The 57,671-nt window shown below is 42.2% G+C and carries 49 protein-coding genes, 1 tRNA gene and 1 other RNA gene (1 of these 51 running past the window's edge); 30 read left to right on the top strand and 21 right to left on the bottom strand.

The features are described 5' to 3' along the window. The 5 genes from Q4486_RS12645 to lpdA all read left to right on the top strand — a co-directional run. Positions 1-655 carry the 3' portion of a glycosyltransferase gene (locus tag Q4486_RS12645; RefSeq protein ID WP_303519665.1) on the top strand. It extends 209 nt beyond the left edge of the window, so the window shows 655 of its 864 coding nt (coding positions 210-864); the start codon falls outside the window, past its left edge; it ends in the stop codon at positions 653-655. A 3-nt stretch (positions 656-658) separates the two neighbouring features. After that, positions 659-1,711 (top strand): glycosyltransferase family 4 protein, encoded by a 1,053-nt coding sequence (locus tag Q4486_RS12640; protein ID WP_303519664.1) that lies wholly within the window; start codon positions 659-661, stop codon positions 1,709-1,711. A gap of 6 nt (positions 1,712-1,717) precedes the next feature. Further along, a complete protein-coding gene (locus Q4486_RS12635; protein ID WP_303519663.1) occupies positions 1,718-2,953 on the top strand; it encodes an O-antigen ligase in 1,236 nt (411 codons plus the stop codon). Positions 2,954-3,039: 86 nt separating this feature from the next. Beyond that, entirely contained in the window at positions 3,040-3,786 is a 747-nt protein-coding gene (locus Q4486_RS12630) for a glycosyltransferase family 2 protein (protein ID WP_303519662.1), read from the top strand. A gap of 111 nt (positions 3,787-3,897) precedes the next feature. Continuing rightward, on the top strand, positions 3,898-6,033 hold the full coding sequence (gene lpdA, locus Q4486_RS12625; RefSeq protein ID WP_303519661.1) for a dihydrolipoyl dehydrogenase: 2,136 nt from the start codon (positions 3,898-3,900) through the stop codon (positions 6,031-6,033). Here lpdA and Q4486_RS12620 read toward each other — a convergent pair. The 4 genes from Q4486_RS12620 to Q4486_RS12605 are packed head-to-tail and all read right to left on the bottom strand — an operon-like array spanning position 6,006 to position 9,265. Beyond that, positions 6,006-6,737: a glycosyltransferase gene (locus tag Q4486_RS12620; protein ID WP_303519660.1), complete on the bottom strand. Its 732-nt coding sequence runs from the start codon at positions 6,735-6,737 to the stop codon at positions 6,006-6,008. The two genes, lpdA and Q4486_RS12620, sit on opposite strands and share 28 nt — an antisense overlap. A gap of 2 nt (positions 6,738-6,739) precedes the next feature. Continuing rightward, positions 6,740-7,588, bottom strand: coding sequence for an S-methyl-5'-thioadenosine phosphorylase (mtnP, locus tag Q4486_RS12615; protein ID WP_303519659.1), 849 nt, complete (start codon positions 7,586-7,588; stop codon positions 6,740-6,742). Between the two features lie 45 nt (positions 7,589-7,633). Next, on the bottom strand, positions 7,634-8,545 hold the full coding sequence (locus tag Q4486_RS12610; protein ID WP_303519658.1) for a radical SAM protein: 912 nt from the start codon (positions 8,543-8,545) through the stop codon (positions 7,634-7,636). A 21-nt stretch (positions 8,546-8,566) separates the two neighbouring features. Beyond that, positions 8,567-9,265 (bottom strand): DUF2064 domain-containing protein, encoded by a 699-nt coding sequence (locus Q4486_RS12605; protein WP_303519657.1) that lies wholly within the window; start codon positions 9,263-9,265, stop codon positions 8,567-8,569. Between the two features lie 187 nt (positions 9,266-9,452). On the opposite strand from Q4486_RS12605, the gene nfsA reads away from it, so the two are divergent. Genes nfsA through Q4486_RS12590 form a run of 3 tightly spaced genes read left to right on the top strand, consistent with a single transcriptional unit; the run spans position 9,453 to position 12,231 of the window. Continuing rightward, positions 9,453-10,190: an oxygen-insensitive NADPH nitroreductase gene (nfsA, locus tag Q4486_RS12600; protein ID WP_303417665.1), complete on the top strand. Its 738-nt coding sequence runs from the start codon at positions 9,453-9,455 to the stop codon at positions 10,188-10,190. A 52-nt stretch (positions 10,191-10,242) separates the two neighbouring features. Continuing rightward, positions 10,243-11,469 (top strand): EAL and HDOD domain-containing protein, encoded by a 1,227-nt coding sequence (locus Q4486_RS12595; RefSeq protein WP_303417667.1) that lies wholly within the window; start codon positions 10,243-10,245, stop codon positions 11,467-11,469. Between the two features lie 18 nt (positions 11,470-11,487). Next, positions 11,488-12,231 carry a sulfite exporter TauE/SafE family protein gene (locus Q4486_RS12590; RefSeq protein ID WP_067866725.1) on the top strand — a complete coding sequence of 248 codons (744 nt, stop codon included), beginning with the start codon at positions 11,488-11,490 and terminating at the stop codon, positions 12,229-12,231. 77 nt (positions 12,232-12,308) lie between these two features. On the opposite strand, the gene ilvD is transcribed toward Q4486_RS12590, so the two are convergent. Then, positions 12,309-14,141 (bottom strand): dihydroxy-acid dehydratase, encoded by a 1,833-nt coding sequence (gene ilvD, locus Q4486_RS12585; protein WP_303417670.1) that lies wholly within the window; start codon positions 14,139-14,141, stop codon positions 12,309-12,311. A gap of 173 nt (positions 14,142-14,314) precedes the next feature. Here ilvD and ald point away from each other — a divergent pair, with 173 nt between their 5' ends. The 6 genes from ald to Q4486_RS12555 all read left to right on the top strand — a co-directional run bounded on the left by ald (position 14,315) and on the right by Q4486_RS12555 (position 18,572). Further along, a complete protein-coding gene (gene ald / locus Q4486_RS12580; protein ID WP_303519656.1) occupies positions 14,315-15,424 on the top strand; it encodes an alanine dehydrogenase in 1,110 nt (369 codons plus the stop codon). 73 nt (positions 15,425-15,497) lie between these two features. After that, positions 15,498-15,746 carry a hypothetical protein gene (locus tag Q4486_RS12575; protein WP_303417674.1) on the top strand — a complete coding sequence of 83 codons (249 nt, stop codon included), beginning with the start codon at positions 15,498-15,500 and terminating at the stop codon, positions 15,744-15,746. Between the two features lie 72 nt (positions 15,747-15,818). Continuing rightward, entirely contained in the window at positions 15,819-16,016 is a 198-nt protein-coding gene (locus Q4486_RS12570) for a DUF2892 domain-containing protein (protein ID WP_303519655.1), read from the top strand. Positions 16,017-16,241: 225 nt separating this feature from the next. Further along, on the top strand, positions 16,242-16,517 hold the full coding sequence (locus tag Q4486_RS12565; RefSeq protein WP_303519654.1) for a PepSY domain-containing protein: 276 nt from the start codon (positions 16,242-16,244) through the stop codon (positions 16,515-16,517). Between the two features lie 7 nt (positions 16,518-16,524). After that, a complete protein-coding gene (locus Q4486_RS12560) occupies positions 16,525-17,214 on the top strand; it encodes a response regulator transcription factor (RefSeq protein ID WP_303417680.1) in 690 nt (229 codons plus the stop codon). Further along, positions 17,211-18,572, top strand: coding sequence for an ATP-binding protein (locus tag Q4486_RS12555; protein ID WP_303519653.1), 1,362 nt, complete (start codon positions 17,211-17,213; stop codon positions 18,570-18,572). The genes Q4486_RS12560 and Q4486_RS12555 overlap by 4 nt, the downstream gene beginning before the upstream one ends. Positions 18,573-18,587: 15 nt before the next feature. Here the strand turns inward: Q4486_RS12555 and argA are convergent, their stop codons facing one another. Further along, positions 18,588-19,928 carry an amino-acid N-acetyltransferase gene (gene argA, locus Q4486_RS12550; protein WP_303519652.1) on the bottom strand — a complete coding sequence of 447 codons (1,341 nt, stop codon included), beginning with the start codon at positions 19,926-19,928 and terminating at the stop codon, positions 18,588-18,590. 6 nt (positions 19,929-19,934) lie between these two features. After that, positions 19,935-21,086, bottom strand: a complete 1,152-nt coding sequence (gene argE, locus Q4486_RS12545; protein ID WP_303519651.1) for an acetylornithine deacetylase — start codon at positions 21,084-21,086, stop codon at positions 19,935-19,937. A gap of 234 nt (positions 21,087-21,320) precedes the next feature. On the opposite strand from argE, the gene Q4486_RS12540 reads away from it, so the two are divergent. Together Q4486_RS12540 and glnE are read left to right on the top strand one after the other, a co-directional pair. Next, on the top strand, positions 21,321-22,442 hold the full coding sequence (locus tag Q4486_RS12540; RefSeq protein WP_303519650.1) for an inorganic triphosphatase: 1,122 nt from the start codon (positions 21,321-21,323) through the stop codon (positions 22,440-22,442). A 95-nt stretch (positions 22,443-22,537) separates the two neighbouring features. Then, positions 22,538-25,429, top strand: a complete 2,892-nt coding sequence (gene glnE, locus Q4486_RS12535) for a bifunctional [glutamate--ammonia ligase]-adenylyl-L-tyrosine phosphorylase/[glutamate--ammonia-ligase] adenylyltransferase (RefSeq protein WP_303519649.1) — start codon at positions 22,538-22,540, stop codon at positions 25,427-25,429. Between the two features lie 55 nt (positions 25,430-25,484). Here glnE and Q4486_RS12530 read toward each other — a convergent pair whose 3' ends face one another. Then, on the bottom strand, positions 25,485-26,483 hold the full coding sequence (locus tag Q4486_RS12530; protein WP_303417692.1) for a branched-chain amino acid aminotransferase: 999 nt from the start codon (positions 26,481-26,483) through the stop codon (positions 25,485-25,487). A gap of 600 nt (positions 26,484-27,083) precedes the next feature. Here Q4486_RS12530 and Q4486_RS12525 point away from each other — a divergent pair. The 4 genes from Q4486_RS12525 to Q4486_RS12510 all read left to right on the top strand — a co-directional run bounded on the left by Q4486_RS12525 (position 27,084) and on the right by Q4486_RS12510 (position 31,731). Beyond that, positions 27,084-28,607: a phosphoethanolamine transferase gene (locus Q4486_RS12525; protein WP_303519648.1), complete on the top strand. Its 1,524-nt coding sequence runs from the start codon at positions 27,084-27,086 to the stop codon at positions 28,605-28,607. A gap of 50 nt (positions 28,608-28,657) precedes the next feature. Then, the gene (gene waaF / locus Q4486_RS12520) at positions 28,658-29,680 is read left to right on the top strand and encodes a lipopolysaccharide heptosyltransferase II (RefSeq protein WP_303519647.1); all 1,023 of its coding nucleotides are present in this window, start codon (positions 28,658-28,660) and stop codon (positions 29,678-29,680) included. After that, positions 29,680-30,660: a lipopolysaccharide heptosyltransferase RfaC gene (gene rfaC, locus Q4486_RS12515; protein WP_303417698.1), complete on the top strand. Its 981-nt coding sequence runs from the start codon at positions 29,680-29,682 to the stop codon at positions 30,658-30,660. Before waaF ends, rfaC begins: the two co-directional genes overlap by 1 nt. A 108-nt stretch (positions 30,661-30,768) precedes the next feature. Further along, on the top strand, positions 30,769-31,731 hold the full coding sequence (locus Q4486_RS12510) for a diguanylate cyclase (RefSeq protein ID WP_303519645.1): 963 nt from the start codon (positions 30,769-30,771) through the stop codon (positions 31,729-31,731). An 82-nt stretch (positions 31,732-31,813) separates the two neighbouring features. Here the strand turns inward: Q4486_RS12510 and Q4486_RS12505 are convergent. Continuing rightward, positions 31,814-31,889 (bottom strand) — tRNA-Thr (locus Q4486_RS12505). A 316-nt stretch (positions 31,890-32,205) separates the two neighbouring features. Between Q4486_RS12505 and Q4486_RS12500 the strand changes: the two genes are divergently transcribed. After that, complete coding sequence (locus tag Q4486_RS12500; RefSeq protein WP_303519643.1) at positions 32,206-33,222, top strand: NAD(P)-dependent alcohol dehydrogenase; 1,017 nt, start codon at positions 32,206-32,208, stop codon at positions 33,220-33,222. Positions 33,223-33,272: 50 nt separating this feature from the next. Here Q4486_RS12500 and Q4486_RS12495 read toward each other — a convergent pair whose 3' ends face one another. Next, on the bottom strand, positions 33,273-36,389 hold the full coding sequence (locus tag Q4486_RS12495) for an efflux RND transporter permease subunit (protein ID WP_303519641.1): 3,117 nt from the start codon (positions 36,387-36,389) through the stop codon (positions 33,273-33,275). Next, entirely contained in the window at positions 36,382-37,491 is a 1,110-nt protein-coding gene (locus Q4486_RS12490) for an efflux RND transporter periplasmic adaptor subunit (RefSeq protein WP_303417705.1), read from the bottom strand. Before Q4486_RS12490 ends, Q4486_RS12495 begins: the two co-directional genes overlap by 8 nt. A 502-nt stretch (positions 37,492-37,993) precedes the next feature. On the opposite strand from Q4486_RS12490, the gene Q4486_RS12485 reads away from it, so the two are divergent. Then, the gene (locus tag Q4486_RS12485; RefSeq protein ID WP_303417707.1) at positions 37,994-38,188 is read left to right on the top strand and encodes a hypothetical protein; all 195 of its coding nucleotides are present in this window, start codon (positions 37,994-37,996) and stop codon (positions 38,186-38,188) included. A 255-nt stretch (positions 38,189-38,443) separates the two neighbouring features. On the opposite strand, the gene Q4486_RS12480 is transcribed toward Q4486_RS12485, so the two are convergent. The 4 genes from Q4486_RS12480 to Q4486_RS12465 form a co-directional block, all read right to left on the bottom strand. Beyond that, a complete protein-coding gene (locus tag Q4486_RS12480; RefSeq protein WP_303519639.1) occupies positions 38,444-38,986 on the bottom strand; it encodes a hypothetical protein in 543 nt (180 codons plus the stop codon). A gap of 3 nt (positions 38,987-38,989) precedes the next feature. Next, on the bottom strand, positions 38,990-40,009 hold the full coding sequence (locus Q4486_RS12475) for an ABC transporter substrate-binding protein (RefSeq protein WP_303519638.1): 1,020 nt from the start codon (positions 40,007-40,009) through the stop codon (positions 38,990-38,992). Beyond that, on the bottom strand, positions 39,993-41,243 hold the full coding sequence (locus tag Q4486_RS12470; protein ID WP_303519636.1) for a hypothetical protein: 1,251 nt from the start codon (positions 41,241-41,243) through the stop codon (positions 39,993-39,995). Before Q4486_RS12470 ends, Q4486_RS12475 begins: the two co-directional genes overlap by 17 nt. A 140-nt stretch (positions 41,244-41,383) precedes the next feature. After that, positions 41,384-42,799 carry a sensor domain-containing diguanylate cyclase gene (locus Q4486_RS12465; RefSeq protein WP_303519634.1) on the bottom strand — a complete coding sequence of 472 codons (1,416 nt, stop codon included), beginning with the start codon at positions 42,797-42,799 and terminating at the stop codon, positions 41,384-41,386. A gap of 762 nt (positions 42,800-43,561) precedes the next feature. Between Q4486_RS12465 and Q4486_RS12460 the strand changes: the two genes are divergently transcribed. Both Q4486_RS12460 and Q4486_RS12455 read left to right on the top strand, forming a co-directional pair. Further along, on the top strand, positions 43,562-43,771 hold the full coding sequence (locus tag Q4486_RS12460) for a cold-shock protein (protein WP_067985069.1): 210 nt from the start codon (positions 43,562-43,564) through the stop codon (positions 43,769-43,771). Between the two features lie 229 nt (positions 43,772-44,000). Then, on the top strand, positions 44,001-44,228 hold the full coding sequence (locus Q4486_RS12455; protein ID WP_303417723.1) for a hypothetical protein: 228 nt from the start codon (positions 44,001-44,003) through the stop codon (positions 44,226-44,228). A gap of 72 nt (positions 44,229-44,300) precedes the next feature. On the opposite strand, the gene Q4486_RS12450 is transcribed toward Q4486_RS12455, so the two are convergent. Then, positions 44,301-45,023 carry an SDR family oxidoreductase gene (locus Q4486_RS12450; protein ID WP_303519632.1) on the bottom strand — a complete coding sequence of 241 codons (723 nt, stop codon included), beginning with the start codon at positions 45,021-45,023 and terminating at the stop codon, positions 44,301-44,303. A gap of 107 nt (positions 45,024-45,130) precedes the next feature. On the opposite strand from Q4486_RS12450, the gene Q4486_RS12445 reads away from it, so the two are divergent. Beyond that, positions 45,131-46,039: a LysR family transcriptional regulator gene (locus Q4486_RS12445; protein ID WP_303519631.1), complete on the top strand. Its 909-nt coding sequence runs from the start codon at positions 45,131-45,133 to the stop codon at positions 46,037-46,039. 166 nt (positions 46,040-46,205) lie between these two features. Further along, positions 46,206-48,707 (top strand): GGDEF and EAL domain-containing protein, encoded by a 2,502-nt coding sequence (locus Q4486_RS12440; protein WP_303417729.1) that lies wholly within the window; start codon positions 46,206-46,208, stop codon positions 48,705-48,707. A 123-nt stretch (positions 48,708-48,830) separates the two neighbouring features. Here the strand turns inward: Q4486_RS12440 and Q4486_RS12435 are convergent, their stop codons facing one another. Together Q4486_RS12435 and Q4486_RS12430 are read right to left on the bottom strand one after the other, a co-directional pair. Then, complete coding sequence (locus Q4486_RS12435) at positions 48,831-49,160, bottom strand: YegP family protein (RefSeq protein ID WP_303417730.1); 330 nt, start codon at positions 49,158-49,160, stop codon at positions 48,831-48,833. 538 nt (positions 49,161-49,698) lie between these two features. Continuing rightward, complete coding sequence (locus Q4486_RS12430) at positions 49,699-49,884, bottom strand: hypothetical protein (protein ID WP_303417732.1); 186 nt, start codon at positions 49,882-49,884, stop codon at positions 49,699-49,701. Between the two features lie 525 nt (positions 49,885-50,409). On the opposite strand from Q4486_RS12430, the gene Q4486_RS12425 reads away from it, so the two are divergent. After that, complete coding sequence (locus Q4486_RS12425; RefSeq protein WP_303519630.1) at positions 50,410-51,300, top strand: hypothetical protein; 891 nt, start codon at positions 50,410-50,412, stop codon at positions 51,298-51,300. Positions 51,301-51,528: 228 nt separating this feature from the next. On the opposite strand, the gene Q4486_RS12420 is transcribed toward Q4486_RS12425, so the two are convergent. Both Q4486_RS12420 and Q4486_RS12415 read right to left on the bottom strand, forming a co-directional pair. Next, a complete protein-coding gene (locus Q4486_RS12420) occupies positions 51,529-51,825 on the bottom strand; it encodes a DUF1840 domain-containing protein (RefSeq protein WP_067985058.1) in 297 nt (98 codons plus the stop codon). Between the two features lie 224 nt (positions 51,826-52,049). Then, a non-coding RNA gene (locus tag Q4486_RS12415) (RtT sRNA) lies at positions 52,050-52,168 on the bottom strand. Positions 52,169-52,796: 628 nt separating this feature from the next. On the opposite strand from Q4486_RS12415, the gene Q4486_RS12410 reads away from it, so the two are divergent. From Q4486_RS12410 to Q4486_RS12400, 3 genes are all read left to right on the top strand, one after another. Then, positions 52,797-53,270 carry a hypothetical protein gene (locus Q4486_RS12410; RefSeq protein ID WP_067985056.1) on the top strand — a complete coding sequence of 158 codons (474 nt, stop codon included), beginning with the start codon at positions 52,797-52,799 and terminating at the stop codon, positions 53,268-53,270. 217 nt (positions 53,271-53,487) lie between these two features. Beyond that, positions 53,488-54,627: a hypothetical protein gene (locus Q4486_RS12405; protein WP_067985054.1), complete on the top strand. Its 1,140-nt coding sequence runs from the start codon at positions 53,488-53,490 to the stop codon at positions 54,625-54,627. A 23-nt stretch (positions 54,628-54,650) separates the two neighbouring features. Further along, complete coding sequence (locus tag Q4486_RS12400) at positions 54,651-55,196, top strand: hypothetical protein (RefSeq protein WP_067985052.1); 546 nt, start codon at positions 54,651-54,653, stop codon at positions 55,194-55,196. Between the two features lie 207 nt (positions 55,197-55,403). Here Q4486_RS12400 and Q4486_RS12395 read toward each other — a convergent pair whose 3' ends face one another. Beyond that, positions 55,404-57,227 carry a 3'-5' exonuclease gene (locus Q4486_RS12395; protein WP_303519627.1) on the bottom strand — a complete coding sequence of 608 codons (1,824 nt, stop codon included), beginning with the start codon at positions 57,225-57,227 and terminating at the stop codon, positions 55,404-55,406. Between the last annotated feature and the right edge of the window lie 444 nt (positions 57,228-57,671).

The raw sequence follows: 57,671 nt of genomic DNA, 5'->3' as shown, positions 1-57,671 counted from the left end.
TGGCTATGTCTACGGCCAGCAGAAGATGATTGCACACTTCAACTGTACAGGAGATTGGGCCCTGTATATTGAAGGTGATGAAGTCTTACACGAAAACGAGATCGAAGCGATTCGTGGCAATATGGAAAAATACCTCGATGATCCAGCAACTGAAGCGTTCTACTTTGATTTCTACCACTTTTATGGGCGGCCGGATCAAGTAGGTATTTCAGGATACCGTCGAGCACCCCGCATTATTAGAAACTCAATTCGTAGCTATGCGCCAGATGGTTTGTTCTTTGTTGTACTCGATAAAAACAAACGTGGTCGCTATCCAAAAGCGCGCCATGCCGGCGGTAATATCTACCATTATGGTCATGTAAGAAACGTCGCCAAGATGCAAGAAAAGATAAACCAAGTTTCACAATACTGGAATGAGAAACCCGCGCCGTTTCCTGGATATGGTGATATAGACCCTGCGGTTCTGCGCCCCTTTAAAGGCACACACCCTGCGGTCGTAAACGATTGGTTAAAAACTGATGCTGAATGGGAGTTCACTCCTAATCCTAGTTACAAACTGACAAAACGAGACAAAAAAGTCCGTTTAAAGCTAAAAATTGAAGATATGTTTGGTCTTGAGATCAGTAAAAAACACTATACCGATCTGGATAAATAAATCGTGAATATACAAACATCTTCAATTCACATTGTTCGTCGCTATGGTCCTGTAGGCGGCATGGAGCGCTATGTTTGGGAACTGACCCATGCATTAGTAAAACAGGGTCAAAAAGTTAAAGTTATTTGCGAACAAGCTTATGAAGAATGCGATAAAAATATCGAAGTCATCGAACTGGGGAGTGTAAAACCAAAACCACGCTGGCTTTCAATGCTCAGATTTTCTAAACGCGTCTCTCAATACTTTAAAGCCGCCGATATAACAGGCTGGGTTATACACAGCCATGAACGTTGTGCTGAACATCATGTGACTACATTTCATGGCCCATCCATTCTGACACGCAAAAAAAGAGTTTTAGATTATTTATCCCCTCGTATTGCCACTTGGGAATATTTAGAAAAACGCGAACTTTTTGGTGAAAATGTCCAAACTATCCTGCCCAACTCGCTTCTCGTTTCAGATCAGCTGGCAAAACTATACCCTGCAGCGGCCCATAAACTAGGGTTTCCCGCTTATCCTGGGGTATCAGAACAGTTTACTCGACTTCCCCGACAATCAACCGGCTCTGCCATTGGTTTTATTGGTAAAGAGTGGCAACGGAAAGGACTAGAGTTTGCCGTCAAAGTCGTTAAACCATTAGTCGATCAAAACCCTCAAATCACATTTATTGTGACTGGGCCTGAACCAGAAGAGATAGAACATCTATTTACAGAATGGCCAAGTGATAACTACCAATTAAGAGGCTGGCAACGTTCTGAAGATACATTGCCATTAATCGACATTCTGATTCATCCCGCAACAGCTGAACCGTTCGGGATGGTCATTGCTGAAGCAAACGCAACAGGTTTACCTGTCCTTATATCTGACTGTTGCGGTATTGCAGAATTGATTCATGAGCAACATGGCTTAGTACTACCATTAAATCAGACCGAAGCTTGGCAACAAGCTCTATTAAAACTAATGACTGAACAAAAAGTCGATTCATTAAGATTAACTTGGGATAACTTGGGCTTTCAGCACCAACAACTTTATTTAAAAATTGCGCAGGGAAAATAGCCGCTCATGTCATTCGATAATTCAGAAAGCACCCAAGCTCAGCCTATTCTATTAAATATAGGGGCTTGGCTCTTAATAGCAGGAGTTTTTAGTATCCCCCTACTCGGTAACGCCGCCCATAACCTATTACTAGGTCTGCCAATCATATTGTTACTTTGCACGAAAAGCATCAAACAGTACCCCTATTTATTAAAGAGCAATCGAATGGCTCTCTTCTCTACACTGCTCTTTCTTTGGCTGGGGGTAAGTATTTTTTGGTCGAATGCAGAAACAAACTATAGTGTAAAAATACTCTCAAAATATAGAGAGTTTTTACTCATCCCCCTATTTATGATCTATTTCTCTATTGATAAATACCGAAAAAATGCAGTTATCGCTCTCTATATGGCATTACTCTTTTCCTTATTTATCTCCTACCTTATACATTATGACCTTGTAGATTATTGGGACAATTCAAATAGTATTAAAAACCGAATTTTTCATGGTATTTCCATGTCTATTTTCGCCTATATCAATCTGCAAGCAGGAGCAACCTCACGAAAATACCGTGCGGCATTTATCGCTATATTTATTATCACCTTTCACAACTTATTCTTTATTGAAAATGGCCGTATTGGATACATATTAATCTGCACACTCACCGCTTTATTTGGCTGGCAACAGTGGAGAATAAAAGGATTAATAGGCATGATTTTAATCGGTAGCCTCACTGCCACCTCACTCATATTGTTCGCCGACCTCTCTCACTTAAGAATCATGGGCCACTTAGATGCGATAAGCGACGCTAATGAAATAACGCTATCGGTATTACAACAAGCAGATATACGTCTTGAATTCTATATCCTATCACTCTATTCCTTTATGGATAGTTGGTTGTTAGGCCATGGATTAGGCAGCTTCCCAGCAGTGTATGCTATGCAACATGAAGCAATTCAGACTTACTGGGAAGTAACGGTAAATTCCCATAATGAATTCTTACAAATTTCAGTTCAAACTGGGATTATAGGACTTATGCTCTTTATATCGTTTCTAATATCGTTACTTTTAAAACGCAAAGGGTTCTCACCCTTACAACAACAGTGTCAAACCGCGCTATTTATCACTTTTGGTATTACCTGTATGTTTAATTCATCTTTTATGGATCATGGTGATGGCACGCTCTTTATGATTCTAGCGGCACTCATTGCCGGTATTCCCTGGAAAACAGAGCCTAAAGATACTGAAGAACCGCAACAGAGCTAAATAATTAAGATAGAAAAATAAACCATATTTATTGATGGATCTATTTTCACAGTCATTAACCCTTTAGAAATAGCAAAGATACTGGAATGATCTCGATAATAATTATCACTAAAAACGAAGCCCATAATATCCAAGACTGTCTCGGCTCAGTTTCATGGGCAGATGAGATCATTGTTGTAGACTCAGGCAGTGAAGATGGCACCCAAGATATCTGTCATAAAACAGTTAACTGCACCTTAGTAGAAACAGATTGGCCGGGGTTTGGTGAACAGAAAAATAGGGCCTTAGCACTGGCAAGCCATGAATGGGTGTTATCTATAGACGCTGATGAAAGAATTGATAATGCCTTAAAAGATGAGATATTAAACGCCATCGAACAATCCCAATACGATGGTTTTGAGATCCCCCGCCATTCGCAATATTGTGGCCGCTTTATTGATCATTCCGGCTGGACGCCTGATTATGTTCTTCGTTTATTCAAACGAGAAAAAGCAGTATTCTCTGATGACAAAGTCCATGAGCGGGTAATTTTAAACGGAAAAACCCATAAACTTTCTAACCCAATGCAGCACTATTCATACGAAAACTTAGAACAAGTTTTACGTAAAGTTGATCAATACTCAACCTTAGGCGCTGAGCAATTATACGCCCGCGGGAAACGGTGCGGACTAGGTACTGCACTGTACAAGTCCTTCTGGGCTTTTATACGAACTTATCTTCTTCGTCGAGGCTTTCTTGATGGAAAACACGGTGTGATGTTGGCTATTTCTAATGCAGAAGCAACCTATTACAAATATGCCAAGCTTGCATTAATGTCCAGCTCAGACAAGTAGCCCTAAAACTACACACTGAAACTCAACTAAGAAAACGATAAGTTAACATTGAACTTATCACTCAAGATAAAGACTAATCATTCAATAACCTTATTCTTGAGCATATTATTGATGAAAAAGCTTTCTCTTTTATTAATCATCGCGTCGGCCATCGTCGCATTCTTCTTCTTTGATCTAAACCAATATTTTAATTTGGCATTTATTAAAGAAAACCAAGCACGATTCGATCAACAATATGCAACGAGCCCGATTCTAACGGCAGCTGTGTTTTTCGGCCTTTATATCGTGGTAACCGGTTTATCCCTTCCTGGTGCAGCAATAATGACACTTGCAGCAGGCGCCCTATTTGGCTTAACAACGGGGTTACTTCTTGTATCCTTCGCCAGCTCAATTGGGGCAACGCTCGCTTTTCTTTTCTCTCGTTTGATCTTGCGCGATAGCATCCAAAATCGCTTTGCTAGTCAGTTATCCGCTATTAATAAAGGTATCGAGAAAGAAGGCGCATTTTATCTATTCACACTTCGCTTGGTTCCTCTATTTCCTTTTTTCGTTATCAACTTAGCTATGGGAGTTACTCCCATAAAAACATGGACATTTTATTGGGTGAGCCAGCTAGGAATGTTAGCGGGAACAATTGTCTTCGTTAATGCAGGCACTCAGTTAGGCCAACTAGAAAGCCTATCCGGAATATTATCCCCTAGTATGCTGGCATCCTTCACCCTCCTTGGAGTTTTCCCATTGATTGCAAAGAAAGTAATTGAGCTGCTACAAAGCAGAAAAGTTTATGCAGGCATTAAAAAACCAACAAAATTCGATACGAATATCGTTGTTATTGGCGCAGGTTCAGCAGGCTTAGTAACGTCGTATATTGCAGCGGCGGTAAAAGCAAAAGTCAGCTTAGTCGAGAAAAACCTGATGGGAGGCGACTGTTTGAATACTGGTTGTGTACCGTCAAAAGCACTCATTCGCTCAGCGCGGTTTGTATCAGATAATAAACGCTGCAAGGAATACGGTATAGAAAAGAGCGAAGTCAGCTTCAATTTCGCGGACGTGATGGAACGAGTTCAAGAGGTTATTAAAACAGTAGAACCCCACGATTCAATTGAGCGTTACACAGGTCTAGGTGTGGATTGTATTCAAGGTGCTGCAACTATATTGAATCCCTATGAAGTCGTGGTGAATGGCGAAATTATTACAACCCGCAACATTGTTATCGCGACAGGTGCTCGCCCACGCATGCCCGCCGTAAAAAACATAGAAGCGATGAATCCTCTTACATCAGATAACTTATGGAAAATTCGTGAACTGCCTAAACGCTTATTAGTAATCGGTGGTGGTCCGATTGGCTGTGAATTAAGCCAGTGTTTTGCTCGCTTTGGTTCTGAAGTCAGTATCTTACTGCCCGATGGGCGGATCATGTCGAGAGAAGATGAAGATGTTTCAGCCCTAGTAACTGAACGCTTCAGCGCAGAAGGTATTAATATCTTAAATGATAGAAAGATGCGTGAATTTATAGAACGCGATGGCGAAAAGATTTTGATCAGCGAATATAAAGGGCAAATCGAAGAAATCCCGTTCGACCAACTTCTCGTGGCGATAGGAAGACAAGCAAATATTGAAGGTTTCGGCCTAGAAAATCTTAATATAGATATTAGAGGCAACGGCACAATTGATGTAAATGAATATCTACAAACAAGATTCCCTAATGTTTATGCCTGTGGAGATGTCGCTGGTCCCTTCCAATTTACTCATGCCGCAGCACATCAAGCGTGGTACGCAGCGGTCAACGCATTGTTTGGCAAATTTAAGAAATTCAAAGTCGATTATTCCGTTATTCCTGCAGCAACCTTTACGGACCCTGAGGTCGCGCGCGTCGGTTTAAACGAGCAAGAAGCAAAAGCACAAAATATAGCTTATGAAGTCACTCGCTTTGATTTAGCGGAGCTTGATCGCGCTATTGCAGATAATGATGCCCACGGTATGGTAAAAATACTCACAGTGCCCGGCAAAGATAAAATCTTAGGTGCAACTATTGTTGGACCACACTCCGGTGAGTTAATCACTGAGTTCGTCACTGCGATAAAACATGGCTTAGGTCTTAACAAGTTACTAGGGACGATCCATATTTATCCAACCTTAAGTGAAGCGAACAAATATGCAGCGGGAGAGTGGAAGCGAGCTCATGCGCCTCAGAAAGTTTTACAGTGGTTAGAAAAGTTTCATCGCTGGCAGCGTGCAGAGAAATAGCGCTGCTTTAACAGCTTAAGTAATTCAGGAATTGCCTGCCTTATCCATAAGTATTGATAACGGCAGGTAAGATACCACCACCCTTTATCTCTGTATTTTCTAGCACTCGTTTGCAGATATTGAGTACAACATTTTACCTTTATTCCCCGCTGCCTTGCGTACCACACAAACAGATGGTCTTCCCCATAAGATGCATCTTCAGGATAGCCTCCCACTTGTGCGAAAAGCGTTTTACTAATCGCAAAGCCTTGATCTCCAAACGGTATGCCTAATAGCCGAGAGCGCAGATTAGCACCCCAACCATTTAACGCCATACCATTAGAACCATCCGCCAAAAACTGTAATAAACAGTAATGCAGTTTATCCGGTGCCCTCGATAAATTAACCCATAAGCTTTCGACTAACTCAACGCTAAAGCGACTATCGACATGCAGAAACCAAATGAACTCACCTTGCGCCGCTTGGGCACCATAATTCATCTGCACTGCCCGCCCTTGACCTGATTCAAGCCAACTTACCTGAAAAGGCGCCAAGGTTGCCACAATATCTTGCTTATATTGGTCATCGAATCGTTGATGACAGACAACAAAGATAATTTCACTTGCAGAAGGGATTGATCGAAGATCCTCGATCAACCCCACAGGAATAATGGACTCCGCAGGCCCGATGGGAATAACAATAGAAACAGATAGAGAGTGCTCCATACTTAGGAACTGAACACCTCGAGTAAAGAGCGTTGCTCGGCGTTTAACGCGTCTTTAGGGGTCAACACTGCAGCCGCTAAACTGGTTCGGCAAGAGCAAGTATATTCCACTTCATCTTGATCAATAAAAGCGGTCAGTAAAGTTTTAGCTTTTTCTAAACTTGCTCCATAACGCGCAATAACCTGCTCTACTGATACATGCTGATCAGGATCATCCAACCAGCAATCATAATCGGTAGCTATAGCGATAGTGCAATAGCAAAGCTGTGCTTCACGCGCTAAAAAGACCTCAGGCACATTGGTCATTCCAACCAAATCACAACCTGCGGCTCCTCTCAGAAAAAAGCTCTCTGCCCGTGTACCTAAACGCGGTCCATCGACACAACCATAAGTTTTATCAGTATGAAGTTTTATATCAACGCTTTCACCTGCAGCAACTAAACTTTCTGACAAACAATGGCATGTAGGTTCTGCCGTTGAAACATGTGCAGCCAAACCTTTACCAAAAAAAGTTTTCTCGCGATTACCTTTTACAAAATCAAAATACTGACTAGGGAGTGACAGATCTCCCGGCGCAACCTCTTCCTGCAAACTACCCACAGCAGAAAGACCAACAACCTGAGTCACACCTAAAGACTTTAACGCCCAAATATTAGCGCGATAATTTACCTCAGAAGGAAGAAGCTGATGTTGGCGACCGTGTCGAGGTAAAAAGAACAAGGTTCTGCTTCCTCTTTTACCCTCAATAATCGGTGCTGACGGTTTCCCAAAAGGCGTATCAACATCGTGCTCGCCAACAACTTCTAAACCTTCTAATTGATAGATCCCTGTACCACCAATAATTCCTAACACTTATGTCTCCTTATTTAAATGGATCATCATTAACATCTCAAATAGCTACGCCTCGCTACATGAGGAGCCATAAGCAAAACAACTATAGCAACGATGATGTTTCATGCTAATTCTTTCACTTAAACTTTCAGTTAAACTAAACCCCTGATCATACTCTTCATCATCATCCACCAGCGTACAAGCATACACTTTCATCTGCCCGTTTTTTTTCACAACCATTTTGCTAAAAGCACACATAAAGTCCTTCCGGCTTTTTTCGGTCTGATAAGTAGTCATACAACTTGTCGTCACTTGAGGGACATGAGGTAAGCTTCCAGGGGTAGCAAAGTCAGGGAAAGCAACAATATGCAGATCTTCCGGTAAACCGTAAGCAATAAACAGATCACGGTAAGACACCTCAACCTCTTCACGCTGTTCCTCTTTTTCCATATGTCGTGCAACAGAAACGGGGAACCCTAAATCGTATAATGCTTTAAGGCCTTGCATCGCTTTATCAAAATTACCCTCTCCTCGTCCAGCATCATGCCGTTGCGCAGCAGCGTAATCTATACTAATACGAAAACTAACAGGGTGTTCTGCATCTTGCAGCGAACGCACTTCATCCATTCTTTGCTGAAGGGCATCGGTACCATTAGTGAGCACAAGGCAAGGTTTAAACTTAGCCGCATAAGCTAAAATTTGTACAAGTTGCTTTGCGAGAAAAGGCTCTCCGCCGGTAAAGGAGAATTGCTCTACATCTAAGGTTAATGCTTCATCAATCAGCGGTTTAACATCCGCAAACTTGACTAAATCTAATCGGGTGTCACCTGGCCCTGAACCTTCCAAACAAAAAGAACATTGTAAGTTACACGCAGTGCCAGTATGAAACCAAAGTTCTCGTAGTGCATGAGGCTCTATATAACCTCTAGGTTTACCGTCAGGAGTGACAAACCAGTTATCTGTATGAATACGTTGCATTTTTTAATCGCCTAACTGGGGTTAACTTGTCACTTTAATAGTGTCGTTATGAGTAATAGATTGAACAAGCCTTAACAAGGCTTGCCGTGATGATCTTACATCATCAGCTAAATCTACTATCAACTTGTGCAGATCTTTTTCGTAATCAATATCATAACTTGGTGGAGCATAGGCAACTGAACGTTCAGCATCGATACAAGCATGATAAAGAGCCTCACCTAAACGATCGGTACTCCAAGGAAGATCGGCAATTTCAGGCCAATGGCTATTGCTTCCCATTAAAGTGACACCCCCATCTTCGGCGGCACTAAAAGTAACATCTTGGGTTTTTAAGGCGTCTAAAGCACAGGTAAAAACCCTCTCATTTAAGATAGGAGCATCAGTACCTATAATAATTATTTTTTTATGGCCTTGATCACGTAACTGCTGATCAACTGCCATTATTCGTTGCCCTAAACTACCCTGCGGTTGGGCGAGTACCTCAGCGTCTGTTAATAGACCTTGCGCCCACTCAATCTCTTCTGGGCCTGCTGGCGATAGCACAACAGGACCTCTCCATTTAGTGGCGTCTTCCAAAGCACAATCCAACAAAGCAGATGCCAGATTAAACGCTGTCTCTGCTCCCAGTGTGGCAGCTATTCGTTGCTTCCCCTGATTTAGTCTCGGTTGTTTACAAAACACGAGCAGGGTGGCACCTTCCTGTTGATACTTATTTTTCACTAATTATATTTCCACTCAAAACAGTTAAACTGTAGACCTAAGCATAAACGGATAGTTCAAAATGGGGTAAAGAATTACCCAATTCAACACGGCTTAACAATAAGACTTCTGCTAGCCATAACCCTATGTTACAAATAGCACTTAAAAACTCTTATATACCAATATCTATAGCACCTCATGGGCAATTATGAATACAGTTATCGAGTTACTTAACTCTCATCGCTCTATCAGAAAATTTAAAGACCAAAAGATCGAGCAAGCATTAATCAATAGCGTTGTCCAAGCAGGACAAGCCGCAGCAACCTCCAGTTTTATTCAGGCTTGCACCGTTATTCAAGTAAATGACGAAGGGAATAGAGCAAATATTGCGGAGTGGGCAGGCAATCAAACTTACGTTAACGACGCCCCAACCTTTCTCATTTTTTGTGCAGATATGAATCGCCATAAAATAAGCTGTGATATGCATGATGCAGAGATGCTATCGGGCTTCACCGAACAGTTTATTACCGCTACTGTTGATTGCGCGCTCTTCGCCCAAAACGTTGCAATCGCTGCCGAATCAGAGGGATTAGGTATAGTCTATATTGGTGGAATTCGTAACAAGATAGATTTGGTTTCTGAAACCTTAAATCTGCCAGAGCTCGTTTATCCCGTTTTCGGTATGTGTTTAGGCTTTCCTGACCAAAACCCTGAAGTTAAACCCCGACTACCCTTAGATATGGTATTAAAACAAGATACCTATGATAGCACTCAAGACAGAGAGCTAATCAGCGAATATGACCATCAAGTCCGTGAATATTATTTAAATAGAACCGGTGGTCAAAAAGATATGACATGGAGTGAACAGATCTCTGGCATGCTACAAAAAGAAGCGAGACCGCATATGCTGGCATTTCTAAAAAATCGTGGTTTTTTACAGAAATAAACACAAACAAAGATATAATTATTAATATACGTATACAGCTAAGGAACCGAGAATGACAGATAGTATTGATACAGATGAACCAATGGATCTCCTATTAGCCCGTCAGCCTGTATTTAATAAAAGTCAGGACGTTGTTGCGTATTTGCTACTGTACCGTAATGATGACAACTCTTTAACGATTAACGATCATCTCGCCACCTCTTCAGTGATCCTTAATACCTATACGAGCATCTGCCAACATGGTCAAGTTCGCTCACTACCCTGTTATCTGAAATTAACCGACACAACCTTAATGGCGGAAAACTTTCCTGAACTACCCAAAGAAAACTTCATTCTCGAGATCTTAGGCCATTCAGAAATAACTCCCGCCCTTATTGAACGTGTTAAAGAGTTAGGAGAGCAAGGTTATCGGCTCGCGCTATCCGAATATAGGCTAGAACCTAAGTTTGAACCTTTACTCAATCTTGTACATATTCTAAAACTCGATGTGCAATCTATCGGGCTGGATACTCTACCCTCTATAGTTAAACACCTTCGACCCTATAACCTAGAATTACTAGCAGACAAAGTCGAGACAAAAGAAGAGTTTCGTCAGTGCTATGAACTTGGCTTTGCTCTTTTCCAAGGGTATTTCTTAAGTAAGCCAGAGCCTGTCAAAGGTAAAAAATTAGGCAGCAGCAAGGTTCTACTCTTACAGATGATGGTGGAGCTACAAAGCCCTCAAGCAACAGCTCAATCGGTTGAACAGATCGTTATTAATGATCCTTTGCTCACCTATCGAATCTTACGCGTGGTCAATTCTGCGGCATTCAATTTCCCAAGAGAGATAGAGTCTTTATCTCACGCGATTAGCTTATTGGGATTTGATCAAATTCGTAAATGGGTCAGCCTCTTCTTAGTCACCGATACCCAAGAAAAACCGGAAGAATTAACACGCTCGATGCTGGTAAGAGGGCGTATGTGCGAGTTGCTCGCCGAAATGCTTGGCAGAGAGCAACCTATTAATAACTTTATTGCAGGGCTATTTTCAAAACTTGATGCGCTACTCGATATGGAGATGCCTGACCTGCTAACACAAGTCTCACTCCAGAACGATGTTAAAGCTGCACTGCTAAACCACGAAGGTCAATTAGGGCAGATCTTAGAGCAAGTTTGCCAATATGAAAGTGGTGAATTTGATAAAATGACCTTTCTACTAGATAAAGCCTACTATGAGACCGCTTATCGACATAGCTTAAACTGGTCTCAGCAAGTGATGGCATCACTCAGTGATAAATAAACACCTTTTCGAATCCTAATGCATTTATTAGATAATATTGAGCTATCTCTGCTCCTAATCCTATCTTCTGCAGTAACTTCATTTATAACTGCAGCGATGGGAATAGGCGGAGGGGTGCTTCTCTTAGCTATTCTAGCCTCAGTTCTCCCGCCAGCGGCCCTTATACCTGTCCACGGCCTCGTCCAGCTTGGTTCAAATGGAAACAGGGCTTGGATGACCAAACAGCATACCGACTGGACCATGGTTAAATTCTTCTCCATCGGCGCTTTGCTAGGTGCCCTTTGCGCCTCATTTATTGTGATTCAGCTTCCACTTGTTTTAATTCAATTGAGCGTAGCGTTCTTCATTTTATATCTAATTTGGGGACCAAAACCAAAACAGCAGCAGATGGGTAATAAAGGCTATCTATTGGCTGGGTTAGGGACAACACTGATCTCAATGTTTGTTGGCGCAACCGGCCCCCTTGTTGCAGGTTTTGTGCATCGCCAAAGCTACGATAAATTTACCACGACCAGCACCTTTGCAACCTGCATGAGCCTGCAACATCTTCTAAAAATACTTGTATTTACATTTGTTGGCTTTGCATTTTGGGAGTGGCTACCTTTAGCCATATTGATGATTTTAGGTGGCATCTTCGGCACTTGGCTAGGGCTGAAAATGTTACATAAAATACCCACTAAGTACTTTTCCAATATTTTTAGAGTCGTGATTACCTTGCTCGCCATACGCTTACTGTGGCAAGCGGTTGAGAGCTTACTCTGATAAAAAAAACCATAAACTAAAGACAAAAAAAGGGCCGATGGAATATCCATCAGCCCTTATTAGATTGTGCAAAAACCTTAATCGAGCATGCTCAGATCACGCACGGCACCTTTGTCAGCCGATGTAGCCAACAAAGCATAAGCCTTCAGCGCCGCAGACACTTTACGCGGACGCTCTTGAACAGGCTTCCATCCCAATTTATCTTGCTCTACACGACGAGCTGCAAGCTCTTCATCTGACAACAGAACATCGATTGTACGGTTAGGAATGTCGATCCGAATACGATCTCCATTACGTACTAAACCAATTGCACCACCAGCCGCCGCTTCAGGGGACACATGGCCAATAGATAGGCCAGACGTACCACCGGAAAAACGACCATCAGTTAATAGTGCGCAGGCTTTACCTAAGCCTTTAGATTTAATATACGAGGTTGGATAAAGCATCTCCTGCATACCTGGACCACCCTTAGGCCCTTCGTAACGCACGATTACAACATCGCCTGCTTTAACTTTATCATCCAGAATGTTGGCAACAGCCTCATCTTGAGATTCAGTAATATGTGCAGGACCTTCAAATACAAGAATAGACTCATCAACACCAGCAGATTTAACAACGCAACCATCCACAGCAATATTACCGTGCAAGACAGCCAAACCACCTTCTAAGGAGTACGCATTTTCGATCGAACGGATACAACCATTTTCACGATCACCATCCAATGTAGGCCAACGTGTTGCTTGGCTGAATGCAGTCTGAGTTGGGATACCTGCAGGGCCTGCCTTATAAAATTCCATTATTTCTGGTGAAGGATTCCGCATAATATCCCATTTATCTAGCGCATCCTTCATTGTAGCTTCATGCACAGTAGGGACATCTGTATGTAAGCGACCAGCTCGATCTAGCTCACCCAAAATACCCATAATTCCGCCTGCGCGATGCACATCTTCAACATGGTATTTAGGGGTATTTGGCGCCACTTTACATAGTTGAGGAACAACGCGTGAAAGACGATCTATATCTTTCATCGTAAAGTCGATCTCTGCTTCCTGAGCAATTGCTAAAAGGTGAAGAATGGTGTTGGTAGAACCACCCATAGCAATATCTAGTGTGATCGCATTTTCAAACGCTTTAAAGCCAACAGAACGAGGCAATACACCTTCGTCATCCTGTTCATAATACTTCTTCGCCATCTCAACAATGGTACGACCGGCCCCTAAAAATAGCTGTTCGCGATCTGCATGGGTAGCGACTACAGTCCCATTACCTGGAAGTGCCAAACCTAGAGCTTCAGCAAGACAGTTCATAGAGTTGGCCGTAAACATACCCGAGCAAGAGCCACAAGTAGGGCAGGCTGAACGCTCAACTGCATCCACCATCTCATCTGTCGCATCAGGATCTACCGCCAGAACCATTGCATCAACCAGATCCAATTTATGCTCAGACAGTTTCGTTTTGCCCGCCTCCATAGGTCCACCGGAAACAAAGATAACTGGGATATTTAGGCGCATAGCTGCCATCAACATTCCCGGTGTGATCTTGTCACAGTTAGAGATACAGACCAATGCATCCGCACAGTGAGCATTGACCATATACTCAACAGAGTCGGCAATAATATCTCGGGACGGCAAAGAATAAAGCATGCCGTCATGACCCATTGCGATACCATCATCGACCGCAATCGTATTAAATTCTTTTGCTACGCCACCCGCCTTTTCAATTTCGCGTGCAACAAGCTGTCCCATGTCTTTAAGATGTACGTGACCTGGAACAAATTGAGTAAACGAGTTAGCCACAGCAATAATAGGCTTGTGGAAATCCTCATCCTTCATACCGGTCGCACGCCATAGCGCACGCGCACCCGCCATATTACGACCCGCAGTCGATGTCTTAGAGCGATATTGAGGCATTAGATTGACCTTTGAAGTTATAAAGTTTTATTTAGCTGATTGCCGATTATAGCAGAATGAAGAGCTAAGCCACCTGCATATATATTGTTTTCTATGCAACAGAACATGCCAATAATTGATTTACCCATTCTTTGTCTAAACTGTAAGTAACAATATACAAGGGAGGGAACGTTATGCGTATTGGCATTCCTAAGGAAATCAAAGTCCATGAGTACCGTGTAGGGCTAACACCTTCTGGCGTCAAACTGCTGTGCCAACAAGGACATTCCCTTTTTATAGAAACAAACGCGGGTGAACAAATAGGCTTTAGTGATCAGCAATACCAACACGCTGGCGCAACGATCTGTCACCAAGCAGAGGAGATATGGAAGCACGCTGAACTAATCGTTAAGGTAAAAGAGCCACTTAGTTCTGAAATACCCTTTTTACGCCCAGATCATGTTTTATTTACCTATCTACACTTAGCCGCCAACCAGCCTCTTACCGATGCCCTTTTAATCTCCGGATGTACAGCTATCGCCTATGAAACAATCACGGATAAAAACAACCGATTACCTTTACTAGCCCCCATGAGCGAAGTCGCCGGTCGAATGTCCATCCAAGCCGGCGCCCACTGTTTAGAAATATCTCAACAAGGCCGGGGCGTTTTGCTCGGAGGCGTTCCCGGGGTGGCAGCAGGAAAAGTTGCAATTCTAGGTGGTGGTATGGTGGGAACGAACGCTGCGATGATGGCCTTAGGCTTAGGCGCAGATACTACTATTTTCGATAATTCACCAGATAGACTGCGTGAACTCGATACACTCTTCCACGGCAGATTAAAAACCCAATACGCAACGAGTGATAGCATATATAAAGCCGTTACCCATAGCGATCTAATTATCGGCGCGGTCCTTATTCCTGGCGCAGCCGCCCCTAAGCTAGTGTTAAATGATCATCTAAAAGATATGCAAAAGGGAACAGTGTTAGTTGATGTTGCTATAGACCAAGGAGGATGTTTTGAAAGTAGCCATGCCACAACCCATACAGAACCCACATTCACAAAAGAAGGCATAGTTCATTATTGCGTCGCTAACATGCCAGGAGCCGTCGCACGCACATCTACAATGGCACTCACCAACGCAACTTTGCCCTATATTATTCAATTGGCAAATAATAGCTGGGAAAGCGTTCTCAAAGGAGATGAAAACTTTGCAAAAGGACTAAATATTGCTAAGGGCAAACTGTTTTGCAAAGGTGTCGCAACCGCATTTAATCTCCCGCTCCATGCTACGACTGAACTATAAATTATTGATAACCTCTTGATCACTGGATGACTGCACTCTACCCTGTAAAACATCTAAAAGTTTGAGGTTAAGCATGTCAAGTATCGATAAAAAAGAGATCCGTTCAGATAAATGGATGAACTTACTGATAAAAACCGGACTCCCTATTGCCTTTATTAGCATTATTTCATTATGGGTGGGTTGGTATTTTAAAATTCCAGAACTAGGCAACTTGTTTATCATCACCGCAGCCACCGCACTCACATTGGGTATGATCTACAATGTTCGGTTTGTCATTCTCTCTGTACGTCAAATCAAAGCTAAGCAGGCGAAAGAGAAATAAACCTCCGGTAGCTTTCCACTTAAGATATAGATCGACTATAGTATTATCAGTGTTATCTAATATAGGGAGAGTATGATGGATAAAAATATTGGTAATGTTGATAAAGCAATACGCATCATCGTCGGATTAGTGCTGATTGCTTTGGTCTTTGTTGGACCACAAACCCTCTGGGGTTGGATAGGCGTGCCTGTCATTCTCATCGCAGTGTTTGGCTGGTGCCCTCTCTACAAAATACTTGGTATTAGTACCTGTAAACGCTGCAAAGAATAGCGAGTAATCAACATCGTTTTATGGGATGAGTTAACCGACTCATCCCATTTATTTCCCTGTAGGCAATCAATACCCTCTTCACTATTCACTCCCTATACAGTTTATACGCATTAGACTTACCTCTATACTTCCAACACGCACCGTTAAGTTAAATAAACATTTCTATTTACTACTTGATAGCGGATACGGGATACTATTCCCATCAATAAAGTATGAGGTTCTACAATGCTCAACCAGCATTTACGTGTTGCTGTGTTATTTACATCTCTCCTTATAGGTTTTAGTCATAACGCATTTGCAAATGGGCAAGAGAATGTTTTATCGCCAAAACAAGCGATGGAAATTGCCACTAAACATGCAGAAGGGAATGTAATCAAAACAGAAGCATCTGAGCATAATGGCAAAGCCGTATACGTAATCCGTATTGTAAACGAAGGCCGTGTTAAGGATATCTTGGTAGATAGCCTCAACGGTAAAATCGTCAAGCCTGAAAAGGACTAAATCAGACATGAAATTACTCGTTGTTGAAGATGATCCAGATCTACGCCGCCAACTCGTAACGGCATTGGGCAGTAATAATTACACTGTAGAAGAAAGTGCTGACGGTGAAGAAGCACTTTATATGGGTGAAGAGTATCCCTACGATCTGGCCATTGTCGACTTAGGACTACCTAAGTTATCAGGCATTGAAGTAATTAGAGGCTGGCGTGCGGCAGGCAAAGAGTTTCCTATTATCATTCTCACTGCACGTGGGGACTGGCAGGACAAAGTAGAAGGTTTAGAGGCCGGTGCAGATGACTATCTAGTCAAACCTTTCCATATGGAAGAGCTGACCGCCCGCCTTAATGCTTTGTTACGACGTGCAGCGGGGCATTCAAAACCGATTCTTGAATTTGGCCCAATTAAAATTGATACCACTGGACGTGTTGTTTATCGCAACGATGAAGCGGTAAAGCTCACAAGTTACGAATATCGTACCTTTGAATACTTAGTCTTAAATGCGGGCAAAACCATTTCAAAAAGCGAGTTAACCGAGCACCTTTACCATCAAGATTTTGACCGTGATAGTAATGTGTTGGAAGTCTTTGTGCGTCGATTACGTCAAAAATTAGACCCCGATCAAAACCTAGATCCTATTACAACGGTTCGAGGGCTAGGCTATCGCTTTGCATTAAGTACATCTAAGGATAGCGAGTGAATGTAAAATCCCCCCTGCACTCATTGCAGGGGCGCTTACTTATTGCCTCAGCCGTCATATTGCCGATTGTGCTTCTCATTGCAGGCATCGCTTTAAGTAAAGCCTATAACTACAGTTTAGAAAATGCAGTTAAAGACCGTCTTCAACTGCAAGTTTATCTGCTGTTAGGTGCCGTCGAGCTAAAAGAAGACCATATTATCTTCCCCGAACGCCTCCAAGAACCACGCTACGAACAGGTAAACTCGGGGCTCTATGCGGCAATCCACGATCAGGACGGCAAACTTCTTTGGCGCTCTTTATCCTCCATTCTACTAGATGATCCAAAACTATCAGAAGTGATCAGCTTAGCTGGTATCACCACTGGGGAACCCCTTTTCGAGCATAAACCCGATGCTGGCGTATTCAGTTTCCAGTTACGTATCATCTGGGAAACTGAAGGAAAAGAGCACTCATTCCTATTTACTGTGATGGAGTCTGACGAATTAGTTACACGTGACATCACCGCCTATGAACAGCAATTAATTGTCTGGCTAGGGATTATCTTTCTCGTCGCACTGCTCGCACAAACATTGATTTTAAGCTGGGGCTTAACGCCTCTAAGACGATTAGCGCGCGACTTAAAAGCGATAGAATCAGGTAAAGCGGATAAATTAAGTGGCCATTACCCCGACGAAGTTCAACCCGTCACTGAAAACTTAAACGAGCTGATCGAAAGCGAAAGGAAGCAACGGGAGCGATATCGCAATACCTTAGGAGATCTTGCCCATAGTTTAAAAACGCCGCTCGCTGTAATGAGAGGAGCTGAGCTCGAAGAACATGAGCTCCACACTTACCAAACACTAGTCGCTGAACAGGTGGAACGAATGGATCAAATCGTTCAATATCAGCTCACTCGTGCGGTAAAAAGCCATCAAAAACCACTAGGTAAATCCGTACAAGTCACACCGATTATTGAACGAATGCTAGCCGCTCTAGGTAAGGTATATAGACATAAAGCGGTGCGCACCGACGTACAACTTGCTGATGATCTGCTCTTTCATGGTGATGAACGAGATCTAATGGAAGTGCTCGGCAATATTATGGAAAATGCGTTTAAATATGGCCATAGTCGGGTCTGTGTATCCGGCACTCATCTTAATGACGAATTAAAACTCTCAATCTGTGATGATGGACCGGGCGTTACCCCAGATATGCGTCAGGTTATCTTACAACGTGGAGAGCGCTTAGACACTTCGATTCAAGGACAAGGTATAGGTCTTTCAGTAGCTACCGATATTATCAGTAGCTACCAAGGCGAGATTGAAGTGCAAAATTCACCTTTAGGAGGCGCCTGTTTTATTATCCGCTTTCCTGACTAGCCTTTTACAAAAAAGTTAGCCCAAATCCCGTATAAAAACTTTCGAGTTCCGTTGCAAGTTAAAAAGCGCCTTCTTCTCTTTAGGAAGCTGATCAACATTACTTTCAACAAAACCACGTTCAATAAACCAATGGGCTGTTTTTGTTGTCAGAACAAACAACTTTTCTAAACCTTGCCCTTTAGCTTGCTTCTCCACTGCGCGTAACAGCTCATCGCCCCTTGCCCCACCTTTATATTCAGAAGCAACAACAACGCAGGCCAACTCGCCAACTTTCTCATCTGCAAATGGATATAGAGCAGCACAACCAATAACAACGCCGTCACGCTCAATCAAAGTAAAGCGTTCTATCTCGTTCTCCAGTACCTCGCGGGAACGGCGTACCAAAGTCCCATTCTCCTCTAAAGGACGAATCAACTCTAATACAGCACCTACATCCTCTATACTGGCTTTCTTGAGCTGCTCATAAGATTCAGACAGAATCATCGTTCCAGAGCCATCCCGGGTAAACAGCTCAGCTAATAAGGCTCCATCCTCTTTGAAACTAATCAGATGACACCGCTTAACCCCTTTACGACATGCATTAACTGCCGCCTCTAAATGACGCGAAAGCTCAGTATGTGCTTGATCTGTATCCTCCAATGAAGATAAGTAATGACTCACTAACCGTTCAGCTTTACGCGTTAATAGTTCACTGCGAAGCGCCCCTGCACTATCAAGAACCCCATTATCAGCACCAAAAATAATTAATTTATCCGCACTCAATGCTGTTGCGGCACAAGTAGCAACATCTTCAACAGATAAATTGAATAACTCACCTGTCGGCGAATAACCTAAATGGGATAAAAGAACGATATTGCCATCATCCAATTGCTGAATAATTGCTTCATGATCTATACGGCGAACTTCGCCGGTATGAGCCATATCAATACCATCTAAAACACCAACGGGCTTAGCCGTCACAAAATTACCAGAAATAACCTTTATGCGAGACCCAGCCATAGGTGTATTCGGCAGCCCAAGTGACAAACGTGCTTCAATCTCGGCACGCACAATAGCTGATGCCTCAATTACACAGGTCATCGTCTCTTGATCCGTCACCCGCAGATGATGGTGCAACTGTGATGGAATCGACTTCTGTTGTAACCGTTCACTAATTTGTGGGCGTGACCCATGCACTAAAATCAACCTCACTCCAAGGCTGTTCAGCAGCGCAATATCATGCACAATGTTAGCAAAGTTAGGCTCGGCAACAGACTCCCCGCTCAACATCAATACAAAGGTGTTTCCACGATGAGCATTAATGTATGGAGAGGAGTGGCGGAACCAATTAACGTATTGTTTAGTTTCGTCGTTCACGGCAGTCTACAAACAGTATTGAGTGATCATTTTCTCTAGTATGGCTACTGTAGGCTTTATCTGATCAAAAGCCAAATACTCATCCGGTTGATGCGCCTGATCAATCGACCCAGGCCCCATCACAATCGTATCCATGCCTAAATCTTGTAAAAACGGCGCTTCTGTTCCAAATGCGACAGATTCAGCTTGGAAGCCAGTTAATTTTTCAGCGGTTCGCACCAGCTCAGAATCCCGTTGGTTTGCAAAAGAGGGAATACCGGGGAACAGTGATTTTGTCGTTATCGCCACACCGAATTGATCCGCAAAGGGGGCCAAACGCCGACTGACATCTTCTCGTAAATTATCTAAGCTCATTCCAGGTAGAGGACGAAGGTCATATTCCAGCTCACAATGCCCACAGATCCGATTTGGGTTGTCACCCCCATGAATACAACCTAAATTAAGCGTTGGTTCTGCAATTTTAAAAGCACTGTTCTGATGATCACGCTTCATTTCATTACGAAAAGAGATCAGTTCGGACAACACCGAGTGCATCGCATCTAATGCATTAGCACCAAGAGATGGGTCTGAAGAATGGCCGGCCTTACCCTCGATTCTTACCGACTCCATCATCATCCCCTTATGCATGTAAATGGGCTTCATTCCTGTAGGCTCACCTATCACGGCGTAACGCGCTGTAGGCTTACCTGTTGATGCTAAAGCACGGGCACCACTCATCGAACTCTCTTCATCCGCAGTTGCAAGAATAATCAATGGCTGCTTTAAGGGTTGATCAAGAAACTTCTTCGCAGCTTCGATAGCAATCGGGAAAAACCCTTTCATATCGCAGGTGCCTAATCCATAAAAGCGATTATCTTTCTCCGTCAACGTCAAAGGATCACTTTGCCAACGTTCAGCATTAAAAGGGACAGTATCCGTATGGCCAGAAAGCACTAATCCACCAGGGCCTTTTCCTAAAGTCGCTATAAGGTTCGCTTTACCTGGGTGTCCTTCAACAGGAATCACTTCAGTATCAAAACCCAAATGAGATAACCAGCCTTCTAACAGCTCAATAACAGGCAGGTTACTTTGATCCCAATCAGCTTGAGTACAACTGACCGAGGGACTTGCGATCAACTGCGACAACATAGTGACCAGATCAGGGCATTTCTTCGACATCAGTGACTCCAAACAAAGATAGATTTAACGCCTTTAATATAATTATCATGGCGGATAACGTCTAAAAAACATTTTAAGCCGAGCAGTTTAGTTTAGATAGGGTTTTCCCGCTGCAGCTGAGGTAAACTGCACCATATTAGACCACCCGCATTAATCTAAGCGAGGTCTAAATCTTAAACAATAATAAAAAGAATAAAGACAATTCCCTAACTCCAGAGTATAGAGAATCAAACGATGGCACTTGAAGTAGAGCTCAAACTAACCTTAAGCCCACACCATATTGAATCCCTAAAGCGTCAACCGCTGTTTAGGTCTCAACAGATTCGAGAGCTAAAAACAGAGCAATTGGGCAACACCTACTATGACACCCCTGACCAGTTGCTCACACAACATAAAGTAGCATTACGCATTCGTAAGAAAGGGGAGCAACTCATCCAAACACTCAAAAGCAGTGGCAGCTCAGAAGCGGGCTTGCACAGCAGAAATGAGTGGGAGTGGCTGCTCAACTCACCGGAATTAGATTTCCAGCTACTCGCCTCTGCTGAATGGCCAAAAGCGCTCGATAGTAAAACCCTACAGAGTAATATAGCGCCAATATTTACAACCAACTTCCAACGCACGACTTGGATCTTAGATAGCTTAGATAGCCAAGGACAGGTATTAAAAGCAGAGATAGCATTAGATCAAGGCACTGTAACCGCGGCCGGAAAAGAAGACACCATCTGCGAATTGGAGATCGAATTACTAGAAGGTAATGGATCAGAGTTAGTAAAATTCGCTCTTAAATTAGCTAAGCATGTGCCGCTCTATATTAGTGATGTAAGTAAAGCAGAGCGCGGCTACCGTTTATTGCAACCGGACAACTATGAGGTCCATCGCACCTCAGCACAGCTGGATGCCGACACGAGCCTTGAACAAGCCTTCATTAAACTGCTAAAAAATGAACTTAGCTTGTGGCCTCGCTACTTTGAAGCTTGGCACTTTACCAATAACTGGAAATTCATACCTCTTGCCCTCGAGTCATTGAGAAATGTAAGTGCATGCTATGAAAGCTTTAGCAGTATTATTCCAGCAGAACCCGATGGCGTAATAGATAAACTACTCACCAAATTAATACGCCAACTTAGAGATATAGACGCATGGCGTAGAACAGCGTTACTCTCAGGCCATAAGGATAACCGTTGGTTCAAACAGCAAGCAGAACAAGCTGCAGCCAGAATCAATGTCCTATTACAAACAGCAGAGCCCGGCGTACTTGCTCTATTAATTTCAGAACAATTAATCGAGCAAACTTGGCGCAGCCGCTGGAATGAGCATCACAAACAGCTCGCTAAGCAAACGCTATTTGATAAATAAATATTTAATCATCGCCCAGCGCCTGATCACAATCAGGAACTGGGCAAACGAGCACTGATACGATTAAGGGATTCTTCTCAGGAGCCATATTACTCATGCTGAAACCGCAGATGGAACAACTACCCGAAGCGCTACACCCCCTCTTACAACAAAACTGGGATCAAGTTGCGCCTGTCTTAGAGCAAATTAAGTCATCCCCTACATCCTTTGCCGATGACTTAACCCGAACATTAACGGGTAGCACATTTGTTGCTGAACAGCTGAGTCGTCACCCTGAAATGCTTCCTGAACTACTCACCAGTGGTGACCTATATTCCGCCTATGATGAGGATCACTATCAAAACAGTTTAAAATCACTCTTTGCACCATTAGAAACTGAAGAGCAACTGCATAAAGCCGTACGCTGCTTTAGGCAACGCGAACAAGTACGCTTGATCTGGCGAGATCTAAACCGTTTCAGCGATATGCGCACAACCACCCGCGAACTCTCCTGGTTAGCCGACGCCTGTGTAGAACAAACCATGAACTGGTTATATCAGCAAGCCAGTGAACGCTGGGGAACACCTATAGGTAGAGAGAGCAAAGAGCCACAACGTATGGTGGTACTTGGCATGGGGAAACTCGGTGCTAATGAACTCAACCTCTCATCAGATATAGATCTGATCTTTGTTTATCCAGAGAATGGCGAAACCCAAGGCAGTAAAAAATGCCTAGATAATCAGGATTTCTTTATTCGCCTAGGTAAAAAGCTGATTCAAGCGCTTGATAATACCACCATCGATGGCTTTGTTTTTCGTGTAGATATGCGTTTACGGCCCTTCGGATCGGCGGGGCCTTTGGCCATTAGCTTTGATGCGATGGAAGGCTACTATCAAGAACATGGCCGTGAGTGGGAACGCTACGCGATGATCAAAGCTCGCGTCATGGCTGGCGACAAAGATGCAGGCAATGAACTTATGGGGATTCTTCGTCCCTTTGTCTATCGAAAATATATAGACTTCAGCGCCTTTGATTCCCTAAGGGAAATGAAGGATATGATCAATCGTGAAGTCCGTCGCAAAGGGTTAAACAATAACGTTAAACTCGGTTCAGGCGGCATACGTGAAGTTGAATTTATCGCGCAAGTATTCCAGCTTTTACGTGGTGGCAGAGATTCAAGGTTACAACAACGGGAGTTATGCAACATTCTCCCTCTCCTACCTGAAGCGGTTGGTATGCCTCAAGTCGCGTCTGATGAACTAATGCAAGCTTATGAATTTTTACGTAATACAGAGCATGCTATTCAAGCAGTTGCTGACAAACAAACTCAAGAGCTTCCTACAACAGAGGTAGAACAACTCAGACTTGCATTTAGCATGGGATTTAGCACATGGGACGCCTTTTTAAACAGCCTCGAAGAACAGCGGGAAAATGTGCGTCAGCACTTTGCTGATCTGATCGCTCCTTGCGAAGAGGAAGACCCAGAACAGACTTTAACCGATCAGCAGTTATGGTTATCCCTCTGGAAAGACGAGCTAGAAAACATTCAAGCAGAAGCCATTTTAAAAGAACAAGGTTTTGATACCCCAGAAAAGGCGTGGGCACTTATTGATAGCCTACGCCAATCAAAGACAGTACAAATGCTCCAGAAAATAGCACAAGAACGTTTACTCTTAGTGCTACCCGCTCTTTTTCAAGAAGTGACTAAAACTGACAACCCAACTGAAACATTAAGCCGCGTTTTTGAGTTAATTCAGGCGATACTACGCCGCTCAGCTTACTTAGTCCTCTTAGCTGAAAACCCCAACGCCCTACAGCAACTCGTTAAGCTCTGCTCGGCTTCAAACTGGTTTTCAGAGAAACTAAAAACACAGCCTATATTACTTGATGAGCTGATCGATCAAAACACACTTTACACTCCTACTGACAAGCAACAGCTAGATAGTGAGCTACGCCAGCAGCTATTACGTATACCTGAAGAAGATACCGAGCAACTCATGGATGCGTTACGTTACTTCAAAAATGCCCATGTATTAAAAGTTGCAGCATCAGAGATAACCGGCGCCCTTCCTCTAATGAAAGTAAGTGATTACTTAACCTGGACGGCTGAAGTTATTCTCGAAGCGGTTGTTGATATCGCTTGGAGACTAATGACTGAAAAGCACGGTTTACCACAAAAAACAGCCGGCGTTCCCTGCAATCCTGACTTTATCGTTTTAGGCTACGGTAAAATGGGCGGCATAGAACTTTCCTATGGATCAGATTTAGATCTTGTCTTTATCCATGATGCAGACCCTAACCTCTTTACTGATGGCGAAAAACAGATCGCCAATGCCGTTTTTTATACCCGTTTAGGGCAAAAAATCATCCATATACTCAACACCTTCACTACTTCAGGTCAGTTATATGAAGTGGATATGCGACTTCGCCCTTCAGGAAACTCAGGCTTGTTAGTCAGCTCATTAAAAGCCTTTGCTGAATACCAACAGAAAGAGGCATGGACATGGGAGCACCAAGCTTTAGTACGTGCACGGGTCGTCGCTGGCGATAAAGCACTACAAACACGTTTCGAATTAGTTCGTGCTGAAATTCTCAGCAAGAAACGTAATACCGAGCAGTTGCTAGCTGATGTCACTGAGATGCGTGAAAAAATGCGTCAGCATTTAGGCAGTAAAGAGAGCGAAAGCGATCAAGTTTTTCATTTAAAACATGATCGAGGCGGCATTGTAGATATTGAGTTTTTAGTACAGTACCTCGTACTCAATTACTCAAATCAATACCCCGAACTGTACCAGTTCACCGATAATATCCGCATTTTGGATGCCGTTGAGAATGTAGGTCTACTGGAAGAACAAGAGACTGAAACACTACGAGAAGCCTACAAAGCTTATCGTGCCGTAGGCCATAAACAATCAATGCAAGACCTATCAAATACGATATCAGCTTCAGAGATGAAAGACCTTAGAGAAACGGTCGCCACGATTTGGCAGAAAGTGATCAACAAATAACAAAAAAGGCGGACTTTTTTCAAAGTCCGCCTTTTTATAATGAAAACAACTTAGATTAAACGTCGGTCAACCAACCGTGCTTATCTTCAGCTTTACCCCACTGAATATCATTCAGAGCGGTACGTAGTTTAACGGTAGTTTCACCAATACCACCGTTACCTACTTTGTATTCTTTATCTTGGTAAACCATAGTACCAACAGGTGCTAGAACAGCAGCAGTGCCTGACAAAGCAGCTTCACAACCCGGCTTTTTGATGCGTTCAAGCATCTCATCAACGGTAATTGTACGCTCAGAAACTTTCATACCTAAATCGCGAGCAATCGTTAAAACGCTATCACGGGTAACGCCGTGCAAGAAACTATCATCAAGGGAGCGGGTGATCACTTCATCACCATCAATTAATAGGAAGTTTGCCGCGCCGGTTTCCTGAACATCCCCATTTGGACAGAATAAAACCTGATCGACCTTATGTTCCGCTTTAGCTTTCATGGTGGGTAAAAGCGCACTCGCGTAGTTACCACCACTTTTGATCATGCCATTATGAGGTGCGCAGCGCAGGCCTTGATCTTCTACCAAAATACGTAACGCACGATCACCACCCGCAAAATAATCCCCTACCGGCGATAACAACACATAAAAACAAGCGGTTTCAGAAGGTGCGGCGGCTTTACCTACAGCGGGCTCAGTACCAAACAATGTAGGACGAATATACATTGAACCCGGAGGCTGTGGCACATCAGACGCAAAACGTTTAACCGTATCTAAAATCATCTGAGTGACAAAAGCTTCATCTAATTCAGGTAGTGCCAACAAACGTGCACTTTGCGCTAAGCGCGCCACATTACGATCAATCCGGAAGACCTTAACTGAACCATCCGCATGTTTAAATGCTTTAAGACCTTCGAAACAGGTACTCGCATAATGCAACGCATGAGCACCCGGATGTAACTGAATGCTATTACTCGGGACCATTTCGACCGCACTCCAGCTTGAACCGTCAAACCAAGTGATTGACATTTCCGGCATAAAAACGGAGCCAAATGCAGTAGCCATGATACCTTCCTTTAATTAATTACCCGCTGTGCCGATAAATCCCCTCATAATAGGGACAGCGACAGAGATGAAACATGATGAGTGTAAATAGGGCTGACATTCTAATCCTCAATAGAACAAATTGGAATTACCTCAGCCGCTAACTTGCCCTCTTCTATAAAAAAAACGCTCTAGCCCTATTTTTGCATAGAAATTGGGTGTTTTTTGCTAATTATTGTATGATTCTCAACTTTAAATAATCGATTCTTTGGCCCAATTTACCAAACAAGGCCACCATCAGCGTGAGCCAAGACCTTATTTTACTCGGTTGCTTTTAGATAAATAAAAACAACCTTTAATCGAGAAACAATGGAACAATTATTCATTAAGCTAGTAAACCTAGGAAGATCTGCACCCAAACGTGCATTCCTAGTTATTTTTCTTTGTCTCGCGCTATGTGATCTATTGTTAGTTCGCGATATAAACTGGCTCATAGAAAATTGGGAGGGAAAACGGTTTTGGGTTAATTATAGCTTCAGCCTAATCTCATTATTGCTCCTTATGCTGATCATCTCGCCAAGTAAAAACGGCCCGGTTCGATCTATATTTCTGTTTTTTATCTTGGGCACCCAAATCGCCCAACAATCTTACTTTTCCATTTATCGAAATTTTGTCACGGTCTTTGACCTACGGTTTGTCGCTGCCGATCCCTTACTGACCTTAGAGTTATGGCTTGATAACGCCATTATATTCAAACCGATCTTATTACTTGCGATAGAGCTCCCGCTCTTAATGTTACTTTTCCGCTTAAACCTCAAACCTAAATGGTGGGTTAGAGGCGGTAGCTTTATTGTTGCATCACTGTTCTTTTTACTTGTCTCATTTAGCTGGTATGGCATTAGCAAATATCAATTTAGTTCAGTCGCCTACGCTGGCGTGTTTCCTAACCTTATCGAAAGAAATGCCTTTGAAGGCAAGTTAGCTGACAAACCAGTCTTAACCGCTCAAGAACCCGCCAGTAACGCACCCAATATAGTTTTTGTAGTTGGTGAATCCCTTACCCTAGATCACACAGGTATTGCCGGATATGAACGGCAAACAACACCAAGATTACAAGGGATGATGGAACGTGGCGAGATGCTGTTGTATCGCAATGCAGTCAGTATAGGCACACGTACACTTAGCTCAGTGCCTTATATGCTCACAGGCTTACAAGGAATCGATCCTCACGGCCTCGTCTATAGTAGCCCCACTATTTTCAATTACGCCAAAGCGGCGGGATACAGAACGGCGTTAATAACGGCTCAAGACTTTCAGTGGCGAAATGTAGATCAAATATTTGTTGATCAAGACTTAGATTTCTACAAACCAGGTACAGACTTCAGCGTCTCAGTTTCCGTCTCAGAAGGGGCGGATGATATGAAAGTACTTAAAGAAGGTATTATTCCCTTCCTTGACGCATCATTAGGTGATCATCAAAAAGCACCTATGCTTTTAGTGGCGCAGATGAACGGTAGTCATTACCCCTATAGCAACCACTCGCCTGAGTCGATCAAAAAATTCCTTCCAGAAGAGAAGCCTAACGGTATTAATGCCTACGACAACACTGTGTTATACACAGACCTATACCTTGAGACATTGGTCAAAAATATCAGGCAGCGTGACCCAAATGCCTGGGTATTCTATTCTTCCGATCATGGCCAAGATATCTCCCACAACAAAACATCGTTCAACTCAGGCTATGGGTCCGGCGTTATACACAACCCGCTAATGGTATTCCCACCGGCAGAGTTCTTGGAAACACTGAGAATCAATGAAACGGCGCCGGTTAGCCAAGCGGATATTTTTGCAACTATTATCAATTTAATGCAGATTGAACCTGTATCAGAAATCAACGGCATCGATTTGAGAACGGCGATCGACCCAACAAGGTTACGTGTCGTATCCGCTTATATGAAAACGCTCCACAATGAGCCAAATGCGGTTCTTATTATGCCGACCCTCAGCTATATCTATATCGATTTTGATCGACAAAGCGCTACGCTGACTGATGGAAACACCATCATTCCCTATAAAGAGATGGCCGCAGAATATCGAGCTATTTTTGATCGTCGTCTAAAACCAACAAACCACAATGAGCCTTAGATTATGTTTGCTAATGCTGCGTTTACTTATCAAATGCTAGGTCGCTTCAAATGAAAACACTGATTATCGGACCTTCATGGGTTGGCGATATGCTGATGAGTCAATCACTCTACAAGCATCTAAAGCAACAAAACCCTGCACGAGAAATCGATGTATTAGCGCCTAACTGGTGCCGTCCTGTTTTAGCTAGAATGCCCGAGATCAATCAAGCAATTGAGATGCCGGTAGGCCATGGTAGTTTACAATGGTCACTGAGGAAAAAAATTGGCAAACAACTCGCTCAAACAGGCTATGAGCAAGCATTTATACTGCCCAACTCCTTAAAGTCCGCATTAATCCCTTGGTTTGCGAAGATCCCAACACGCACAGGATGGCGTGGGGAGATGCGCTATGGATTGCTAAATAATCTACGCGTATTAGATAAAGACGCATTTCCCTTGATGGTCCAACGTTATGTCGCTTTATCACAACCATCAGAAGCGTCAGCCTTAGCATTAGATAACATACTCTATCCACGCCTTACCGTAGACGATGAACAGCGTATAAAAGCTTTAGAGCAGTTCAGCCTTACAACCGATCAAGCCATTGCTTTCTGCCCAGGTGCAGAATTTGGCCCGGCTAAACGTTGGCCCGATTACCATTATGCGTCACTCGCGAAAAAACTAATTGCCGATGGCTATCAGATTTGGTTATTTGGCTCAGCAAAAGACCAAGATACCTGCCAACAAATACAGAACCAGCTAACAAGCAACGAACAAGCAAGCTGCCATAATCTAGCCGGAGAGACCAGCTTACCCCAAGCGATCGACCTCATTTCGCAGTGTAAAGCGGCTGTCAGTAACGATTCAGGCCTAATGCATATTGCAGCAGCCGTTAATACACCGCTAGTAGCTCTTTATGGGCCCACCAGCCCAGGCTTCACCCCGCCGCTATCTCAACAAGCAGAAATAATCCGCTTGATTGATGGTTTTCACAAAATAAGAAAAGGCGATGCAGACCAAGGCTACCATCAAAGCCTCATCGATATCAGCCCAGATATGGCTTATACAGCACTGCAACAGTGGTTAAAATAATGAAAGTACTGATCGTAAAAACTTCCTCTATGGGCGATGTCATCCATACACTTCCTGCATTAACTGATGCCGCTGCTGCCTATCCTGATATTCGCTTTGATTGGGTAGTGGAGGAGGGGTTTCAAGAGATCCCCCATTGGCATCCCAAAGTGGATCACGTCATTCCTGTTGCGATTAGACGGTGGCGCAAAAGCATTATTCAAACCTTAAAAAAGGGTGAATGGTCAGCTTATAAAGCTCAATTACAGGCACAAAATTACGATTTTGTTATTGATGCTCAAGGACTATTAAAAAGCGCGCTTCTAGTTTCTAAACTTGCCCACGGCCCCAGCTATGGCTTAGATAAAGAGTCTGCTAAAGAACCGCTGGCAGCCCGCTTTTACGACAACCCCATCTATGTAGATAAAAACCTACATGCTGTCGAGCGTATACGTCAATTATTTGCCAAAGCTCTAAATTACCCCCTACCTAAGCAGCTAGGTGATTTTTCCATTCGCCAACATTTTGTACCAACATCACCGACAGAGCCCTATTTAGTATTCCAACACAGTACAACTCGATTTGATAAGCATTGGCCTGAAGAGTATTGGATCTCACTCATCGAAAAAGCCAGTGATTGGAAGATTAAACTCCCTTGGGGTAGTGAAGCAGAGAAAGAGCGTGCCGAGCGCTTAGCGCACAACCAACCACACGTAGAGGTTCTCCCTAAACTATCGCTGTCAGAAATAGCAACTGTGCTTGTTAGTGCCACAGGGTGTGTTTCAGTAGATACAGGCTTATCTCACCTCGCTGCCGCGCTTGATACACCCAACTTAATACTTTTTGGCCCAACCGACCCCGGCTTAGTGGGTGGTTACGGCAAAAATCAGCAATGCTTAGAAGCTAAAAATTATCCTCTCAACACACACAAAGCTGAACCTGCCGTTTTTGCTCCGTTAACACCGGACATAGTTTGGGCCACTTTCCAAAAAATGATTTAACCCTTACTGATCTCAATCACATTATCACACGGATATATTGGCGGCCTCATTCATACCAACTAGCATTAGAGTAGGGTATGTTTTAATAAAAAACAGAGCGAAAACCAAATGTTCGAATCACTACTAGAGCGCCGAGATCAAGCAGATGTTGAACGGCTATCTAATGAGATCAAAACAGCCTTGGCCGATCATCATCACTGGATGCATAAAATCAGCCTAGCGATTGCAGCACGCAAGCCAATAGATGAGCCTTCATTTATTGCTGAAGATGCGCACCAGTATTGTAATTTTGGCCTATGGATAGACTCAATATTAAAAGACAAAGATTTCCAGACTCACGCATTTACAAGAATTGACCAACTCCATAAAGCCCTTCATGACCAAGCACGAATGTTGTTAGTCTCTCTCGAAAAGACCCAACAATTTGACGAGCAGAAATATGATGATTTCTTAGAGATCCAACGTAACTTTTTTAATGAAGTGCTTTCAATGTTGGAATTCTCAGTCATCAGTAAATACCAATTTGACCCTACAACCAAATTACTTAATCGCAGAAGTGCAAATATGCTGTTGGCCCATGAAAAGGCACGTATTCAGCAAACAAACCACTCCGACTGCTGTATTGCCTTAGGTGATATAGATAAGTTTAAGGACTTTAATGACACCTATGGTCACGACTTAGGGGATTTAGTTTTAGAACATGTCGCCTTTATATTTAATACAACAATAAGAAAGCATGATTCTGTTGCACGCTTTGGCGGTGAAGAATTTCTTTTCGTTATGCCTAACTTAAATTTAGAAAATGCGAAAAAAGTCATTGAACGGGTACGTAAAAAACTAGAAAGCACACCTTTCATACATCAAGGGAACGCACTAACGATCACTGCATCATTCGGAGTTACTCAGCTTAGCCATGATGATGATATCAAAAACTCTATAAAGCGAGCGGATGTCGCGCTATATACCGCAAAAAACAGCGGCCGAAATAAAACCATTAGCTTAGATGCTGCAGAAGCCGAAGCGATTAATCACAACAGTGCCGATAGTGAACTTAATCAAGTAGACGCCTAAACAGCTGGTAATCTAAACATATAGATATAGTTTAAGGACGTAATAAAGTGATTGAAGAACTTTCCTAGAACAAGGAAAAAAATGGTGCCGGCACGAGGAGTCGAACCCCGGACCTACTGATTACAAGTCAGTTGCTCTACCAACTGAGCTATACCGGCACACTGAGGACGCGAATCTTAGGGATTTTTTATCGGCGAATCAAGCCCCTTTTTTAAAAAAATAACTTTTCTTTAGCATTATTCTCTTCTGATAGATCTACCTAGTATTTTTATAACCCATCCGACCTCCGACATATTCCTTGACAATGAAATTGAACGATCGTTAAACTTGGTCGATTAAGGTTCTATAAAAGAGCATTGCAAAGACCTACTTTAGAACAGGTTCTTAGATAAATAGAACCAATTCTTAGACAAATGGTTGCGGCATACGCTTTACCATGTAAGCCTAATAACTCACCTTGTTCGGAGAAAAATAATGCGCGCTTATCAAGTAACGACTGCTGATGGCATCAATGCGGTCCAACAAGTAGAAATAGATATTCCTACCCCGGCTGCTGATGAAATTTTGGTAAAAATGAAAGCCTGTTCACTCAACTATCGTGACATACTGATCACCATGGGTGGATATGTAAGGAATGATATACGTCCAATCATCCCTCTTTCTGATGGTGCAGGCGAAGTTGTTAGCGTAGGTGATTCTGTCACCAACTTTCAAGCAGGTGATCGCGTTATTGGCAACTTTTTCCAAGCTTGGAAAGATGGAAAAATTGATGACGATGGACTCAATTCTGCAATGGGCGGCAGTATAAATGGTGTGCTTGCCGACTACTTTATCCTTAAAGCCGATTGTAGTGTCAAAATCCCTGATTATCTCTCATATGCTGAAGCTGCAACGCTCCCTTGCGCAGCAACGACTGCATGGCATTCACTTGTCTCTGTTGGTGAATTAAAGCCTAACCATACAGTTCTACTTCTAGGTACTGGCGGCGTTTCTATCTTTGGATTACAAATCGCTAAGGCCCTAGGTGCCAAGACGATTATCACCTCTTCCAGTGATGAAAAGCTTGCGCACGCTCGCACACTTGGCGCAGATCACACAATCAATTATAAAACTCATCCAAATTGGGAAGAAGAAGTACTAAAAGTCACTAACGGAGAAGGTGTAGATAACGTACTTGAAGTTGGTGGTGCAGGTACATTTGAAAAATCTTCAGCCTGCGTAAAACCCAATGGAACGATCTCCCTAATAGGCATTCTGACCGGACTTGAAAGCCCCTCCATTAGCTTGATGACTATTTTCAACCTATTACGGATTCAAGGCATTTATGTCGGCAGCACCGAGATGCTTACGCAGCTAATCTCAGCTATGGAAACCCATAAGATCCATCCTCAGATTGATAAAAAGTTCCCATTCTCTCAGGCACTCGATGCTTATGAATGGATGGCGCAAGCTAAACATTTCGGCAAAGTTGTGATCGAAAGCGAAGACTAAGATAGATTTGCGGGGAGCTAAAAAAGAGCATCGGCTCCCCCACATTTTTATTACAGCGATGTTTGTGTTTCTACCGGCAATGATTTTAACCGGAAGGAATGGAAAATATGATACATAATAGGCACGAGCACTAGGCTCACGAGCATAGAAAAGCTTAGACCCCAAACAACAGTCACAGCCAAGGGCTGTAACATTTCAGCCCCATCGCCCCAACCTAAAGCCAAAGGCAACATGCCGACAACCGTACTTAATGTCGTCATTAAAATCGGTCTTAAACGCAATCGTGCAGCCGTAACAATCGATTCAGATAACTCTGCACCTCGCGCACGTTCCAACTCAATATACTCAACCATTAAGATAGCATTATTCACTACAATACCAACTAACATGATCATACCGAGCCAAACGGGCATAGACAGCGGCAGAGCCAATGCATAAATACCTAACGCCACCCCCACAGAAGCAAATGGCACACTCAAAATAATAATTAATGGGTTCATTAGTGACTCATACTGAATAGCCATCACAACAAACACTAAGAAAAGCGCCAAGAGTAATAAAATATCTGTTAATTCTTGCTGTTCAGCTAACGCTTTTTTAGAACCACCATCATACAAAGTATATCCAGCAGGTAGCTCAATCTGCTCTCTTAATTGATCTAAGGCTTGAACCGCCTCTCCTAAGGTAGCATTACCGGTCAAGGACGCAGTTACCTCAACAATACGCATCTGGTTATCACGCTTAATCGTAGCGGGTGTTTCTAACAATTCAATAGACGCAACCGTACCAAGATAGACCGGTGGCGAATCATCCGATGCAGGGAAAAGAATAATAGACTCTAAATCCTGTGGAGAGATTATCTCTGTTTGCGCTAAGCGAAGACGGATATCGTAGGATCGATCACCCTCAAGAAAATCGCTTACAACAGTACCTTGCAAAGCAATTTGTGTGGCTTGAGTAAGATCCTGTAGATTTAAACCTAATTGTGCGGCCCGCTTTCGATCCAAAGTAATGGCAATTTCAAACTGCTCGTCCTCGGCGGAATGGGTAATATTACTCAAACCTGGGATATTAGCCATTTTCACGCTGATATCATCAGCAATCAGCTTAAGCTGCTCATTATCACTACCTTGTATTCTTAAACTAAGGTCATCATCGCCTCTATTTGTTCTAATGCCCCGAATACCTCGTTGAGACATATTAATCTTAAAACCGGCCAACTGAAGGTCATTTATCTGCTTATTCATACGCTCCATCCACTCATGACTACTTGCTGAGCGCTCTGATAGAGGTTTAAGCTGGGCAATGATGGTGGTACGGCTAGGTGTTTCCCTTTGCGTTCGACCAAATACGGAACCACCTACTAAAGTAAAAACAGTATCGATTTCTGGCTGTTTGGCAAACAAGCTTTCAATTATATGCGCTTTCTCATCCATCTCTTCCAATGAAATACCAATATCAGCAGAGACAATCACTCGAACACGCCCATCATCCAGTTGCGGCAAAAATATCTGTTTACCACTCATAAAAACAGGAACACTAGCCGCTAAACCAAGGACAAATAAAACCACCGTAAGCCAACGCACTTTAAGTACTTTAGATATGATAACCGCGTAAAAATCCTGCAAGTGGTTAACGCCCTTATCCACCTGCTTACGCAGCCAGTTTGTATTCAAACTAGTCACTTTCGCGGCATAAGCTGGCACTAGCGTTAACGCAATAATCATTGATGCAAAAATGGCCGCAGAGATAGTAAAAATCAGCTCCCGAAACAACAAGCCTGTCAGCCCACCAATAAAGAGAAAAGGTAATACCGCAGACAGGTTAGTAGAGGTGGAGGCGATGATAGCCCCATTTACCTCTGTAGCCGCATCAGAGGCCGCATCCTCAGGCTTTTCGTGCTCACATTGATGTCGATATATGTTTTCCAACATCACAATCGTATTGTCTACCAACATCCCCACGCCTAACGCTAAACCACCTAAGGTCATCACGTTTAAAGTTAGCCCACCGAGCCCCATCAAGACACAGGTAAACATAATGGCAATAGGGATAGCGCTACCAATAATCAGCGTGCGACGTAAGTTGCCTAGGAAGATATACACAACCGACATCGCCAACAAAGCACCACTAATGGCCGCTAAACTAGCATTTTGTAAAGATTGAAAAATATAAACAGACTGATCAGATACAGTAGTTACACTGACATCTTCAGGTAAAATTTTCTGTTCTTTGAGCCAACGCAATCGCTCTTGAACTACATCAACTACTGACGTGGTGTTAGCTGTAGGCTGCTTCTGGATAGATAATTTGATGCCACCAATACCATTAGCACGTACTTTAATACGCTCATCCTCATGGGTATCAAGCACCTCAGCAACATCACTAAGATAGACGGTGTTCCCAGCATGCTGGGCCACTGGAAGTTGCCTTATCTCCTCCACACTTTTAAGACGACCGCTAATACGACCCGTAATTTCATGGGCGGGCATCTGCAATCGCCCTATGGGCTCATCGCTATTAGATTTTTCCAAAGTATCAATAACATCTTGATAACTCAGCCCTAACCCCGCTAAGCGACTTTGATCAGGAATAATCTGAATTTCTCTCTCTAGTCCACCACCCACCTCAGCAGCGGCGACACCAGGCAAATTCAAAAACCATTTAGCAAATACATCATCTACCCAACGGCGAAGCTCGACCCCGTTTCTGAATTGAGAACTAATAACAAACTCCATAACGGGAATTTGAGATGGATCGAGTTTAAAAATAACGGGAGGATCAATACTATCGGGAAGAAATCTTTTTGCGCGGTCTAATCGTGTACTGGCATCGCGTAGCGCAATATCAATATCCTTCCCATAATCAAACGCCAAATCAACCGTTGAGAGCCCGCGCGTTGTATTAGATTGAACACTAATTGCATCTTCTGTAATTGCTAATTGCTCTTCAAGCTGGCGAGTTACTTTATCCTCCATCACAGAAACAGGTACACCGCTATCGATAATGCGCACACGCACTTCTGGATAAATAATATTAGGTAAAAGATCTATAGCTAAACGGCTAAGTGTAAATAATCCCAAGACAATCACAGCCGCAGCAATCATACTCACCCCAACAGGATGGCGAATGGACCAGCTGGCAATGCTTTTACGATGGTTATTCATTAGGAGAGTCTATGCGAAGGTTGTTATTAAGTTCTGCAGGTGCTGTATTCGATGCAATAACTTTGACCTGCGTACCATTGCGTAAATTCGTATAGCCCCGAGTTACTATTCTTTCACCCTCTTCAAGGCCTCTTAAAATCTCAATTTGTTCGCCTATTTTCAACCCACTCACAACTGGTCGAATCTCCGTCCGATTATCATCACCGATAATATAGACATATTCCCCCTGCGAAGAACGTCTAAGGGCAGCAAAAGGAATCAATAGCCGAACAGCTTCCTGAGTTTTTAATTTAACCCGTGCCAACTGCCCTGGTAGAGCGCCTTTAGGTACAGGAGACAATGCAATTTCTACGATCCCGGTACGCGTAACCGGATTAAGGGTGGGATAGATACGGGTTATTTTTCCTTTAACAAAAGGTTCTGCTAAATCTTGGCTACCAGCAAGTGCATCAATAGTCATAGAAACCGCATCACCTAAATGCAGTTTATTAATCAACAAGGCCGATACATTTAATTCAGTAATCAATGAGCTTTGATCGGAGATAGTTAATAGATGGCTATAGCTTTCAACGATATTACCTTGCTCAGTTAAACGCTCACTAATAACCCCATCAATCGGTGCTCTTATTTGCGTGTAATCTAATCGAGTCGCTAAAAGCTGCTCGTCTGCTTGAGCAACTGCCAATTCAGTTTCAACCCGTGTTAATTCTATTTCCGCCGCTAATTTACGTTTCGCTAAGCCGCGGATACGCTTTAAATCCTTTTCCGCTTTACTGCGTAAGGCTTGTGCACGTTTAAACTGTGCTTTTAACAAACGATCATCAAGACGCGCAACTATATCCCCAGCCTTTACCTGATCACCTTCATAAAAAGGGAAGAACGTAATGCTGCCCTCCTCCTGACTATAGATGTGTATATCTTGGTGGGCTCGCAATGTACCTGTTCGTTCTCGCTCTATAGAGGTACTAACTTTTGATGCAGCAACGATTTGGACCAGATGCTCTTTTTTCTTCTTCACCTGATTCGCTTCAGGCTCAGAACAGCTACTTAATATCATGCAAAGAAAGAGAGAACCAATTATTAGAAAAAGATTACGCAACATCAAAATATACCTATAAATAAAGCGACACTGCGTCCACTTATCTAACTAAAAAGAAAAGAGTCACGCGATTTGTACTTTTTTGTTTCATTCTAGAAGCTAAAAAAATTCAGGTCTATATCTATGTTTTACTACTCTTATATTACAAATAATAGAGCACATAAACTTACTCTACTTCATATAAATTAAAATTAAGAAACATCTTCAAAACTAACCGTTTTTATCGCCGTAATATTGACATGGTTTTATCTTCATACGCTAAGCCGTTTACTGAAATTCAAACGCTTTACCCTATACAAAAAGAGCGGCAATAACGATTACTTCTAATTTAAAAATAGCTAATATAGCTAATGCACAAACCGCTCTAGTTAAGCCTAAAAAGAATACCAACATCGCCTAAGCAAGCAAAACATACTACATAAGTAGTAATTAACTAGATATAAGCTTGCACAAAAACAAATAAAGACTATGGTGTTACAAAATACTACTTAAGAGTTGATTTCATATGATTAGCTACAGTAATAAGTTACGTAAAACTGAGCAGCTACAATCCGAGCCATCTCTAGTATCAACCCCAAAAAACAGAACTAACTTCCGCTGCTTTCAGAACTTAAAAGACGCATTAGAACGTTCTGAAGAACTACTCCATAAAGCAGAAGAATTACAAAAAGAGTTTGGCAAAAAAAGCATGAGATCTTAACCACAAATACAACATTACAAATTCATCTCTTTTTTGCACACTAAAAGAAAAAACACTCCTACTTGGCTTTATTTACCTTACTCACTAAGGATAAAGCCACTCGCAAATAAATCTCTATAAGAGATCAATTCAAACAGCAAGGCCTTTTTTATCCTTTATAAAGTGTCTTTTAGACCTTTTAAGCATCTAAAGTTCCACAAACACCGCTACAAAAACCACTAACTAATCTTTATCTAACCGGCTTAGCATCTTTAATCATGCTCTAAGCCTTAAATAACCAATAACAGATAAGCTTCCCCACAACACTTCCAACAAAAACACAGGCCAATTTTCATCTAAATAAAGCTGCGGCAACAGGATAAAAGCAGCATAAGCACTAAACAGAAAATAACCTGTTTGTGATAACTGCCGACTAGAAAAACGCCAATAAGATAGGCAAAAAGCAATCACCGAGCTCCATGCCAAGATATATAGCCCAACCATCTGATCAACTAGCAAAAACCAGATACAGCCAATACAAAAAACAATACAAACAAGAAAAGCGAGATAGCGGTTAGTCAGAAAAAGTGCCGGCAACTTATACCGATAAAGCGCAGCAAGACTGATCAATGCCCAAAAAGCGTTGATCAATACCGGCTGCCATGATGAGAGAAGCATAGAGGAGACAACGACAAGTACAGCAGCACAGAAATTGATTACATAGTAACCACGATCTGAACTACGTTTTAAAATCGATATCCATCCATGTGCAAATATATATAAGGCGGTCCCCGCCCAACCTAAGGTTAATTCAAGCACTAATTAATCAACCTCTAAATGCATATTTCGCACATAGAGTTCTCGCCCCGCGTGGGGGCCATCTACAATCCGTACTTTTGAGTAATTCATCATACCGTCGAAAATTTTCTCTGTGGCATGAGGTTTTAATACAACCTGATCCCAGCTCAACACTACGGCTCGACTGCCTTGAGGAACCACATAAAAAAGCTTGTCAGCCTCCTCTGAGGTTAGCTCAAAACCGGTGACAACAGGGAAACCCTCCGTTGGGACAAGCCTGACATAACCGCTACCTCCGCCTAATTTAGGCGCACTTAAAATTTGGTCTATCATCCCTTTCTGCTTTAGAGTCGCCAACGCCGTATTAAAGTTAGTAATAAACGCAGCACCTTCCTCAGTTTTAGGCGCGATTAGGTGGATAGCATCCTTTGAACTGTACCCTGCTAATAATTTAAATTCGTGAATACGATGGGGGTAATACTCTTGTATCAAGTTACGTGCAACTTCGACACTGATAGGTAACAGATCTATTTCGCCCTTTACCAGTGCTGTAATCGCCATTACCTCTCCACTAAAGACTGTCGCATCATTAAGTAAAAAAGCTAGTTTTTCGCCATAACTATAGCCAGCCACTCGGCCCACTTTTAGGTGATTAATGTCAGTCAGATCTGGCTCAACTGAATTGTTTTGTGTTGAGTAAAAAACACCATTCTCAACCTTCATCAACGGCGCAGAAAACAATACTTCATCCGCACGCTGCTGTGTCCAAAAATAGGGGAAGCTGGCCTTAACACCGCTTTTTACCACCTGTTGATAACTAAAGTAATAATCCAGCTCTTGCCAAGAGGGTGACAACTCCATCTGGTAATAAACCATCTGCACTATGCTTGATGCTGTACCTAATTCCATACCGGGTTTATTCACATAAGGAGGCCAGTGAGCGGTATAGACCTCTGATGGCGCAAACGGCTGGGCCTGAAGGGGTAAGCAGAAAAATAAAAAACTTACTAACCCAGCACGTAATAAATTAGCGGCTTTTGGCATACCAATAGCCTCCTAATAATGAAAGAATCATAACGCAACTTAACATCAGCAAGTTATCCGTTTCCCAACTCGCTATTTCAGTCAAAAATCCGGACGGTTCCACATCCCGATAACCGAGCGTTGCGTTCGATGTGTATGCGCGGCTATATTGAGAGAGCGATACAGCAAGATCAAATAAGCTTATAAAACCTATACCCACTAAAATTAGGTCGGTATAGAAGGTGCTTTTTTCTGAACGTGATGTATGAATATCTTTAAGACGACTAGAGCAGGTATCCAATAAACGTTGGGAGTTTTCAGTTAATTTATTGAAATCCCACCCACTGAGAATCTGCTCGATAAGCTGCTTCTTATCCCGCTGTAGATATTTTAAACTTTCTTGGTAAGCACAAGTATGCATTCTAGTGATTGCACGAATACCATCTAAGGTTTGCTCTGCACTATGGGTATTATTTTCTAAATATGCATCAGAGATCGCACGATATAAATGCGTATTACATACATCTTGCACTGCATATACATACTGAGATAAGCACATAGCTTCTAGCATGTAATCTAGCTCGCCCTTCTGTTCTTCCACTAAGACATAATGAAGCCAGGAAAGGGCATGGTTTTTTTCACCGCGTATTATTTTATTTGCATCTTCAGGGCAAGGCGTATCTCGTAGCCAATCAACTATCGCCTGCCTATTCTCTGCCACTTCGGAATGACTAAGTCGCATTAAACTTGAGCTCCACAACTGCTCCACCTCAGAGTCACCCGTGAAAGGCATGTTAATATCCGTGAACCCCGTAAACTTACCCACAGTTTCCAGATAAGATGGCTGCACAGACTGGGGAAGACTTTTAAGCAACGGGAAAAGAATCTCTCGATAAAAGCGATCAATTAACTCGGTTGTTTTCGTCTGTAAATACGCTTCCAGCTCGCTCCCATATTCCGTATCTTCAAGATCAAAACAGATCGAAACAATACTCATACAGTTACTATAAACCTGAACATCTAACTGAGCTTGTAACTCAGGGTAATCTTGTTTCAGTCGAAATAAGCAAAGTGTATTTCGGTCATCTACATTTATCTTTTCGTAGGCTTTTTCATTACGAAATTGCTGAACTCGGATAGAAGGAGCAGCCTGTGACAGGCTATCAAGGAATATCTTATACCCCTGACTTTGTTCATTAACACCCACCTTCAAATTCAGATGGCTTCGAATCGGGGTAAGGGTAATCAGCTGCATCGGATGTCCTTAGGATTTTTTCGAGTATTTTAGAGAAAACTTTCTTTTACAAACAGACAAAAGGAGCATAAAAGCCCTATTAGATAAAAACTAGATCAAACAGCGAGGGGGTAGAAAGATCTTACAGGTGTAACGACTAATCAGCGGTCAGTACCCGAACCGCCACCCCCTTTTTGGGCAATGCATCTATCCGATGAGAAAAAACTAATATTATTTCTACCTAAGCGTTTAGAAGCATACATAGCTATATCTGCATTATTGATTAAATCTATAGCCGTATTTCCATCATCAGGGAACATGGCAATACCGACAGATGCTCCTATATTCAACACATCATTGCACACACTTATGGGTTCATTAATGGATTCAACAACACGCTTAGCCACATACTCAACCTCATCTTTGCCCTGAGGGTTATTGAGGATAAACATAAATTCATCACCACCCACTCGCGCAACTGTATCCGACTCCCGCACTAACACGAGTAAGCGCTTGGCAACCTCTTTTAATAAACCATCGCCAATGTTATGGCCAAAGCGGTCATTAACAGCTTTAAAGCCATCAAGATCTAAAAACATTACCGCAAGACTAAACTGCTCACGATTCGAATTGATAAGTTTTTGGTTGATACGATCCATCAATAATGTGCGATTAGGCAGATCAGTCAAAGCATCATGAAAAGCCAAATGTTTAAGATGCTCATCTTTACGTCTAAGCGCTGTAATATCATTGAATACCGACACATAACGAACAGGCTCACCGTTTTCATCACGTACCATACTGATGGTCATACTTTCTAAATAAAGGTCCCCATCTTTACGGCGGTTCCATATTTCACCGCTCCAACGACTATTCGTCTGGATCTCTTCCCACATTGATACATAAAACTGCTCATCATGCCGGTTAGACTGCAGGATACGAGGGTTTTTTCCAATGACATCTGCTTCGCTATAACCTGTAATATCAGTAAAAGCAGGATTCACTGATAAAATAGCGCCATTTGTATCGGTAATAAGAACACCATCCAACGTATTTTCAAAAACACAGGCTGCGAGTTCAAGCTCTTCCGCGGTTTCTTTAAAAACAGTCACCTCATTGGCTAAAATCGAAAACCCTTTGACCCTGCCCTCATCATCGAAATCTGGAATATAGTGCCCGATGATATGCCCATCACTGCCATCAACTTTATTGAGAGTCCGCTCAAAACGTTGTGGCTCACCGGCAAGTGCTCGACTAATATGAGGCTCATTTAAAGCAAACAGTTCCTCATCAACCAAATCTTGGAATGCGATCCCTACAATCTCTTCAGGCTTTTTCTCAAACCACTCTTGGTAAGCATTATTGGCATACAAACAACGGAGATCGGTTCCCCAATAGCCAATCATACTCGGCGAAGCGTCAATAATAGAGCTGATAAACTGCTCACGCTCAACAGATTCCTTTAACGCCTGCTCAGCCTTTCTGAGCCTTTGACGAAGGGCGCATAAATGGCTAAAAAAATACGCCATAGCACCTGATATGATGGCAAACATGGCCATATCAAGAAAATCAAACATAGACTCTACTAGAGGATGTGAAAACAATAATGGCCACAAGAATGTGACCACCAAACATGAAAATAACGTTGTTAATAAACCTGCGTAAAACCCCGCATAAATCGCAACTACGATCACAGCAGGATAAAATGTCAGCCACGTAAGTTCCGACTCTAGCCCTTGCAAAGGCCATACTCTTATACCAGCGGCTAAGCTAACCATGAAAAATGCCGTGATAAATGCCTTAATGACCCTAGATCCTTTTCCCGTTATGACATTCATGTATTACCGTTGGCCATATGTAGCTGTTTTTTCCAGTTCCAACGGATCGTCAGTAAAGAAAGAATAGATGTGCGTAGTTTACGCTGTTTACGGAGGTTATAGAATCGTTCGAGGCCTATTCATCATTGTTTCGCTTCACTAGGCGCACACCAAGACTCTAACGTCCAAACTCCCGTATCAAGCATTCCACATCTGTATAAGCCTAGCAGACTTCAACAGAAATGGTATTACTGGTAACAAGGTTTTTGCCTACTAAGAAGCGGACTAGATCAACACTTTTACAAATGGCCTTCTAATAAATAACTAAGATATAATTTGACCTAGCTAAAGAAGCACTATAAGGTAGTACCTCGTAAGACGCTTTATTCTCTATTTATGCACCTCATTTCGATACCTTTCTAAGTCCCTCGTCCTGTTTTCATATTTACAAAGTAAAAACGCCTGCATTTATCTGCCTAATTTCTGGCGGACTCATATTTCCGAAAATAGGATAAAAAAATTATGTCTACTACAACAACTGGCACAGTAAAATGGTTTAATGACGAGAAAGGCTTTGGCTTTATCGAACAAAAATCAGGTGCTGATGTTTTTGCTCACTTTAGCGCTATTGCTGGCGACGGCTTTAAAAGCTTACAAGAAGGTCAACAGGTTGAGTTCACTGTAACTCAAGGCCAGAAAGGCCCTCAGGCTGAAAATATCCGCCCGTTATAAGTCGCTATTGAGTTAAATCAATTTTGACAGTCAAGAGCACAGGCTAATCTGTGCTCTTTCTAAACATCACTTCGTTACACCCTATCCAACACTGTATTTTGTCAATTAGACTACTCAGTTCCTCTTATGCTGTCGTCACGACTCCAGATGAATCAGTCCTGATAAATAGCACGTTAAACACTATCGTTTTCAGGATATAGGGCATTCGAAGCATTATAGAGTTACTACTATGTTAGAAAATTTAAATGGGGATCTTTGTGTATCCCGCTTTGCAGGTAAAGAACATGACCTTTGGGCATGCTATGAACCGCTTACAACGCAAGAGAATACTAAACGCCAAACGTGGAAACGTTTGACTGGACTCTTATCTATCTCTGAAATGCATGGCTATCTAGAGAGAAATTACCACTCTACTGCCATCACAGACAAATACGCATCTATCTCGGCCCGAGCCTAACGACAATACCTTAGCTCGCGCATATAAAGATAAAGCCCCCGATCCACTTAACAAGATCAGGGGTGAATGCAATTAAGGCTCTTGCTTTGTTGGAGCAATCACAATCTCTCTAATGCAAACATTTTGCGGCTGCTGATAAGCAAATAACGCCGACGCAGATATATCTTGCGGCCTTATCGCTCCACCTATAGCCTCTTTCCACTCTTGATAACCATCAATAACCTCCTGCGACGTTGTATGAGAAAGCAATTCTGTCTCTACTGCCCCAGGTGCCAGTGTAATAACACGAACATTTTTATCGGCCACCTCTTCACGTAAATTTTCACTGATCGCATGTACCGCAAATTTGGTACCGCAATAAGCCGCATGATTAGGAAAGGTCTTTCGCCCAGCAACTGAGCTCACATTAATGATTGTGCCACACTGCCTCTCTTTCATCCCAGCCAGCACCAAATGAACACCATTCAATAGTCCTAACACATTCACATCAAACATCTGTTTCCATTCAGCAGGGTTCTGACTATCCATCTGCCCTAGCAACATACAACCCGCATTATTGATAAGACAATCAACTGGCCCATAAACCCCTTCAGCTTCGGTAATAGCCACAGACATAGATTGGCTATCACTCACATCAACCTGCCGACATAAGGTATCTGATAATTGAAGCGCTTCTAGCTGATCTACACGCCTTGCCAGTAACAACAATGGAAATCCCTCAGCATTAAAGCTGCGCGCCATTGCAGCACCAATACCGGAACTCGCACCAGTGATAACAACTAATGGTTTTTTCACAATCCACCTCTCACAAAATTAAAATCACGGCAACACTATCTGTGCCCATTTTAACTTGCTTACTGTTATGATAAATAACCCTAATATGAAAACATTGTTTGAAAATAATGAACAAAATATATTGGAATGGTATTCGCTCCTTTTTGGCCGTTGCTAAACATGGCAGCTTTTCAGTCGCCGCAGAAGCAACAGGGCTATCTAAAGCCAGTCTGAGCCAGCAAGTGTCACACCTTGAGCAATTACTGAATGTTCAGCTGCTCTATAGGACCACGCGCTCTTTGCGCCTATCTGAGGTTGGCGTTCAATATTATGAGATGTGCAAACAGGGCTTTGACCAGCTCGATGCAGCACAAGAGTGGGCCCAGCACACAAATCAAGAGCTACAAGGCGCCATAAAAGTGAACTCTGTTGGTGGGATTATTGGAGAAGACGTTATTGCTCCACTCCTGATCGGGTTTCAGCGTGAATACCCACAGATTAACGTTGAGCTCGACTTTTCTAGCCGTAGAGTTGACCTTATTAATGATAAATATGATCTTGTAATAAGAATGGGAGACCTACCAGACTCCAGTCTAATTGCTCGCAAGCTGCATACCTTAACGACCCATTACGTAGCTAGCCCATCCTTAATGCATAAATACCCACCGATATTACATCCTCAGGAGCTTAATCAACTCCCTATGATTTGCGGTAGCGTAACTGAGTGGGAATTTTCAACACAAAATGAACAATATAAAATCAATTTTAAACAAGGTTTTAAAATTCCAAATGGCAGGGTCATGTTACAAGCGGCCCAAGCAGGCTTAGGCGTTGCAAGGCTACCTGATATTTACGTACAGACAGCGATGAATAACGGCGATCTTATTGAGATCTTGCCCGATTGGGCTCAATCAACCACCTTATCGTTGATCTGTCCTCCTTCTCGCTACCAATTACAAAGAATTAAAACCTTGATGGACTGGTTAGCTACCCACTTCCAAGAGCAATATGATCAAGTTCTTTTAGATAAACGCTGAACGTTAACACTCAGCCCATCCTTATAGCTAAGACCCACCAAAAACAACAAGGGTAATCTCTATCTATTTAGGAAATGACGACCATTATTGAAGCATAGCGCCGATATATACAATATATTTAATGTATAACCTTTATAAATTCTCATTTCTCTACAATACTGCTTGGATGAAACTAAAAAAATCAAACACCTCAACCAGTGATTTCACCTCTGAGCATCTATTTAAAATGGTGTTTGATCAACAACCTCAATTTATGGCGGTTTTATCTCCCGATGGGCGCGTACAGGAGGTCAACCGCCTTGTCCTAAACAGGCAAGGCGCTAAACGCGAAGACTACATTGGAAAGTTATTTTGGGAATCCCCAGCTTGGAAAGGAATGCCAGAATGGGAAAAAATTTGGAAAGCCCGTTTTAAGCAAGCCGCTTCCCAACGTACACCTATTATCACGGAAGACATCTATAATATTGATGGCTCTATTTTTTATGCCGACGCAACGACAACTGGCCTATACCTAGCAGATGATGGCCCACTCATTGGTTATATCGTACAAGCAACAGATACCACTGAACGCCGTTTAATTGAAAACAAAAATCTCGAGATTCACGACCGCCTAAATTTTGTTCTTGAGCAAAGTAAAACAGGGAGCTGGGATCTAAATATAATTGATCACACATCTTATCGCTCACCCCAACATGACCAAATCTTTGGATATGAGCGTCAATTACCTGAATGGACCTATGAGATGTTCCTCGAGCATATTGTCCCCGAGGATAGAGCCGAAATAGATCAAAAATTCCAGCAATCGATCAAGGATAAATCTGACTGGGATTTCGAATGTAGAATCCTTCGTAAAGACGGTGAGATCCGTTGGATTTGGGGATCAGGAAGCCATCGACTCAATGCGAAAGGCCAAATTAAGAGCATGGCGGGTATAGTGCAAGATATCACCAAACGTAAACAGTTTGAGGCCGATAAACTACACTATGCAGCTGAACTCAAAAGCCTCTTTCAAGCCTTACCTGATATTTACTTCCAACTAAAATCTGACGGTACAATTTTAGATGTTCAGGCCCAAAATCAACGTCAGCTTTATATGGAGCCCTGCTCTTTTATCGGCAAAAAGATGCAAGAGGTTTTACCGCCAGATGTAAGCCAACTATTTCAGACTAAACTCGATGAGATAGAACGCTTCCAAACAATGCAAATATTTACCTACGCACTCACAATACAAGGGGAATTAAAGTACTTTGATGCACGATTAAATCAAATGTCCATTGATAACAAACTAGTTTGCGTTATTCGCGATGTCACTGAAATAAAACGTTCGGAAAAAGAACTTTATCATCTAGCCCATCACGATGCCCTTACCGGCCTGCCCAATCGCCTACTGTTAAATGAACATTTAGATCATGCAATTAAACGAGCAAAACGCTCTAAATCCATAGTTGCAGTTATCTTCTTTGATTTGGATAACTTCAAGATCATCAATGATAGTTTTGGTCACATTATTGGAGATCTACTACTGAAAGAAGCAGCACAACGGCTGCAAAGCTGCGTACGGGAAGAGGACTCTGTTTCACGCATTAGTGGTGATGAATTTATTCTTTTACTAGAAGACATTGATCACACAGATGACCTCATTGTTGTAATAAAAAAATTATTAGACACCTTCCAAAAAGAGTTTGTATTAACAGACCATACTGTCTCCGTCACCGCCAGTATAGGTATTAGCCTTTACCCTCAAGACGGTCAAAACTCCACTGAGCTATTGCGCAATGCTGATGCAGCAATGTACCGGGCAAAAAACAATGGTCGTAATACTTACCAGTTTTACAGAGAGGATATGACTAACAGTGCGCTTGAGCATATATTTTTCAAAACCAGCTTGCATCAAGCCATTGAAAGGAGTGAATTTCATCTAAATTTCCAGCCACAAATACGTTTGCAAGATAACGCTATCATTGGGTTAGAGGTATTGATTCGTTGGACACACCCATCAGCAGGAAACATACCACCAGGTAAATTCATCCCCTTCGCAGAAGAATCCAATTTAATTATTCAGATTGGTGACTGGGTTTTACTTGAAGCCTGTAGCCAAGCCAAAAAATGGCTTGATCAGGGCATTGAATTTGGTCGCATTGCGGTCAATGTAGCAGGCCCTCAAATCAAACGGGGAAAACTCGTCGACACTGTAAAAGCTGTTTTAGTAGAAACCGGCTTACCTCCCAACCATCTGGAGCTAGAAGTAACAGAAAGCTACATTATGCAGGAAGCAGATAGAGCCGTAGAACAACTGAACGAACTCAAAAACCTTGGCATCACTTTATCTATTGACGACTTTGGAACGGGCTATTCATCGCTTAGTTATCTAAAAAAGCTCCCTATTCATAAATTAAAAATTGATCGTAGTTTTATCCGCGATATTCCATCCGATACAGATGACATGGCCATCTCAAAGGCGGTCATTGCTTTAGGTGCAAGCCTAGGACTTACAGTGATTGCAGAAGGTGTTGAAACACAAGAACAAGTGGACTTTCTCACTCATGCAGGCTGCAACGAAGTCCAAGGCTTTTTATATAGCCAGCCTGTGGATAAAAATGCGATTGAATCATTTTTACTCGGCAAGCGAGATCTGCCAGTCTTACCCACAAACAAAGATCATCCATGACATCAACGAAGCATCTGATCAAACTCGGCATGAATAACGATGAAAACAGTAGGCAAGAAGAAGGGAATACAATAGCGAAAAAATGTATCTAAGAGCCGATTAAAGCTCTTAGATACACGGATATCATACTTCGACAGTCGCTGCCTCAGATGCAGCTCTCATAACAGCCTCTGTGCCGTTTTTAGCACCCTGTTCCGATGTGTAACCTTGGCTCGAAAGAATAACCTCATGATTACCAGCCTTCAAATTGAAGTACCACTTACCACTTTTACCCTCAAACACTTTGTAGCGTTCTTCAAGGGCAGCATTCTTTTTAACTGATTCAATACCATTTTTAGCGCTAGCTTTAGCTTTATAACCTTCAGAAGAGCCAATATTCTCGCCATTGCCTGCTTTTAGTCTAAAACGAAACTCCCCTGCTTTATCTTCGTACAGTTCAAACTTAGCAGCCATTATATTCACCTCGTGAGTTATCAACTCGAATTGGATTAATTTAGGTATCTAAGGTTGGACGAGACAGCTCAAATAAGACTTCATCCATAAAAAGACATCTACGATTTGAGCATATCCACATGAACCTAAGGTGAATTAAGTCCTCGTTAGCGGTCTTCGAAAAGTAGGCAATTAGAAGATTTTAGGGCAGATTTTTTTGCGAAAGCGTATGGCACAAGCCACATAATTATTAAGGCTAATTCCAGATCGTCATCTCAAACATTTCAATAACAATGTTTAAATACTTAGAGGGAGATCGCATCACTGCGAATAATACCGTTTCATAATAATCCACATTACAGTGCAAACTAAAACACTAATCCCGCGGCACTTTATACTAATGAGATTACTTAGCATCATATATAAGGAGGCTTATATAGCCCCTTCACATAAATTATTTGTAACCCTAAAAAAGTAGAAACGCTAATCAAGTTACTCCCTGCCAAAACAGGCATCAAGCAACCTTATTAAATATGGAAGGGGCTAATTAGATGGTAGATCATGCCGCACACTCCGGTGCATTTGCTTGCTGCCATAGAGAATTCATAGCATTCCAGTACCAGTTATTAAGGGAGATAATCTCCTCTATAGACTCACAAGTCGATAGAATTTCATGATGTGTTTCAGTAAGCGAATGGGTCCGCTCTATTAGTTCGTTCAAGCTCATAGAAGTAGGTATGCTCATGTTTTAATCTCCTCACAGCCAAGCTGTGAAAGTTTATTAATAAAACGTTGGCTGTTGCCTTATATCCATTCCCCGCAATTCAAAAACGAGTCACTTTATATAGATATAAACAACTAACTACTCTGCTATGTTTTTATCTTTATCAAATTTACAATTCAGGCTCTTATTATAAGGAGTTAGTGACAGCGGATCTGAGATCAACATCTTTGCTTTTTCTAACCTAGCACTTTCTAACCCCTACAGGCCTGCCTATAAAATAACCAATTTACAACCAAAAGTCATTATGTTTTTGTGCAGTGCAGCAAAATACTTAATATGACCGATTCATTTAAATTCAAGGGCCTCTATGTAAATAGATGCAAAGGCAGCTAAAATTGATAACTGCACCGCACAAAGAAAATTGTCAGCATAATATTCAAGACAATTTTACGTAATGAGCAATATTAGGGCACCGTCAAAACAAAGTAGAACCTAAAGTGCGATATGATATGAGCGCATAAACAGGATTCAAGGACGCATCTCAGTATGAGCAAAACACTTTCAACATCGGCACTTGCAAAAAACAGAGCGATATCAGGTAAAGAACTATTTTCACAGTTAGAAGCATGTGGTTTCATCCAACGCGCAGGAAACGAGTGGAAGTTACTCCCAGCAGGCGAAAAAGCAGGAGGCCAATATTTTGATCATCCAAAATACGGTAAGTACATTACTTGGCCCGAAGACCTCTCACTCGAAAGCTCATCTTCAAACCCAACAAATTCAAGTCTGGAAAAACTTGTCACGGCTACAGTGATCGGTAAAACCTTCAAGCTGTCAGCAAATCGAATGAATTCAATCCTGTCAGAACTGGGCTGGATAGATAAAGCACTCAAAGGCTGGACCATCACCTCTTCCGGCACAGCAGCTGGTGGTGAACAAAAAGAAGATTTCCGCTCAGGTATCCCTTATGTTGTTTGGCCCCAATCCATCACTAAAAACAAAGCCCTAAAAACCACCATTAGCGAAGTCCAAGGTGAAGCGGCATCCGAAGAAGCAAAACAAGAAACGAGTGATGACTCAAACTTCCGTGACAAATTTGAAGCAAAACTTCGTACCACCGATGGACATTACGTTCGCTCCAAAGCAGAAATGCTAATAGATAATTGGTTATACATGGCTGAAATAGTTCATGCCTATGAGCGAAAACTACCTATTGAAGAGGAGGTCTACTGCGACTTCTACATCCCAACAGGCAAGGTCTACATCGAGTACTGGGGCTACGAAAACGATTCAAAATATCTACACAGAAAAGCACAGAAGCAGGAAATTTATAAACAATACGGCTTTAAGTTAATCGAACTTGAAGATAAGGACGTTCAGAACTTAGATGATGTTCTACCTCGTATGCTATTGAAGCATGGGGTGCAGTCATATTAATTGCTTGGTATTTGAAGTTGTGGCCAAAGCATAAGAGATTATCGAAAAGCAGATAAAACAAAGGGGAACTGTATGGTTACCACTTCCCCTTGTCGTTTTGGATATAGGTGGAGAATGAGGGCGGTATCTATTTCTCGAACACTGAGAGCAAAAAGGCCGATACTTAGTTGATGTTTTCACCTCCACCCTTAAGCCTCACTAAAGGCTTAAAGTAATCCAGTGCTGTAACTATTTCCACATAACGTCTGATTTTTCCTTCGCAGCAGCAGTAAGAAGCTCAATTAGCGGAAGCGCACGATTGGTAATGCTCACTTCTGCCTCCTCAGTATCCTCGTCCATCACGGGTGACTGGTTTTTATCCGCATCAATTGCAGCGGATAACTTGCTCAGTGCTTCAGGCACATCTTCGGCCAGAATTGCGCCAGGTACGGTAGCGCTATGTCCCATCATTTTTAGCATGGAAAGACCTACATCACCAAACATCGTAATACTGCTATATGCATCGGTTGAAAATGTTATCAGCATGAGCTGCTCCTTGAATTAATAAACCTCCACTACTGAGTAAAATATAGCAGATAGAACAGACATCTACATTGTTACAGACCTCTGTGACACCAATACGTGATACCCCGCTCGACAAATATAGGATGTTGCATTGTGACCAACAGACAAATACGCCATGCAAACGGATTTTGTGGGCGCTGTTGCGCTCGGATAGATAGCCAACAACAACTCAACAAGAACACACATAAAGAAAAAAGAGGGATTATTCGCTGTGCTCACCCTGCGGGCCGTCGCAAGCTCCGTTGTCTCGCTTCGCTCGGCTCGAACCCATCGGGGGTTCTCACCCTCCAGTTTGGTGTACTGAATTTTGGTGAGGAGGAAACTGAAAGATGTGGAGACATATAAAAAAGTGGCGCGCCTGGAGGGATTCGAACCCCCGACCAACAGGATCTAAGTCATTGAAATATAAGATACTTCAAAATCAAAATCAAGCTCATTTCTTAAATTGTGATACCGTTTGTGTACCAAAACAACCCTAACCTTTCACAATATGCGACTATGAGGCATGGTATCCAGTGTCGCTATTTAATTTAAAAGGTTACGCAAGAATGACTGACTCAAAACGCACATGCCCTAAGTGTCACTCTACCAGCATATCGAAAGAAAAAATAAAGGGAGCACAAACGGGAGATTTAATCTGTAATGACTGTGAATATGCTAATTTGCCTAAGGAGTTCGTAACAACTACACCAGAGGCATAGTAGGATTAACTGAAGACTTCGATAGTGGAGATGGCGGGGTTCTAGCCATCTAACCCGTGACTAATGAAATCAAGGGCTTACCTCTGAAGATCCTATCGATTGAGTATATCTTAGTAGCAAACTTAGTAGCAAATAGGGCATGAATTTGTTTAGCTGCCTCTTGTATTTATAAAGTAAGCACGCTTGCTTTTAATATCTGAATCTTAAAATTTACTACAGTAGGTTTAATATATGGATTTATTAAAATTGCATGATTTGGCAGGGCAATTTCGCCGAGCATTAGAAAGAGTCCCTCAAAATAGCTTTCCAAATGAGATATCTCTCTACAAGCATCCAGACTATCAAACATCCGGTTTTCCTGCGGGATGTTGTGGCGACAGTTCTGAGCTACTTGCTGAGTTTCTAAAAGAAAATGGGTTTGACTTCGAGTACGTGGGAGGGCGAGATGGAGGCGATGATGAAGAGCTAATGACACATGCATGGCTTGCCTTAGATGATTTTATTGTTGATATCACCGCAGATCAATTCAATGATTGTGGTTACTCTTTGCCTAAAGTATTTGTTGAGCAAGAATCTCCTTGGCACGACTCTTTTAAAATAGAAGAGGTAAGGGAAGGAAGTTTTTACGTGTGGAAAGATAGCGATAAAAACCATTTTTCCAACATGGAAAGGGCATATCGCTTGGTTCTAGCTCAACTTGATTAGAATTGAAAAAACATCATGAATGTCTCAGGGCCCATAACTAGCCAGATAAACTTTTCCCTTAGTTCGCTTGGAGGTTAAGTCTCATCTTGTTATATTAATACTTGAATTGATGGAACGACCAACCCCCACATCATTGGAAGATGTTGCCTTATCCTCTTTGTCGATACTCTATCTACTGACTCTAGTCAGCATCTTCCAAAATTAGGCAGAATAATAAATGTTTATGGATCAAGACAGAGGCCTTGTCACATTTTTTGATATTGAAGAATGTGGTTTTTATCGTTTAAAAAGAAATTCTAAGGACCCTGAGCATAAGTTTGGAACCCTAACTGAAGTTCTTGAGGATCTTTGTTCATGGTTGAACGGTAAGAAGATTGAACAGACTCTTCCATGGGACCCTGTTAAGGCTCCCTTGAGGGCAAAAACGTATTGTCGTGGGATGGCTGTTGATCCTTTAACAAAAGATTCTGTAATAGTAGTGTATCGCGCTGTTGGGGACCATGCGGGCAGCATTCATGGGATCAAAGAAGGCACAAAGGTTGGGCCAGATGCAAATGAAACTATAGTAGCTGGGGCAGAACATGATGGTGATAAGATTATATGGGGGCAGCCATGTTATTACTGGTTCATCCCTGAACATAATAAATTTGCCTCTATTCGCTTCCCTCATTCTTCTGCGGATACTGGTCGTTTAGCTTCTTATGTTCGCGATCACGTGAACAATAATAGTCTTTTTGGTCGTCGGAAACAGCGTGAAATATTGAGAGAGAACCCAAAAGACTCTACTCGCCCAATAAGAAGTACTGTTACTACCTTTCCCTTTGAAGAAGGGGATGAGTCATGCAATTGCTTATTCAAATTCAAAGCCCGTGAACTTAAATTTAATACACTTAAAGAGGATCTTGATGGTATTCATGGCCAGATAACCCATACGGTTATTCGAGACACTACTAGATCATTTATTGAGGATACTCGGACTCCGTTATTGAAAATTGGTAGTGCATATTTACCTTCATTCTTTGGTGACTCTCATACGAGCCAATTGCCGAAAAAGATTGAAGTCATAGTTGATGGCTCACCTTCTATTGATGAATTACATCGATTATTTGAAATTAGGGATGAGGATTCTTCTTGGAATAATATAGGGTTTAAGATTGATGGCCCTGGCAGTGGAACAACATGGTTATCTGAATATACAGTTAAGACGGAGCTGGTTATTCATGACTCATCGGGTGAGGACCATTACTCCCCTGAACTTGTGTTGAATAAGATAAAATCAGTTCGCCAGAGGCTGTTGTCACAAATAGTCAAACATGTAGATGACTCTGACGATTATGATAAAACTAAATCGGCATGATTGATTTTGGAGAATGTTAAAAAATGAGCCCTGACATTCGGGAAGCCTTTGCAGCTTTATTGCCTCGTTTTTTTATAGAGTTGATATCTCTAAGTGTTTGTATTGCTATTGGAGCTTTGTGTTACGAGACTGTAACTTTTTCATCGGCTAGCGATGTTCTTGGTATGCTGCAAACTGTTTCGGCTGCTGTTTTTACTATAGTTGGACTTTGGTTAGGTTTTATTTATCCAAATGCAATTACATCTATAGTCAATGATGATGCAAGTTATATTGCGAATACAAAAGATGCTGAACGAGTCGAAGGTTTGGTTTATATAATTATATTGTCGGCAATAGTCATGATTACTACGTTATTTGTCTTTTTAATTAAGGCATTAATCCATGATACGACGTTCTACAAAACGTATTACGCATTTATAAAAGGGGGAGTTGTAGCTCTCCTTATATATTTGTGTTGGATACAGTCTCGATGTGTGTTTCAGGTTATTCGTAATAATTTTAAATTTGTTTCAAATTTACATACCAAACTAGGCGATGCTAGGCATACACATAATGGAGGGCAGCGTTAATCAAACAAGGGGCAGTTATCTGCACTACCTTCATCAATGGTTTATATTAGCCCTTTTTCTTTTTATACCATTTGATAATTATCGTTAGGGCTGTTTTTTTGTCGATTGGGTAGCAACCTCTCCTAGCCCATATAGGTGTGTTGCGACCTCAACTTTAGGTAGGGATTTTTTGGCCATTTAAGCCTCATGTCTAATCTTTATTGGTGATTATACAGGCCGCTTTGTTGATGCTTGGTCAGATATCCAGTCATGTAGTCTATGGGGAATGTATAGTGCTTTTTTAGCACGGGTTAAAGCAACGTAAACGATGCATAGCTCATCGTCAATTTGTTTGGTTGTTGCCCCTTCTTTGTCAATGATGTTTAGAAAGTCATCAGCTAAAGCTACATTGTCCCAATCTCTGCCTTTAATTTTATGAGTTGTTGAAAGTATCACGCAGCCTTCATAATTAGGACCTACATTTTTAGACTGAATTTTGTGCAGGTCTTCACTTAATGTTGAGGCATATTTCTTCACTATCTTGATGCATGTAAGGAGATCGGTGTCCATTGCTGTTTCAGCCCAGCTCTCTAGTTGATACCAGCTGTCATGGGGCAATATTAAACGATGTTTGTTTGTAGAAAATTGGTCATTAAATAATGCTAGTGCGCTTTCTAGTAACCATGCCCATTCAGGGATATCTAAATTAAGGTGAAAGGCTGTATTTTCATTAGCTAAAGTTCTAGCAATTTCGAAGATTGATGCCCTTGATCTCGCTAAGACGACATCGCATTCGGGATGATTCTCAGTATATGGAATTATTTTTGTATCTGCGTTTGGATTATAAGATGTGATTAGCTCGCTAGGAGACGAGCTCATAAGACTGAGAATATTATTTGAAAGCTCTGATAGGGATGGGCCGTACCTAAATGAGTGAGTCACGGCAAGGCGATCACCGGATAACTTATCCATAGCATTAACTGCACCTCTCCAGCCATATAGTTGTTGATACCGATCTCCAGCAGTAATAATTTGTAAGTTTTTAGTGTTTTCAATTATGCGGGTAAATGCACCATTTACATCTTGGGCTTCATCAAGAAATAAACGTGAATATCTGTGAGGTATTTTTCCTCCGTCCATTGACCAGTGCTTAGTGATGAAGGACGGTTTGATCATGGGATGCTGAAAGAAATCAGGTGTTGCAATCATTGTTGACCATAAGTGTGTTGCATACTCTAGTAGCTGCTTCCTGGCTTCTGGAATCGTTATTTCAGAAGGAATTAAACTATCAGAAAAGCTGTTTGAGTAGCTGTTACTAAATTGGTCAATGATTGAATAAACAAGGCGGGTGATCTTATGCCCTGAGATATTCTCATATCCAGATAATACACTATTCGCTTTAACGCCTAGTATTCCCGACAACTCAGGGTAATTTATACTTGTCGTTGTAATGAATTCACGTGTCCAAGGGGATTTCTTTAAACCCAGCTTGTAGCCCAGCTGATCGAATGTCAGGCTTTCTAGTTCAGGGTTGTTATAGTTAACGTTGTTAGTAATATCCCTATTGAATGCGGTGAATAAAGTTTCCCGTTTCTTGTTTGGTTCACCGTAGAAAATCATTTCTAATACTGAGGTTTTACCGCAGCCTGCATAGCCTTGAAGCACAATTGAGTCACTACTATTACATTGTGAAGCAACATATTGTTGTTCTTCGGTAGCTGAAGAAAGGAGCTTTAATATTGAGGCTTCAGTGCGTGGATTAGTCGTCGATTGGTGACTCGATCTAGAGGGTTTTCTCTTTTTCGGATTGTTCCAGTTTTCAATGCTTTTATGCTTATCTACTATTTGTGTTAGCTTGTTAAAAAGAACTAAATCGACAAACTCATCATGGCTTAAGGTTTGCAATTGTTGTGCAAAAAGCTGCATTAGTTCAGTAATTGTATGATCTGAGAAGTGCTCAAGTAGGCCGCGAAGATGCTCAGTTAAATGCTGTTCGGATTTAGGCCTGAACTCCCCGTTCTCTATTTGAATTGCTGCATAAAGTTCTATCAATATATGCCTTTCCTTATCCGATCTTAGAAAGATGGATAAAAACCTATACAGATCGTAGCGTTCCATTAGAGCCATGTTGAATAACCATTAAATCCATTTGAGTCATAATGAGTTTATTGTGTTAAGAATATTATTTCATTAGATTTGTTGAGGCTATTCAATATGTTACCGCTTTTAGAGTTAGTCGGAAATTATTAGGTTATAAATTTGTGAGCCCTTATCCCCCTTTACCTTTCCCAAAGTTCCCCCATAGGGGGTCTAATTTCCACCTGTAGAAATCACAATACCCCCTCCCATATGACACCTTAAAACACCCCTAAATCTGTACAATTATTGATCAAAATGGCTATTTTTGGCACATCGCTGTAGGGATTATTCGCTGCGCTCACCCTGCGGGCCGTCGCAAGCTCCGTTGTCTCGCTTCGCTCGGCTCGAACCCATCGG

This window comes from Neptuniibacter sp. 2_MG-2023 (genome assembly GCF_030547495.1).
Taxonomy (GTDB): Bacteria; Pseudomonadota; Gammaproteobacteria; order Pseudomonadales; family Balneatricaceae; genus Neptuniibacter.
The sequence above is the reverse complement of the archived record's forward strand: the minus strand, read 5'-3'. Positions and strand labels throughout refer to the sequence as shown.

What these genes read in the sequence shown, in the direction of transcription:
- Q4486_RS12560 (WP_303417680.1), top strand. Translation starts at nt 16,525, where the DNA reads ATGAAATTACTCGTTGTTGAAGATGATCCAGATCTACGCCGCCAACTC.
- argE (WP_303519651.1), bottom strand. Translation starts at nt 21,086, where the DNA reads ATGTCGAAGAAATGCCCTGATCTGGTCACTATGTTGTCGCAGTTGATC.
- Q4486_RS12575 (WP_303417674.1), top strand. Translation starts at nt 15,498, where the DNA reads ATGTCAAGTATCGATAAAAAAGAGATCCGTTCAGATAAATGGATGAAC.
- Q4486_RS12635 (WP_303519663.1), top strand. Translation starts at nt 1,718, where the DNA reads ATGTCATTCGATAATTCAGAAAGCACCCAAGCTCAGCCTATTCTATTA.
- Q4486_RS12420 (WP_067985058.1), bottom strand. Translation starts at nt 51,825, where the DNA reads ATGCTGATAACATTTTCAACCGATGCATATAGCAGTATTACGATGTTT.
- lpdA (WP_303519661.1), top strand. Translation starts at nt 3,898, where the DNA reads ATGAAAAAGCTTTCTCTTTTATTAATCATCGCGTCGGCCATCGTCGCA.
- Q4486_RS12425 (WP_303519630.1), top strand. Translation starts at nt 50,410, where the DNA reads ATGAGCAAAACACTTTCAACATCGGCACTTGCAAAAAACAGAGCGATA.
- ald (WP_303519656.1), top strand. Translation starts at nt 14,315, where the DNA reads ATGCGTATTGGCATTCCTAAGGAAATCAAAGTCCATGAGTACCGTGTA.
- Q4486_RS12465 (WP_303519634.1), bottom strand. Translation starts at nt 42,799, where the DNA reads ATGTTTGATTTTCTTGATATGGCCATGTTTGCCATCATATCAGGTGCT.
- Q4486_RS12630 (WP_303519662.1), top strand. Translation starts at nt 3,040, where the DNA reads ATGATCTCGATAATAATTATCACTAAAAACGAAGCCCATAATATCCAA.
- Q4486_RS12405 (WP_067985054.1), top strand. Translation starts at nt 53,488, where the DNA reads ATGTTTATGGATCAAGACAGAGGCCTTGTCACATTTTTTGATATTGAA.
- Q4486_RS12495 (WP_303519641.1), bottom strand. Translation starts at nt 36,389, where the DNA reads ATGAATAACCATCGTAAAAGCATTGCCAGCTGGTCCATTCGCCATCCT.
- Q4486_RS12530 (WP_303417692.1), bottom strand. Translation starts at nt 26,483, where the DNA reads ATGGCTACTGCATTTGGCTCCGTTTTTATGCCGGAAATGTCAATCACT.
- Q4486_RS12510 (WP_303519645.1), top strand. Translation starts at nt 30,769, where the DNA reads ATGTTCGAATCACTACTAGAGCGCCGAGATCAAGCAGATGTTGAACGG.
- Q4486_RS12445 (WP_303519631.1), top strand. Translation starts at nt 45,131, where the DNA reads ATGAACAAAATATATTGGAATGGTATTCGCTCCTTTTTGGCCGTTGCT.
- Q4486_RS12500 (WP_303519643.1), top strand. Translation starts at nt 32,206, where the DNA reads ATGCGCGCTTATCAAGTAACGACTGCTGATGGCATCAATGCGGTCCAA.
- ilvD (WP_303417670.1), bottom strand. Translation starts at nt 14,141, where the DNA reads ATGCCTCAATATCGCTCTAAGACATCGACTGCGGGTCGTAATATGGCG.
- rfaC (WP_303417698.1), top strand. Translation starts at nt 29,680, where the DNA reads ATGAAAGTACTGATCGTAAAAACTTCCTCTATGGGCGATGTCATCCAT.
- nfsA (WP_303417665.1), top strand. Translation starts at nt 9,453, where the DNA reads ATGAATACAGTTATCGAGTTACTTAACTCTCATCGCTCTATCAGAAAA.
- Q4486_RS12455 (WP_303417723.1), top strand. Translation starts at nt 44,001, where the DNA reads ATGTTAGAAAATTTAAATGGGGATCTTTGTGTATCCCGCTTTGCAGGT.
- Q4486_RS12565 (WP_303519654.1), top strand. Translation starts at nt 16,242, where the DNA reads ATGCTCAACCAGCATTTACGTGTTGCTGTGTTATTTACATCTCTCCTT.
- Q4486_RS12485 (WP_303417707.1), top strand. Translation starts at nt 37,994, where the DNA reads ATGATTAGCTACAGTAATAAGTTACGTAAAACTGAGCAGCTACAATCC.
- Q4486_RS12490 (WP_303417705.1), bottom strand. Translation starts at nt 37,491, where the DNA reads ATGTTGCGTAATCTTTTTCTAATAATTGGTTCTCTCTTTCTTTGCATG.
- Q4486_RS12540 (WP_303519650.1), top strand. Translation starts at nt 21,321, where the DNA reads ATGGCACTTGAAGTAGAGCTCAAACTAACCTTAAGCCCACACCATATT.
- Q4486_RS12430 (WP_303417732.1), bottom strand. Translation starts at nt 49,884, where the DNA reads ATGAGCATACCTACTTCTATGAGCTTGAACGAACTAATAGAGCGGACC.
- Q4486_RS12590 (WP_067866725.1), top strand. Translation starts at nt 11,488, where the DNA reads ATGCATTTATTAGATAATATTGAGCTATCTCTGCTCCTAATCCTATCT.
- waaF (WP_303519647.1), top strand. Translation starts at nt 28,658, where the DNA reads ATGAAAACACTGATTATCGGACCTTCATGGGTTGGCGATATGCTGATG.
- Q4486_RS12620 (WP_303519660.1), bottom strand. Translation starts at nt 6,737, where the DNA reads ATGGAGCACTCTCTATCTGTTTCTATTGTTATTCCCATCGGGCCTGCG.
- Q4486_RS12570 (WP_303519655.1), top strand. Translation starts at nt 15,819, where the DNA reads ATGATGGATAAAAATATTGGTAATGTTGATAAAGCAATACGCATCATC.
- Q4486_RS12595 (WP_303417667.1), top strand. Translation starts at nt 10,243, where the DNA reads ATGACAGATAGTATTGATACAGATGAACCAATGGATCTCCTATTAGCC.
- Q4486_RS12435 (WP_303417730.1), bottom strand. Translation starts at nt 49,160, where the DNA reads ATGGCTGCTAAGTTTGAACTGTACGAAGATAAAGCAGGGGAGTTTCGT.
- Q4486_RS12470 (WP_303519636.1), bottom strand. Translation starts at nt 41,243, where the DNA reads ATGCAGCTGATTACCCTTACCCCGATTCGAAGCCATCTGAATTTGAAG.
- Q4486_RS12475 (WP_303519638.1), bottom strand. Translation starts at nt 40,009, where the DNA reads ATGCCAAAAGCCGCTAATTTATTACGTGCTGGGTTAGTAAGTTTTTTA.
- Q4486_RS12610 (WP_303519658.1), bottom strand. Translation starts at nt 8,545, where the DNA reads ATGCAACGTATTCATACAGATAACTGGTTTGTCACTCCTGACGGTAAA.
- Q4486_RS12410 (WP_067985056.1), top strand. Translation starts at nt 52,797, where the DNA reads ATGGATTTATTAAAATTGCATGATTTGGCAGGGCAATTTCGCCGAGCA.
- Q4486_RS12460 (WP_067985069.1), top strand. Translation starts at nt 43,562, where the DNA reads ATGTCTACTACAACAACTGGCACAGTAAAATGGTTTAATGACGAGAAA.
- Q4486_RS12400 (WP_067985052.1), top strand. Translation starts at nt 54,651, where the DNA reads ATGAGCCCTGACATTCGGGAAGCCTTTGCAGCTTTATTGCCTCGTTTT.
- Q4486_RS12440 (WP_303417729.1), top strand. Translation starts at nt 46,206, where the DNA reads ATGAAACTAAAAAAATCAAACACCTCAACCAGTGATTTCACCTCTGAG.
- glnE (WP_303519649.1), top strand. Translation starts at nt 22,538, where the DNA reads ATGCTGAAACCGCAGATGGAACAACTACCCGAAGCGCTACACCCCCTC.